General features: G+C 74.9%; 58 protein-coding genes (2 of these 58 running past the window's edge). 35 read left to right on the forward strand and 23 right to left on the reverse strand.

All coding sequences use genetic code 11. The features are described 5' to 3' along the window. The 6 genes from H6H00_RS03630 to H6H00_RS03655 all read left to right on the forward strand — a co-directional run. Nucleotides 1-330 carry the 3' end of a peptide ABC transporter substrate-binding protein gene (locus H6H00_RS03630; RefSeq protein WP_185719950.1) on the forward strand. The gene continues 1,320 nt to the left of window position 1, outside the view, so only the last 330 of its 1,650 coding nucleotides appear in the window; its start codon lies off the left edge, out of view; its stop codon occupies nt 328-330. A gap of 134 nt (nt 331-464) precedes the next feature. Continuing rightward, a complete protein-coding gene (locus H6H00_RS03635; protein WP_185719951.1) occupies nt 465-1,391 on the forward strand; it encodes an ABC transporter permease in 927 nt (308 codons plus the stop codon). After that, complete coding sequence (locus tag H6H00_RS03640) at nt 1,384-2,334, forward strand: ABC transporter permease (protein ID WP_185719952.1); 951 nt, start codon at nt 1,384-1,386, stop codon at nt 2,332-2,334. The genes H6H00_RS03635 and H6H00_RS03640 overlap by 8 nt, the downstream gene beginning before the upstream one ends. Nucleotide 2,335: 1 nt before the next feature. Beyond that, complete coding sequence (locus H6H00_RS03645; protein ID WP_255425561.1) at nt 2,336-3,340, forward strand: ABC transporter ATP-binding protein; 1,005 nt, start codon at nt 2,336-2,338, stop codon at nt 3,338-3,340. Continuing rightward, entirely contained in the window at nt 3,337-4,353 is a 1,017-nt protein-coding gene (locus tag H6H00_RS03650; RefSeq protein ID WP_185719953.1) for an ABC transporter ATP-binding protein, read from the forward strand. The genes H6H00_RS03645 and H6H00_RS03650 overlap by 4 nt, the downstream gene beginning before the upstream one ends. Before the next feature lie 20 nt (nt 4,354-4,373). Beyond that, nucleotides 4,374-4,811, forward strand: a complete 438-nt coding sequence (locus H6H00_RS03655; RefSeq protein WP_185719954.1) for a GNAT family N-acetyltransferase — start codon at nt 4,374-4,376, stop codon at nt 4,809-4,811. Nucleotides 4,812-4,820: 9 nt separating this feature from the next. Here the strand turns inward: H6H00_RS03655 and H6H00_RS03660 are convergent, their stop codons facing one another. Both H6H00_RS03660 and typA read right to left on the reverse strand, forming a co-directional pair. After that, a complete protein-coding gene (locus H6H00_RS03660) occupies nt 4,821-6,581 on the reverse strand; it encodes an ABC transporter family substrate-binding protein (protein WP_185719955.1) in 1,761 nt (586 codons plus the stop codon). A gap of 52 nt (nt 6,582-6,633) precedes the next feature. Further along, a complete protein-coding gene (gene typA, locus H6H00_RS03665; protein ID WP_185719956.1) occupies nt 6,634-8,553 on the reverse strand; it encodes a translational GTPase TypA in 1,920 nt (639 codons plus the stop codon). A gap of 63 nt (nt 8,554-8,616) precedes the next feature. On the opposite strand from typA, the gene H6H00_RS03670 reads away from it, so the two are divergent. Next, the gene (locus H6H00_RS03670; RefSeq protein WP_185719957.1) at nt 8,617-8,766 is read left to right on the forward strand and encodes a hypothetical protein; all 150 of its coding nucleotides are present in this window, start codon (nt 8,617-8,619) and stop codon (nt 8,764-8,766) included. A gap of 249 nt (nt 8,767-9,015) precedes the next feature. On the opposite strand, the gene H6H00_RS03675 is transcribed toward H6H00_RS03670, so the two are convergent. The 4 genes from H6H00_RS03675 to H6H00_RS03690 all read right to left on the reverse strand — a co-directional run bounded on the left by H6H00_RS03675 (nt 9,016) and on the right by H6H00_RS03690 (nt 12,837). Next, nucleotides 9,016-9,885, reverse strand: a complete 870-nt coding sequence (locus tag H6H00_RS03675; protein WP_185719958.1) for a type IV toxin-antitoxin system AbiEi family antitoxin domain-containing protein — start codon at nt 9,883-9,885, stop codon at nt 9,016-9,018. A gap of 138 nt (nt 9,886-10,023) precedes the next feature. Then, nucleotides 10,024-10,776: a (deoxy)nucleoside triphosphate pyrophosphohydrolase gene (locus H6H00_RS32650; protein WP_304633052.1), complete on the reverse strand. Its 753-nt coding sequence runs from the start codon at nt 10,774-10,776 to the stop codon at nt 10,024-10,026. 70 nt (nt 10,777-10,846) lie between these two features. Then, nucleotides 10,847-12,157, reverse strand: a complete 1,311-nt coding sequence (locus H6H00_RS03685; RefSeq protein ID WP_185719959.1) for a sensor histidine kinase — start codon at nt 12,155-12,157, stop codon at nt 10,847-10,849. Beyond that, the gene (locus H6H00_RS03690; protein WP_185719960.1) at nt 12,154-12,837 is read right to left on the reverse strand and encodes a response regulator transcription factor; all 684 of its coding nucleotides are present in this window, start codon (nt 12,835-12,837) and stop codon (nt 12,154-12,156) included. Before H6H00_RS03690 ends, H6H00_RS03685 begins: the two co-directional genes overlap by 4 nt. Nucleotides 12,838-12,931: 94 nt before the next feature. On the opposite strand from H6H00_RS03690, the gene H6H00_RS03695 reads away from it, so the two are divergent. From H6H00_RS03695 to H6H00_RS03740, 10 genes are all read left to right on the forward strand, one after another. Further along, a complete protein-coding gene (locus tag H6H00_RS03695) occupies nt 12,932-13,975 on the forward strand; it encodes a LolA family protein (RefSeq protein ID WP_185719961.1) in 1,044 nt (347 codons plus the stop codon). After that, on the forward strand, nt 13,972-14,955 hold the full coding sequence (locus H6H00_RS03700; protein ID WP_185719962.1) for an ABC transporter ATP-binding protein: 984 nt from the start codon (nt 13,972-13,974) through the stop codon (nt 14,953-14,955). Before H6H00_RS03695 ends, H6H00_RS03700 begins: the two co-directional genes overlap by 4 nt. Continuing rightward, complete coding sequence (locus tag H6H00_RS03705; protein WP_185719963.1) at nt 14,952-15,827, forward strand: ABC transporter permease subunit; 876 nt, start codon at nt 14,952-14,954, stop codon at nt 15,825-15,827. The genes H6H00_RS03700 and H6H00_RS03705 overlap by 4 nt, the downstream gene beginning before the upstream one ends. 46 nt (nt 15,828-15,873) lie before the next feature. Then, nucleotides 15,874-16,365: a TspO/MBR family protein gene (locus H6H00_RS03710; protein WP_185719964.1), complete on the forward strand. Its 492-nt coding sequence runs from the start codon at nt 15,874-15,876 to the stop codon at nt 16,363-16,365. 12 nt (nt 16,366-16,377) lie between these two features. Then, on the forward strand, nt 16,378-17,184 hold the full coding sequence (gene ppk2, locus H6H00_RS03715) for a polyphosphate kinase 2 (protein WP_185719965.1): 807 nt from the start codon (nt 16,378-16,380) through the stop codon (nt 17,182-17,184). Beyond that, complete coding sequence (locus H6H00_RS03720; RefSeq protein ID WP_185719966.1) at nt 17,181-18,344, forward strand: PP2C family protein-serine/threonine phosphatase; 1,164 nt, start codon at nt 17,181-17,183, stop codon at nt 18,342-18,344. The genes ppk2 and H6H00_RS03720 overlap by 4 nt, the downstream gene beginning before the upstream one ends. 32 nt (nt 18,345-18,376) lie before the next feature. Further along, entirely contained in the window at nt 18,377-18,655 is a 279-nt protein-coding gene (locus tag H6H00_RS03725; RefSeq protein WP_185719967.1) for an ArsR/SmtB family transcription factor, read from the forward strand. Then, a complete protein-coding gene (locus H6H00_RS03730) occupies nt 18,652-19,044 on the forward strand; it encodes a VOC family protein (RefSeq protein ID WP_304633053.1) in 393 nt (130 codons plus the stop codon). Before H6H00_RS03725 ends, H6H00_RS03730 begins: the two co-directional genes overlap by 4 nt. Before the next feature lie 94 nt (nt 19,045-19,138). Continuing rightward, nucleotides 19,139-19,861 carry a mechanosensitive ion channel family protein gene (locus H6H00_RS03735; RefSeq protein WP_185719968.1) on the forward strand — a complete coding sequence of 241 codons (723 nt, stop codon included), beginning with the start codon at nt 19,139-19,141 and terminating at the stop codon, nt 19,859-19,861. A gap of 269 nt (nt 19,862-20,130) precedes the next feature. Beyond that, a complete protein-coding gene (locus H6H00_RS03740) occupies nt 20,131-21,204 on the forward strand; it encodes a 3-deoxy-7-phosphoheptulonate synthase (RefSeq protein ID WP_185719969.1) in 1,074 nt (357 codons plus the stop codon). 60 nt (nt 21,205-21,264) lie between these two features. Here the strand turns inward: H6H00_RS03740 and H6H00_RS03745 are convergent, their stop codons facing one another. The 3 genes from H6H00_RS03745 to H6H00_RS03755 are packed head-to-tail and all read right to left on the reverse strand — an operon-like array spanning nt 21,265 to nt 23,880. Beyond that, nucleotides 21,265-21,525 carry a hypothetical protein gene (locus H6H00_RS03745; protein ID WP_185719970.1) on the reverse strand — a complete coding sequence of 87 codons (261 nt, stop codon included), beginning with the start codon at nt 21,523-21,525 and terminating at the stop codon, nt 21,265-21,267. Then, the gene (locus H6H00_RS03750) at nt 21,522-22,163 is read right to left on the reverse strand and encodes a class F sortase (RefSeq protein WP_221775780.1); all 642 of its coding nucleotides are present in this window, start codon (nt 22,161-22,163) and stop codon (nt 21,522-21,524) included. The genes H6H00_RS03745 and H6H00_RS03750 overlap by 4 nt, the downstream gene beginning before the upstream one ends. 49 nt (nt 22,164-22,212) lie before the next feature. Then, nucleotides 22,213-23,880 carry an ice-binding family protein gene (locus tag H6H00_RS03755; RefSeq protein WP_221775781.1) on the reverse strand — a complete coding sequence of 556 codons (1,668 nt, stop codon included), beginning with the start codon at nt 23,878-23,880 and terminating at the stop codon, nt 22,213-22,215. Between the two features lie 354 nt (nt 23,881-24,234). On the opposite strand from H6H00_RS03755, the gene H6H00_RS03760 reads away from it, so the two are divergent. Continuing rightward, the gene (locus H6H00_RS03760) at nt 24,235-24,738 is read left to right on the forward strand and encodes a hypothetical protein (RefSeq protein ID WP_185719971.1); all 504 of its coding nucleotides are present in this window, start codon (nt 24,235-24,237) and stop codon (nt 24,736-24,738) included. A 241-nt stretch (nt 24,739-24,979) separates the two neighbouring features. Next, nucleotides 24,980-25,231, forward strand: coding sequence for a hypothetical protein (locus tag H6H00_RS03765; RefSeq protein ID WP_185719972.1), 252 nt, complete (start codon nt 24,980-24,982; stop codon nt 25,229-25,231). A gap of 12 nt (nt 25,232-25,243) precedes the next feature. Here the strand turns inward: H6H00_RS03765 and H6H00_RS03770 are convergent, their stop codons facing one another. The 3 genes from H6H00_RS03770 to H6H00_RS03780 are packed head-to-tail and all read right to left on the reverse strand — an operon-like array spanning nt 25,244 to nt 28,046. Continuing rightward, nucleotides 25,244-26,656, reverse strand: coding sequence for a M1 family metallopeptidase (locus H6H00_RS03770; RefSeq protein ID WP_185719973.1), 1,413 nt, complete (start codon nt 26,654-26,656; stop codon nt 25,244-25,246). A gap of 11 nt (nt 26,657-26,667) precedes the next feature. After that, entirely contained in the window at nt 26,668-27,360 is a 693-nt protein-coding gene (locus H6H00_RS03775) for a Clp protease N-terminal domain-containing protein (protein WP_185719974.1), read from the reverse strand. A 53-nt stretch (nt 27,361-27,413) separates the two neighbouring features. Beyond that, nucleotides 27,414-28,046, reverse strand: a complete 633-nt coding sequence (locus tag H6H00_RS03780) for a maleylpyruvate isomerase family mycothiol-dependent enzyme (RefSeq protein ID WP_185719975.1) — start codon at nt 28,044-28,046, stop codon at nt 27,414-27,416. 109 nt (nt 28,047-28,155) lie between these two features. Between H6H00_RS03780 and H6H00_RS03785 the strand changes: the two genes are divergently transcribed. Continuing rightward, nucleotides 28,156-28,719: an isochorismatase family protein gene (locus tag H6H00_RS03785; protein ID WP_185719976.1), complete on the forward strand. Its 564-nt coding sequence runs from the start codon at nt 28,156-28,158 to the stop codon at nt 28,717-28,719. Here the strand turns inward: H6H00_RS03785 and H6H00_RS03790 are convergent. After that, entirely contained in the window at nt 28,716-30,323 is a 1,608-nt protein-coding gene (locus H6H00_RS03790) for an alpha-amylase family glycosyl hydrolase (RefSeq protein WP_255425562.1), read from the reverse strand. The two genes, H6H00_RS03785 and H6H00_RS03790, sit on opposite strands and share 4 nt — an antisense overlap. A gap of 98 nt (nt 30,324-30,421) precedes the next feature. Here H6H00_RS03790 and rph point away from each other — a divergent pair, with 98 nt between their 5' ends. Both rph and H6H00_RS03800 read left to right on the forward strand, forming a co-directional pair. Next, complete coding sequence (rph, locus tag H6H00_RS03795) at nt 30,422-32,995, forward strand: rifamycin-inactivating phosphotransferase (RefSeq protein WP_185719978.1); 2,574 nt, start codon at nt 30,422-30,424, stop codon at nt 32,993-32,995. A gap of 43 nt (nt 32,996-33,038) precedes the next feature. Further along, entirely contained in the window at nt 33,039-33,872 is an 834-nt protein-coding gene (locus H6H00_RS03800) for an SCO6745 family protein (protein WP_185719979.1), read from the forward strand. Nucleotides 33,873-33,879: 7 nt separating this feature from the next. Here the strand turns inward: H6H00_RS03800 and H6H00_RS03805 are convergent, their stop codons facing one another. From H6H00_RS03805 to ychF, 3 genes are read right to left on the reverse strand one after another with little or no spacing between them, the layout of a single operon-like run. Beyond that, nucleotides 33,880-34,284, reverse strand: coding sequence for a TA system VapC family ribonuclease toxin (locus H6H00_RS03805; RefSeq protein WP_185719980.1), 405 nt, complete (start codon nt 34,282-34,284; stop codon nt 33,880-33,882). Then, nucleotides 34,281-34,511, reverse strand: coding sequence for a hypothetical protein (locus H6H00_RS03810; RefSeq protein ID WP_185719981.1), 231 nt, complete (start codon nt 34,509-34,511; stop codon nt 34,281-34,283). Before H6H00_RS03810 ends, H6H00_RS03805 begins: the two co-directional genes overlap by 4 nt. 35 nt (nt 34,512-34,546) lie before the next feature. Next, nucleotides 34,547-35,620, reverse strand: a complete 1,074-nt coding sequence (ychF, locus tag H6H00_RS03815; protein WP_185719982.1) for a redox-regulated ATPase YchF — start codon at nt 35,618-35,620, stop codon at nt 34,547-34,549. Nucleotides 35,621-35,771: 151 nt separating this feature from the next. On the opposite strand from ychF, the gene H6H00_RS03820 reads away from it, so the two are divergent. Then, a complete protein-coding gene (locus tag H6H00_RS03820) occupies nt 35,772-36,392 on the forward strand; it encodes a hypothetical protein (RefSeq protein WP_185719983.1) in 621 nt (206 codons plus the stop codon). A 6-nt stretch (nt 36,393-36,398) separates the two neighbouring features. Here H6H00_RS03820 and H6H00_RS03825 read toward each other — a convergent pair whose 3' ends face one another. The 3 genes from H6H00_RS03825 to H6H00_RS03835 all read right to left on the reverse strand — a co-directional run bounded on the left by H6H00_RS03825 (nt 36,399) and on the right by H6H00_RS03835 (nt 38,926). Then, nucleotides 36,399-37,064: a response regulator transcription factor gene (locus H6H00_RS03825; protein ID WP_185719984.1), complete on the reverse strand. Its 666-nt coding sequence runs from the start codon at nt 37,062-37,064 to the stop codon at nt 36,399-36,401. After that, nucleotides 37,061-38,518, reverse strand: a complete 1,458-nt coding sequence (locus H6H00_RS03830; RefSeq protein ID WP_185719985.1) for a sensor histidine kinase — start codon at nt 38,516-38,518, stop codon at nt 37,061-37,063. The genes H6H00_RS03825 and H6H00_RS03830 overlap by 4 nt, the downstream gene beginning before the upstream one ends. A 126-nt stretch (nt 38,519-38,644) precedes the next feature. Next, nucleotides 38,645-38,926: a hypothetical protein gene (locus tag H6H00_RS03835; protein ID WP_185722931.1), complete on the reverse strand. Its 282-nt coding sequence runs from the start codon at nt 38,924-38,926 to the stop codon at nt 38,645-38,647. A 127-nt stretch (nt 38,927-39,053) separates the two neighbouring features. Between H6H00_RS03835 and H6H00_RS03840 the strand changes: the two genes are divergently transcribed. Continuing rightward, nucleotides 39,054-40,526: an AlkA N-terminal domain-containing protein gene (locus tag H6H00_RS03840; RefSeq protein ID WP_185719986.1), complete on the forward strand. Its 1,473-nt coding sequence runs from the start codon at nt 39,054-39,056 to the stop codon at nt 40,524-40,526. Next, a complete protein-coding gene (locus H6H00_RS03845; protein WP_185719987.1) occupies nt 40,523-41,017 on the forward strand; it encodes a methylated-DNA--[protein]-cysteine S-methyltransferase in 495 nt (164 codons plus the stop codon). The genes H6H00_RS03840 and H6H00_RS03845 overlap by 4 nt, the downstream gene beginning before the upstream one ends. A 6-nt stretch (nt 41,018-41,023) precedes the next feature. On the opposite strand, the gene H6H00_RS03850 is transcribed toward H6H00_RS03845, so the two are convergent. After that, nucleotides 41,024-41,617, reverse strand: coding sequence for a hypothetical protein (locus H6H00_RS03850; protein ID WP_185719988.1), 594 nt, complete (start codon nt 41,615-41,617; stop codon nt 41,024-41,026). Between the two features lie 161 nt (nt 41,618-41,778). Next, on the reverse strand, nt 41,779-42,870 hold the full coding sequence (locus H6H00_RS03855) for a glycosyltransferase (RefSeq protein ID WP_185719989.1): 1,092 nt from the start codon (nt 42,868-42,870) through the stop codon (nt 41,779-41,781). 119 nt (nt 42,871-42,989) lie between these two features. On the opposite strand from H6H00_RS03855, the gene H6H00_RS03860 reads away from it, so the two are divergent. Together H6H00_RS03860 and H6H00_RS03865 are read left to right on the forward strand one after the other, a co-directional pair. Beyond that, entirely contained in the window at nt 42,990-44,498 is a 1,509-nt protein-coding gene (locus H6H00_RS03860) for a DNA recombination protein RmuC (RefSeq protein WP_255425563.1), read from the forward strand. After that, nucleotides 44,495-45,133 carry a DUF6542 domain-containing protein gene (locus H6H00_RS03865; RefSeq protein ID WP_185719990.1) on the forward strand — a complete coding sequence of 213 codons (639 nt, stop codon included), beginning with the start codon at nt 44,495-44,497 and terminating at the stop codon, nt 45,131-45,133. Before H6H00_RS03860 ends, H6H00_RS03865 begins: the two co-directional genes overlap by 4 nt. Here the strand turns inward: H6H00_RS03865 and H6H00_RS03870 are convergent. Beyond that, complete coding sequence (locus H6H00_RS03870) at nt 45,063-46,019, reverse strand: 4-hydroxy-3-methylbut-2-enyl diphosphate reductase (RefSeq protein ID WP_185719991.1); 957 nt, start codon at nt 46,017-46,019, stop codon at nt 45,063-45,065. The genes H6H00_RS03865 and H6H00_RS03870 overlap by 71 nt on opposite strands. Nucleotides 46,020-46,183: 164 nt before the next feature. On the opposite strand from H6H00_RS03870, the gene H6H00_RS03875 reads away from it, so the two are divergent. Genes H6H00_RS03875 through H6H00_RS03885 form a run of 3 tightly spaced genes read left to right on the forward strand, consistent with a single transcriptional unit; the run spans nt 46,184 to nt 48,295 of the window. Further along, nucleotides 46,184-46,825, forward strand: a complete 642-nt coding sequence (locus H6H00_RS03875) for a lipid droplet-associated protein (RefSeq protein WP_185719992.1) — start codon at nt 46,184-46,186, stop codon at nt 46,823-46,825. Continuing rightward, on the forward strand, nt 46,822-48,087 hold the full coding sequence (xseA, locus tag H6H00_RS03880) for an exodeoxyribonuclease VII large subunit (protein WP_185719993.1): 1,266 nt from the start codon (nt 46,822-46,824) through the stop codon (nt 48,085-48,087). The genes H6H00_RS03875 and xseA overlap by 4 nt, the downstream gene beginning before the upstream one ends. After that, complete coding sequence (locus H6H00_RS03885) at nt 48,080-48,295, forward strand: exodeoxyribonuclease VII small subunit (protein ID WP_185719994.1); 216 nt, start codon at nt 48,080-48,082, stop codon at nt 48,293-48,295. The genes xseA and H6H00_RS03885 overlap by 8 nt, the downstream gene beginning before the upstream one ends. 42 nt (nt 48,296-48,337) lie before the next feature. Here H6H00_RS03885 and H6H00_RS03890 read toward each other — a convergent pair whose 3' ends face one another. Next, on the reverse strand, nt 48,338-48,949 hold the full coding sequence (locus H6H00_RS03890) for a DUF4245 domain-containing protein (protein ID WP_185719995.1): 612 nt from the start codon (nt 48,947-48,949) through the stop codon (nt 48,338-48,340). A 116-nt stretch (nt 48,950-49,065) separates the two neighbouring features. Between H6H00_RS03890 and glpX the strand changes: the two genes are divergently transcribed. The 5 genes from glpX to H6H00_RS03915 all read left to right on the forward strand — a co-directional run. Beyond that, entirely contained in the window at nt 49,066-50,130 is a 1,065-nt protein-coding gene (glpX, locus tag H6H00_RS03895; RefSeq protein ID WP_185719996.1) for a class II fructose-bisphosphatase, read from the forward strand. 136 nt (nt 50,131-50,266) lie between these two features. Further along, nucleotides 50,267-50,878, forward strand: coding sequence for a L,D-transpeptidase (locus H6H00_RS03900; RefSeq protein WP_255425564.1), 612 nt, complete (start codon nt 50,267-50,269; stop codon nt 50,876-50,878). 74 nt (nt 50,879-50,952) lie between these two features. After that, nucleotides 50,953-52,356, forward strand: a complete 1,404-nt coding sequence (locus tag H6H00_RS03905) for a class II fumarate hydratase (protein WP_185719998.1) — start codon at nt 50,953-50,955, stop codon at nt 52,354-52,356. Between the two features lie 95 nt (nt 52,357-52,451). Then, on the forward strand, nt 52,452-53,639 hold the full coding sequence (locus H6H00_RS03910; RefSeq protein ID WP_185719999.1) for an EAL domain-containing protein: 1,188 nt from the start codon (nt 52,452-52,454) through the stop codon (nt 53,637-53,639). Nucleotides 53,640-53,875: 236 nt separating this feature from the next. Continuing rightward, a protein-coding gene (locus H6H00_RS03915) for an ABC transporter substrate-binding protein (RefSeq protein WP_255425565.1) crosses the window boundary here: on the forward strand, nt 53,876-54,922 show its 5' portion. 93 nt of this gene lie beyond the right edge of the window; 1,047 of the gene's 1,140 nt are visible here — the first part of the coding sequence; the start codon lies at nt 53,876-53,878; the stop codon falls past the right edge of the window.

Consider the following 54,922-nt stretch of genomic DNA (forward strand, 5'->3'; position numbering starts at 1 on the left):
GCCACCACGCCGTTCCGCACCGGCTGGTCCGCGGACTACCCGTCGATCGAGAACTTCCTCAACCCGCTCTACCGCACCGGGGCCTCGGCCAACGACGGCGAGTACTCCAACCCGCAGGTCGACGCGCTGCTCGCGCAGGGCGACGCGGCCCCGTCCCCGGACGCGGCCTTCGGCTTCTACCAGGAGGCGGAGCGGCTGATCCTGCAGGACATGCCCACCATCCCGACCTTCTACTCGAACACCCAGGCCGGCTGGTCGCCGCGGATGTCCACCGCGACCACCAACCAGTTCCGTGAGCTGGACCTGATCACGGCAGCAGTGTCCGAGTAACGACCAGCACGACCCACCACAGCTCAGGGCGGCGGCCGGGCACCCCGGTCGCCGCCCTACGCTGTGGATGTGGGTCAGACCGTGGCCTCGCGACCCCACCGGGAACGGGCCGCGCCGCACCCAGGAGGTGATTCGTGGGCCGCTACGTGCTGCGTCGGCTGCTCCAGCTCGTCCCCGTCTTCATCGGGACGACGTTCCTGATCTACGTGCTCGTCTGGGCCATCCCGGGCGACCCCTTCGCCGCCAAGTGCGGCGACCGCCCGTGCCCTCCCGCGTACATCGCGGAGATGCGCGAGAAGTTCAACCTCGACGACAACATCTTCTCCCAGTACTTCCAGTACCTGGGCAACCTCGTCACCGGCGACTTCGGCGAGACGTTCTCCGGACTGCAGGTCAGCGACCTCATCGCCGACGCCTACCCGACCACCATCCGGCTGGCGGTGCTGGCGCTGCTCATCGAGGCCGTCATCGGCCTCACCGCGGGCGTCTTCACCGGCCTGCGCGGCGGCGGCTTCGTCGACAACCTGGTGCTGGTCTCCACGCTGTTCCTCATCGCGGTCCCGGTGTTCGTCACCGGCTTCGTCATCCAGACCTTCCTCGGCCTGCGCTGGGGGATCATCAGCCCGACGGTGTCGATCGACCCGACGTGGGGTGAGCTGATCGCCCCGGCGTTCGTGCTCGGCAGCCTGTCGATGGCGTACGTGACCCGGCTGATGCGCACCTCGATCGCGGAGAACCAGCGCGCCGACTACGTCCGCACCGCGGTCGCGAAGGGCCTCGCCCCGCGCCGCGTCGTGGGCGTGCACCTGCTGCGCAACTCCGCGATCCCGGTGATCACGTTCCTGGGCACCGACCTGGGCGCGCTGATGGGCGGCGCGATCGTCACCGAGGGCATCTTCAACATCCGGGGCATCGGCGGGCTCGTCTTCCGCGCGATCGTCACCAAGGAGGGCATCACCGTGACCGGTGTGGTGGTCCTCCTCGTCATCGTCTACCTGCTGATGAACCTGCTGGTCGACGTGCTCTACGCCGTTCTCGACCCGAGGATCCGCCTTGACTGACCCCCAGGCCATCGCCACCGCGAGCCCCACCCCGCTCAGCCAGGCCGGCGCCCCCGGCGAGACCACCACCACCGACAAGCCGCGCAGCCTCACCTCCGACGCCTGGCACGACCTGCGTCGGCGGCCGCTGTTCATCGTCTCGGCGGTGCTGATCACGGTCCTGCTGGTCATCGCGGCGTTCCCGCAGCTGTTCACCTCGGTCGACCCGGGGGTGGGCGACCTGTCCCGCTCCCGCCAGGGCCCGTCGTCGGACGCGATCTTCGGCTACGACGCGCTGGGCCGCGACGTGTACGCCCGGGCGATCTACGGCGCGCGCGTCTCGATCGTCGTCGGGGTGCTCGCCACCGTGCTGACGGTCCTGATCGGCGGCGTGCTCGGGCTGGTGTCCGGGTTCGCGGGCGGCCGGGTCGACTCGGTCGTGTCCCGCTTCGCCGACATCTTCTTCGGCCTGCCATTCGTGCTCGGCGCGATCGTCATCCTCTCCACGTTCCGCGACGCCGTCGGCAACAACCCGATCGGGATCTCGGCGATCGTCATCGGCACGATGGCCGCGCTCGGCTGGCCGGTCGTCATGCGGATCATGCGGTCGGCCGCGATCTCCGCACGCAACCAGGACTACGTCCGCGCCGCACGCGGGCTGGGTGCGGGGCCGCTGCGGATCATCGTCAAGCACATGCTCCCCAACTGCGTCGCGCCCGTGCTGGTCTACGCCACGATCTCGCTCGGCGCGTTCATCGGGGCCGAGGCCACGCTGTCCTACCTCGGCATCGGGCTGCGCGACCCCGTCGTGTCCTGGGGCGTGATGATCAGCGAGGCCCAGACGTCGCTGCGCGTCGCCCCCACCCTCCTGGTGTTCCCCGGCGCCTTCCTCATCATCACCGTGCTCGCCTTCGTGATGCTCGGCGACGCCGTGCGCAGCGCGTTCGACCCGAAGGGCCGCTGACGTGGACCTGACCAAGAACGAGAACGACGGCCCCCTGCTCGAGGTCGACGGCCTGCACGTCGAGTTCCACACCCGCGACGGCGTCGCGCGCGTGCTCAACGGCGTCAGCTACTCGGTGGCGGCGGGCGAGACACTGGCCGTGCTGGGCGAGTCCGGCTCGGGCAAGTCCGTCACCGCCAACACCGTCATGGGCATCCTCCCGATGCCGCCCGGGCGGATCACCGCGGGCTCGATCCGCTACCGCGGCGAGGAGCTCCTCACCGCGGAGGACGAGCGCCGCCGCGAGCTGCGCGGCGAGAACATCGCGATGATCTTCCAGGACGCGCTGTCGGCGCTGAACCCCGTCTACACCGTGGGGTTCCAGATCGGCGAGCAGCTGCGCACCCGGCGCGGGATGAGCAAGAAGGACGCGGAGAAGCGCTCGATCGAGCTGCTCGACCAGGTCGGCATCCCGGGGGCGACGCAGCGGGTGCGCAACTACCCGCACGAGTTCTCCGGCGGCATGCGGCAGCGCGCGATGATCGCCATGTCGCTCGCGCTCGACCCCGACGTGCTCATCGCCGACGAGCCCACCACCGCCCTCGACGTCACCGTGCAGGCCCAGATCATGGACCTGCTCAAGGACATCCAGACCGAGCGGCACATGGGCCTGATCCTCATCACGCACGACCTGGGCGTCGTCGCGGAGGTCGCCGACCGGATCGCGGTGATGTACGCGGGCCGGATCGTCGAGAACGCCGACGTGCACGCCCTCTACGCCAACCCGGGCCACCCGTACACGCGGGCGCTGCTGGAGTCGATCCCGCGGCTGGACAGCAAGGGCACCGAGCTGCGGGCCATCAAGGGCCTGCCGCCGAACCTGACGAACATCCCGTCGGGCTGCCCGTTCCACCCCCGCTGCCCCATGGCCGTCGACCGCTGCCGCGACGTCGTGCCGCCGCTGGCGGAGCTGCCGGGCGGCCGCTCGTCGGCCTGCCTGTTCGCCGAGGAGCTGGTGAGCGCATGAGCTCCCTGCAGAAGAACGAGCCGATCCTCGAGGTCGAGGACCTCGTCAAGCACTTCCCCGTCCGCGTCGGCATCGCGATCAAGCGCACCGTCGGGCACGTCCGGGCCGTCGACGGGGTGTCGTTCACGCTCAACAAGGGCGAGACGCTCGGCGTCGTCGGCGAGTCCGGCTGCGGCAAGTCGACGCTCGCGCAGGTGCTCATGCGCCTGGAACCGCCCACCGGCGGGTCCGTGCGGTTCCACGGCGAGGACATCTTCGCCAAGCGCGGCCGGGACCTGAAGGCGCTGCGGCGGCAGATCCAGATCGTGCTGCAGGACCCGTACACCTCGCTCAACCCGCGCATGACGGTCGGCGACATCGTCGGGGAGCCCTTCGAGATCCACCCCGAGGTCGCGCCCAAGGGCGAGCGCCGCAAGAAGGTGCAGGAGCTGCTCGACGTCGTCGGCCTCAACCCCGACTTCATCAACCGGTACCCGCACCAGTTCTCCGGCGGGCAGCGCCAGCGCATCGGCATCGCCCGCGCGCTGGCCCTGCGCCCCGAGGTGATCATCTGCGACGAGCCGGTGTCGGCGCTCGACGTCTCCATCCAGGCGCAGGTGATGAACCTGCTCGGCGACCTGCAGCGCGAGTTCGGGCTGTCCTACATCTTCATCGCCCACGACCTGTCGGTGGTGCGGCACCTGTCCGACCGCGTCGCCGTCATGTACCTGGGCAAGGTCGTGGAGATCGGCACCGAGGACGAGATCTACACGCGGCCCTCGCACCCGTACACGCAGGCGCTGCTCTCCGCGGTGCCGGTGCCCGACCCGTCGGTCCGGGTGGGGCGCAAGCGGATCCGGCTCACCGGCGACGTCCCCAGCCCGGTGAACCCCCCGTCGGGGTGCCGGTTCCGGACGCGCTGCTGGAAGGCGACGGACCTGTGCGCCGAGGAGGAACCGGCCCTCGAGGTGCGCAGCGGCGGACACGCCAGCGCGTGCCACCACGCCGAGGAGCAGTACCTCCTGCCCACCTGATCCGGCACCCACCCGATCCGATGACGCCTCCCGTCGCACCCCTGGCTCCCGACCCGGAGCTGCTGCGGGTGCAGCGGGAGGCGTACCTCGTCGAGGCCGCGCTGCTCGGCACCGACGCCATCCCGGCCCTGCACGACACCCTCGACTCGCTCGCGACCGCGGGCCTGGCCTGGTACGGCTGTCGCGACGCGAGCGGGCTGCTGGGGGCCGTCGCCACCACGTCCGCGGACGGGGTCGTCGACATCGACCGGCTCGTCGTGGCCCCGCGCGCGTTCCGCCGGGGCGTGGGGACGGCGCTGGTGGCCCACGTCCTCGACCTCGCCCCGGGTGCGGTCACGGTGTCGACCGGCCGGGAGAACTACCCCGCCCGGATCCTCTACGAGCGGGCCGGATTCCGGGTGACCGACGAGGCCGAGGTCGAGCCCGGGCTGTGGGTGACGCGCTACCGCCGCCCCTGAGCCGCCCGCCTAGCGGGCCGGCTCTCCCCACCGGGCGGCCCCGGCGAGCGGGCCCTCGGTGAGCGGGCCCGGCGCGATCCCCGTCGCGGCGTCGGCGGCCGGGCTGCTGACCACCAGGCTCACCGGCTGGAACAGCGGGAGGGCGGGCAGCTGCACCCACAGGACCCGCTCCGCCGTGGCGAAGCGGGTCGGGTCGTCCTCCCCGCTGCCCGCCGCGAGCGACTCCAGGAGCAGCTGCAGGGCCGGGAAGCAGAACCCGGTGGGCGTCGACGGCGGCTCGGGGACCACCGCGCTGGGCAGCGCGCAGCCGTAGTCGGAGGCGAGCTCGGTGCCGGGCGCCGCCCCGACGGTGCGCGGGCCGACGATGACGTCGACCGCCACCCCTCCGTCGGGCGGCGGGGCCGTCGTGGGTGCGGCGGCGGTGGTGGCGGGGGGAGTCGACGACGGCGGGGTGGTGGTGGGCGCCGTCGTCGTGGTGATCTCGCCGGCGGGTGCGCTGCCCTGCACGAACAGCTGGGCCGCGGGCGACTCGACCGCGGTGGCGTCGATCCCGGCCGCGGTGAGCTGGGCGGCGACGAGCCGCGCGACGCGGCCGTCCTCCGTCCGCTCCGCGGCCGAGCCGATCACCAGCGAGACCGGCCCGCCGTCGGCGGCCCAGTTCCCGGACGCGTCCCGGGTCCAGCCGGCGGACCTCAGGAGCTGCTCGGCGGCGATCGGGTCGGGTCGGGCCGGGGCCCCCTCCGGGGCGCTGGCCGCGTACCCCGGCTCGGAGGGGGCGAGCCCGAACGCGTCGGCGGGGAGGGCCTCCGGGGCGACGGAGAGCCGGATCGCCTCGCGGTCGAGCAGCGCGGCGAGCCCCTGGCGGGCCCGCGCGTCGCGCAGCGGGCCGTCGGCGGAGCGCAGGCCGAGCTGGGTGACGGTCGGCAGCGGGGCGAGCTGCGTGCGCGGCACCGGGCTCAGACCGCCCAGCGCGGTGCGGATCGCCGGGTCGGCCTCGGCCAGCGCCACGTCGACGTCCCCGGCGGCGAGCCCGGTGGCCATCGCGGCGTCGTCGAGGCGGCGCAGCACGAGGGTGTCGAGGACGGCCGGGGTGTCCCAGTAGGTGTCGTTGCGGGCGAGCACGACCTCGCCGCGGCCCGGGTCGACCGTCGCGATCCGGAACGGGCCGCCCGACGCCGGCAGGCCGCCCGTCGTGGCCCCGATCCAGGAGCCGGGGGCGTCCTTGAGCAGGTGGGCGGGCAGCAGGTCGGAGAACAGCCCCTGCCAGGCCGGGTACGGCGCGTCGAACACGACGTCGACGGCCTTGCCGCCCGCCCGGGACCGGACGTCGGTGATCATCCGGTAGCCCGCGGCGTCGGCGACGCCGGGGTCGGCCCGCATCTGCTCCCAGAGGTAGACGAAGTCCTCCGCCGCGATCGGCGTGTTCGTCGACCAGGAGGCCTCCAGGTTGAGCTCGTAGCTCACCGTGAAGGGATCGGTGGAGACGACCTCGGCGCTGGTGGCGATCGTGCGGTCGAGCTGCGGGACGCCGTCGGCGCCGGGCCGGAACACCGACGGCAGCACGAGCGCCGCCACCGCCGTGGTGAGCGGCGAGGAGTGCGCCAGCAGGTGCGGGTTGAACCCCGCGCCCAGGTCCTCGACGCCGACCACGATCTCGGACGGTTCGGGCTGCGCGGTGGGCTCCGGCGCGGCCGGTGGCGGCTCGGCCAGCGGCACCTGGGTGCAGGCGGCCAGCAGGACCGTCAGCAGGGCCAGGACCAGCGCGCGCATCACCCGGTCATCCTGCCACTCGGTCGAGTGACCCGGACCGCCCGCCGCCCGGTCAGCCGGCCGCCGCCTTGGCCCGCGAGCGCTGCCGCCCGCGCAGGTGCGAGTCGAGCTCGACCTTGCGGATCCGCACCGACTCCGGCGTCACCTCGACGCACTCGTCGTTGGCGCAGAACTCCAGGCTCTGCTCCAGGTTCAGCACGGTCGGCGGGGTGAGCTTGACCAGCTCGTCGCTCGTCGACTTCCGCATGTTCGTCAGCTTCTTCTCGCGGACGATGTTGACCTCGAGGTCCTCGGCGCGCGTGTACTCGCCGATGACCATGCCCGCGTACACCTGCGTGCCCGGGCCGATGAACAGCACGCCGCGGTCGGCCAGCTGCTCCACCGCGTAGCCGGTGACGGGGCCGGTGCGGTCGGCGATCAGCGAGCCGCGGAGGCGGTTGTTGATCTCACCGACCCACGGGCCGTAGCCGTCGAAGACGTGGCTGACGATGCCCGCGCCGCGCGTGATCGTCAGGAACTCGGTGCGGAAGCCGATCAGGCCCCGCGACGGCACCCGGTAGTCCAGGCGCACGCGGCTCTCGCCGTGCACCATCTGGCTCATCTCGCCCTTGCGGCCCGCGAGGAGCTGCGTGACGGCGCCGAGGTGCTCGGTGGGGACGTCGGCGGAGAGCTGCTCGAACGGCTCGTGCAGCTTGCCGTCGATCATCTGGGTGACGACCTCGGGCTTGCCGACGGTCATCTCGAAGCCCTCGCGGCGCATCGTCTCGACGAGGATGGCCAGCGCCAGCTCACCGCGGCCCTGCACCTCCCACGCGTCGGGGCGCTCGGTGGGCAGCACGCGCAGCGACACGTTGCCGATCAGCTCGGAGTCGAGCCGGCCCTTCACCTGGCGGGCGGTGAGCTTGGTGCCCGGGTGCGGGTCGCGGCCGACGAGCGGGCTCGTGTTGATCCCGATCGTCACCGAGATCGCGGGCTCGTCGACGTGGATGCGGGGCAGCGCGACCGGGGTCTCCGGGTCGGCGAGCGTGTCGCCGATCGTGACGTCCGGGATGCCCGCGACGGCGACGAGGTCTCCCGCGTACGCGGCGTCGGTGGGCACGCGGGTCAGCGCCTCGGTGCGCAGCAGCTCGGTGATCTTGACGCGGTTGACCTTGCCACCGTCCTGCATCCACGCGACCTGCTGGCCGCGGCGGATGACGCCCGCGCGGACCCGGCACAGCGCGATGCGGCCGAGGAAGCTCGACGCGTCGAGGTTGGTGACGTGGGCCTGCAGCGGCGCGTCGGCGTCGTCGGCAGGCGGCGGCACGGTCTCGGAGATGACGTCGAACAGGCTCTCCAGACCCGGCTCGTCCGGGAGGTCGCCGTCGGCGGGGCGGTTGCGGCTCGCCCGGCCGGCGCGCCCGCTCGCGTAGACGACGGGGAGGTCGAGCAGCCGGGAGGTCATGGTCTCGTCGAGCTCGAGCTCGTCGGCCAGCTCCAGGAGCAGCTCGAGGCTCTCGTCGACGACCTCCTCGCAGCGGGCGTCGGGGCGGTCGGTCTTGTTGACGACCAGCACCACGGGCAGCCCGGCGATCAGGGTCTTGCGGAGGACGAAGCGCGTCTGCGGCAGCGGGCCCTCGGAGGCGTCCACGAGCAGCACCACACCGTCGACCATCGACAGGCCGCGCTCGACCTCACCGCCGAAGTCGGCGTGGCCCGGGGTGTCGACGACGTTGAGCGTCATCCCCTGCCAGTCGATCGCCGTGTGCTTGGCGAGGATCGTGATGCCCTTCTCGCGCTCGAGGTCGCCGGAGTCCATGACCCGGTCGACGACGGCGGCCCGCTCGCCGAACGCACCCGAGGCGCGCAGCATCGCGTCGACGAGGGTGGTCTTGCCGTGGTCGACGTGCGCGACGATGGCGACGTTGCGCAGCCGCCCGTCCCCGCGGATCGCGCCGGGGCGTGCGGGGGCATCGGAGGTTGCTGTGCTCACAGTTCACGGTAGCCCGTCCGGCCCCTGGCCTTCCCCCGGGTGTGAGCATAGGCTCGCCTCATCATGGGCAAGGTGAAGAAGAAGTGCTGCCGCTCCAAGCCGAAGCGCTGCTCGAACTGCCCGGTCGTCGCACTGCGGCTGAGCAAGATCGAGAGCGGGGGTCTGCGGGGCAAGGAGCTCCGTCGGGCGGTCAAGGCCGCGCGGGTCTACTGAACCGATCCGCGGGTTCCGGTCCGATGAGCGGCGACGATCCGGCGACGGGCGGTAGATCCGGGGTACCCTCGCGCTCCCGGGCGTGACCGGGGTCTCGCACCCGCTCCGCCCGCCGACGCCCGCGCCGGAGCGGGTTCCCGGCCGCCCGCAGAGGCGCGGACCGGCATCCCGGCGCCCGCGCGACGCTCCCCGGCCGGGCGTCCGTACGTGTCCAACATCACTCTCCTGCGGGACGTCTCGGGACCTCGATCATCGGGCTCGGCGGGCCCGTCGGACCTCCGACCCGATCTCCGCGAGCACCGCCCCGGGCCGCTCCACGAGGTCGTGCCAGGTGTAGCGCAGGATCGTCCAGCCCGCCCGGACCAGGACGTCCTGCCGCCGCGCGTCCGCCCGGGCCCGGACCGCGTCGGCGTGCCGGGCCCACCCGTCGATCTCGACGGCGACCATCGCCGCCGGGAACGCGATGTCGACCAGGAGGCCCGCGGCCGGGAACCCGCACCGCCAGCCGCGGGCACCCGACGAGCGCAGCATCCGGACCAGCAGCCGCTCCGCCTCCGACGCCGAGCGGTCCGCGGCCGCGATCAGCAGCTGCCCGGCCCGTGCCGATCCCGGCGCGCCGAGGTTGCGGCAGTGCGCCGCGTACACCTCCGGGAAGCGCACCGACCGCTGCAGGGCCCGGTCCAGGAAGCGCCCGCCGAGGTCGACCGACGCCTCCACCACCGTGAGCGGGCGCGCGGTCACCGCGATCCCGCGGACCTGCACGACGTCGACCGGGTCCAGTGCGCGCCGCCGAACGTCGACGGTGGAGCGGCCGCGCGGGTCGCGGTGCCGCGGCACCGTCACCCGGACCGCGGTCGGCGCCCGGTCGGCCATGCCGTGCCACCACGCGGCGGCCGGGCCGGAGAGCACCGCACCGGCACCGGCCCACAGGACGGCACCGCGGACGGCGACCTCGTCGTCGAGCCGGTGCCCGGCCGCCAGGTAGACGTGCGGGTGCAGCGGCCTCCAGCGGCGGCGACGGACGAGGTGGTCGATCGCGCCGCGCGAGAGCCCCGCGCGCAGCGCCTGGTCGCGGGAGAGGACCCCGCCCTGCCGCTCCAGCAGTGAGTCGATGGACATGACCGGATTCGACGGGTCCCGCCGCCGCCCGGTTCCGTCCCCGCCCGGATCCGGTGCGCCCGCGAACGCCCGATCGTGGTGGTCGCCGTCCCGGAACCGTCGGCCGGCCCCGGCGCGCCCTCGGTCCCGGGCCGTCGATCACGGGCGCAGCAGGTCCACCAGGTCCGCGACGACCGCCCGGTCGGCCGGCACCCAGTCCACGCCCGGCACCTCCGCGGCCGTCACCCAGCGCAGCCCCGAGTGCTCCAGCGCCCGCGGCCCGGGCGCCCCGTCGGCGAGGTGGGCGGCGTGGACGCGCAGCACGCCCGCGTCGATGCGCAGGTCGGTGCCCAGCCGGGCGTCGACGACGACGTCGGTCCCGAGCTCCTCCCGGCACTCCCGCACCACCGCGTCGGCCTCCGACTCGCCCGCCTCGACCCGCCCGCCCGGCAGCTCCCAGAGCCCGGCGAGCTCCGGCGGGCGGGTGCGCCGCGCGGCCAGCACCGCGGCGTCCCGGACCAGAGCCGTGGCGACGACGACCTGCGCACCCGCGAGCGCCCGCGCCGCCTCGGCCAGCACGGTGGCGCGGGTGGCGAGCAGCCGCCGGAACGGGCCAGGGACCGGCCCGCGCAGGTGCACCTCGTCGACCATCCGGGTCCCGCCGTCGACCGCGACCAGGCCGGCGACCAGCTCGCACCCGGGTCCGCCGAGCCGCACCCCGTCCGGCGACACGGACCCGACCCGCAGCGGCACGCCCGTCCCGGGCACCTGCACCTCGTCGCCCGCCGCGAGCCACCGCCCCGCCCCCTCGACCCCCAACCCGCACCGCCGCAGCACGTCGGCGTCGCGCAGCACCCCCGCGACGGTCCGGGACGGCGCGGCGATCACGGTCGTCGCACGCAGCACCGGCACGCGGCGATGGTGGCACCCCGACCGCGCACACGGCCCGTCGCCCGTCCCCGACCTCGGCGACGGCCCGGGGTCAGGGGGCGGCGGCCGGCCAGCGCGCCTCCAGGCGCGCCCCGCCGCCCGACGCCTCCCCGGCCACCACCTGCCCGCCCCGCCCGGTCACCAGCGCCGCGACCAGGGCCAGGCCCAGGCCCGCCCCGCCGCCGGCCTCCGGATCCAGGCGGACGAAGCGGTCGAAGACCCGTTCGCGGTCGGCGGCCGGGATCCCGGGGCCGTCGTCCTCCACCACCAGCCGCACCCAGCGCCCGGCCGGCAGCACCCCGATCCGCACGACGGAGCGGGCGTGGCGCCGGGCGTTGGCGACGAGGTTGTCGAGCACCAGGTCCACCTCGGCGGGCCCGGCCGCGGCGCGGGCGGGAGCCGGGGCGACCAGGTCGATCGCGGGAGGGGCGGTCCCGGCGCGGGCGACCGCGGCACGGGCGGCCGCGACCAGGTCGACGGGGCGGGGGTCCGGGCGACGGCCCGCGTCGGCGCGGGCGAGGGCGAGCAGGTCCGCGAGCAGCACGGACAGCCGCTCGGCCTCCACCGCGACGGCGCGCAGCGTCTCGTCGGCCAGCTCCGGGTCGGGGTGCGCGACGGCGACCTCCGCCTGCGCGCGGATGGCGGCCACCGGGGAGCGGAGCTCGTGCGCGGCGTCGCCGGTGAACGCCTGCAGCCGGGCCACGGCGTCGTCGCGGCGGGCGAGCAGGCGGTTCATCTCCTCGGCCAGCGCGCGCAGCTCGTCGCGGGCGGGCGGCACCGGCAGCCGCTCCCCCGCCGGCAGCACCGACGCCGCCGCGCGCAGCCGCTCCACCGGGCGCAGCGCGGCCCGGGTCGCCGCCCAGGACGCCACCGCGACGACCCCCGCGACGAACAGCGCCCCGAGCACGAACGCCCCGGCCGCGCGCGCGAGCAGCACCGCCCCGCCGACGATGTCGCCGACCGCGACGACGAGCCGCGTCGACCCGTCGGGCAGCACGGCGGGGGCCGCGAGGTAGCGGCGCAGCTCGTCGAAGTCACCGACGACGACCCCGTCGCCCGCGGCGAGCGTGCGGATCTCGCGCGCGTCCAGCGGCAGCGCGCGCCCGCCGTCGACGGGATCCCCCGCGGTGTCGACGATCCGCAGCGTCGGGGCGCGCACCGACGCGGGCGCCTCGCCCGCCTCCAGCCGCGTCACGACGGCCGCGGCGTCGGTGCGCAGCTCCTCGTCGGCCGCACCGAGCAGCGTCGAGTACAGCAGCCCGACCCCGAGGCGGCTCAGCGCGAGCAGCGCCACCAGCGCCACCCCACCGACGACGACGGTGATCCGGAACCGCAGGCCCCGGGCGGCCCACCAGGTCCTCACGACGACGAGACGAGGTACCCGAAGCCGCGCACCGTCCGCAGCACCTGGCCGGCACCGACGGCGTCGAGCTTGCGGCGCAGGTAGCCGACGTAGACCTCGACGACGTTGCGGCTCGCGGCGCCCTCGTCGCCCCACACGATGCGCAGCAGGTCGTCCTTGGCGACGGCGGTGTCGGGGCGGCTGGCCAGCGCGTGCAGCAGCGCGAACTCGCGCGGCGAGAGCTCCACCGGCTCGCCGTCCCAGCTGACGGCGCGCGCCACCGGGTCGACGACGAGCGACCCCAGCCGCACCCGCTGCCCGACCCGCCCGAGCGCGGCGTCGCGGCGGCGCAGGATCGCCTTGAGCTGCGCCACGAGCACGACGAACGCGAACGGCTTGACGAGGTAGCCGTCGGCGCCGAGGTCGAGGCCGTCGGCCTGGTCCCACTCGCCGTCCTTGGCCGAGACGAGCAGCACCGGGGTGTCGACGCCCGCCGAGCGCAGCTGCTCGAGGACGCGGTAGCCGGACAGGCCCGGGAGGATGATGTCGAGGACGATCGCGTCGAAGCTGCCGGTGAGCGCGGCCTCCAGGGCCGCGTTGCCGTCGCCGCGCGCGACGACCTCCATGCCCTCGGCGGTGAGGCCCCTGGTCATGGCCGTGCGGATGCCGGGTTCGTCGTCGACCACCAGCACGCGCGCCATGTCCCGGGGAACGTACCGCCCGCGTGGGGGTCCCGGCTCAGGCTTCTCTCAGCCGCTGAGCCGCCTCTCAGCCGCCGTGCGCCACGCTGTGTCCATGGGAACCGGACGATGGACGACGGGCCGCACGGCGGCCGCGGGGATCGCGGTGGCGGGTGTGGTCGGACTCGGGCTGCTGGCCGCACCGGCCGGCGCGGGGGCGGCGCCGGAGCTGCCGCCCGTCACCCCGGAGGACCTGGTGGCCTCCGTGCTGACGGCCGACCCGGACGCGTTCGCCGGCACGGTCGAGCTGGACAACTCCCTCGGCCTGCCCGCGCTGCCCGGCGTGCCCCAGGCGGGCGACGGCACCAGCACCGCCCGGATCTGGTCCGACGGCGACGGCGGCGGCCGCGTGCAGCTGCCCACCTCCGACGGCGAGAAGACGCTCGTCTCCGACGGCACCACGTTCTGGGCCTACGACTCGCAGGACCGCACCGTCACGCAGGGCGCCCACGAGGACCGCCCCGCCGCACCCGACGCGGCCGACATGACCGACCCCACCGCCGCGGCCACCGAGGCGATCCGGACGCTGCAGACCAGCAGCGTCGTCACCGTGGACGGCACGGCCGAGGTCGCCGGCCGCCCCGCCTACGAGCTGGTGCTCACCCCCGCCCCGTCCGAGCGGACGCTGCTGCGCGAGGTCCGCATCGCCGTCGACGCCGAGCAGCGCGTGCCGCTGCGGATGACCGTGCTGGCCACGGGCTCCTCCGACCCGGCGCTGCAGGTCGGGTTCACCGAGCTGGCGTTCGGGGCGCAGGACCCGGCGCTGTTCACGTTCACCCCGCCGCCCGGTGCCACCGTGGTGGAGCCGGGCTCCGACCGCCCCGACGGCGCACCGGAGGGCCGCCCCGACGGCGCGGCCGCCCCGAGCGTCGTCGGCGACGGGTGGGACTCCGTCGTGCTGACGACCGTGCCGGCCGTCCCCGACGGCCCCGACGGCGAGGGCCTGGACGTCCGCTCGTTCGGCACCCCCGTCAGCGGCCCGTGGGGCAGCGGCACGCTGATCAGCACGGCCGTGGCCACCGCGATCCTCACCGACGACGGCCGCGTCGCCGCCGGTGCCGTTCCCGAGCAGGTGCTGACCGAGGCCCTGTCCCGGTGAGCTCCCCCTCGACGCTGACCGCGGCGACGTCCCCTCCGCCCGCCGCGGTCAGCCCCCTCGCCGCCCGCGCGGTGGGGCTGCGCAAGGCGTTCGGCTCCACGGTCGCGGTCGACGGCATCGACCTCGACGTCCCCGCCGGCTCCGTGCTGGGCATGCTCGGCCCGAACGGATCGGGCAAGACCACGCTGATCCGGATGCTGCTCGGGCTCACCCGCGCCGACTCCGGCACCGCCGAGCTGCTCGGCCACCCGATCCCCGACGACGCCGCCCGCGCGCTGCCGCACGTCGGCGCGCTCGTGGAGGGTCCGGGCTTCCACCCGTTCCTCTCCGGCCGCGACAACCTGCTGCGCGTGGCGGCCACCGAGCCGCTGCTGGGGTCGCGGGAGGCGGCCGCGGCCGTCGACGCCGCGCTGGACCGCGTCGGCCTGTCGGCCGCGGCGGGCCGCCGCTTCCGCGGCTACTCCCTCGGCATGAAGCAGCGGCTGGGGCTGGCCGGCGCGCTGCTGCTGCCGCGCCGCCTCGTCGTCCTGGACGAGCCGACCAACGGCCTCGACCCCGCCGGCACCCGCGACGTCCGGCGGATCATCGCCGAGCTGCACGCCGCCGGGTCGACGGTGATCGTGTCCTCGCACCTGCTCGCCGAGGTCGAGGCCACGTGCACGCACGTCGCGGTCCTGCAGTCCGGGTCGCTGGTGGCCGCGGGCGAGCTCGCCGCCCTGCTGGAGTCCGGCACCGGCGGGCTCGACGTCGTCACCGCGGACGTCGACCTCGCGCTCGACACCCTGCGCGCCGCGGGCGTCCCGGCCTACGCCGCGCCCGGGGACGAACCCGGCGTCGTCGTCGGCGAGGACGGCCCGCCCACCGCCGAGACGATCGCGCTGCTCGTGCGCGCGGGCGTCGCGGTGCAGGAGGCCCGGCGCCGCCGGGCGCGCCTGGAGGAGCTGTTCGCGCGGCTGACCGAACGGGGTTCGTCGGAATGAGCACCGCCACCGAGGGGGCCCCCGCCGTGGACGCCCCCCGCACGGACGATCCGCCCCGCACCGCACCGCTGGGCCGGCTGCTCGGCGCCGAGCTGCGCTGGGTGCTGCGCCGCCCGCGCACGCTCGTCGGGCTCGGGCTGTTCGCCCTGATCCCGATCCTCATCTCGATCGGCGTCGCCGTCGCGGGGTCCACCGGGCGCGGACCCGGGCTGATCACCGCGATCGGCGGCAACGGGCTCGTCCTCCCGATCGCGGCGATGACGCTGTCGCTCGCGCTGCTGCTCCCGCTGGCGGTCTCGATGGCCGCGGCCGACGCGATCGCCGGGGAGAGCGCGCACGGCACGCTGCGCGGGCTGCTGCTCTCCCCCGTGTCGCGGCTGCGGCTGGTCGCGATGAAGGCGTTCGGGGTGCTCGTCGTCGCCACGCTGGCCACGCTGGTGGTCGCGGTCGTCGGCGTGGTGGCCGGGCTCGTCGTGGTGGGCGGGGCCGAGGGCCAGCTCGTGACGCTGTCGGGCACCGCGGTCGGCCTGGGCGACGCGCTGCTGCGGGTCGGGCTCGTCGTCGTCTGGGTGGTGGGGCAGCTCGCGGCGGTGGGGGCGGTGGCGCTGGCCGTCTCCGCGGTCACCGAGCACCCGCTCGTCGTGCTGGCCTCGGTGCTGGGCGGACTGATCGTGTTCGGCGTGCTGGCCGCCATCCCGGCGCTGGAGTGGCTCGGGCCCTGGTTGCTGACCAGCGGCTGGGGCGCCGGGGCCGACGCCCTGCGCGACCCCCTCCCGCTCGACGGCATGATCGAGAGCTCCCTGCGGGCGCTGTGCTACGTCGCCGTCGGGATGGGCCTGACCACCTACCGGATGCTCCGCCGCGACGCCTGACCGTCCCGCCGTGCGCGTTTTGTCTCGATGGTGGAGAATCTTTGCCGTGAGCACATACACGCGCCCGTCCCTGCCCACCGCCGCCGTCGGGCTGGCCGCCTTCGGGGTCGCCGCCGCCGCGGCCGCCGCCGTCGGGGGCCTCGCCGCGGCCTCGGCCGCCGACCAGTACGGCGCGCTCGTGCAGCCCGCGTGGGCGCCGCCCGCGTGGCTGTTCGGCCCGGTCTGGACCGTCCTCTACGTGACGATCGCCGTCGCCGGATGGCTGGTCTGGCGCACGGCGGGCTGGAGCGGGGCGCGCACGGCACTGTCGGTGTTCGCCGCGCAGCTCGTCCTCAACGCGCTGTGGACGCCGCTGTTCTTCGGCGCCGGGCTGTTCGGGGTGGCGTTCGTCGAGATCGTGCTGCTCTGGCTGACGATCGTCGCGACCATCGTGCTGTTCGCCCGCCACAGCCGCCTCGCGGCGGGCCTCCTGGTGCCGTATCTGGCCTGGGTCACGTTCGCCTCGGCCCTGAACCTCGCCATCTGGGTCCTCAACTAGCACGATGGCCCGATGAGCCGGCTCCCGCGCATCCCCTACGAGACCGAGCTGCTGCGCCTGCAGGGCGAGCTGGTCCAGATGCAGGAGTGGGTGCGCACCACCGGGACCCGGCTCGTCGTGGTGTTCGAGGGGCGCGACGCCGCGGGCAAGGGTGGCGCGATCAAGCGCGTCGCGGAGTACCTCAACCCGCGCATCTGCCGGATCGTGGCGCTGCCCGCGCCCTCGGAGCGCGAGCGCACGCAGTGGTACTTCCAGCGCTACACCGAGCACCTGCCCGCGGCCGGGGAGATCGTGCTGCTCGACCGCAGCTGGTACAACCGCGCCGGCGTCGAGCGGGTGATGGGGTTCTGCACCCCCGACGAGCACGCGCGCTTCCTGCGCCAGGCCCCGGTGTTCGAGGAGCTGCTGGTCGAGGACGGGATCCTGCTGCGCAAGTACTGGTTCTCCGTCAGCGACGGCGAGCAGGAGCGGCGCTTCCGGGGCCGGATGAAGGACCCGATGCGGCAGTGGAAGCTCTCGCCGATGGACCTCGAGTCGATCACGCGGTGGGAGGACTACTCCCGCGCCAAGGACGAGATGTTCGCCCACACCGACACCCCGACGTCGCCGTGGTTCGTCGTGGAGGCCGAGGACAAGCGCCGCGCGCGGATCAACATGATCGCGCACCTGCTCGGCAGCGTGCCGTGGCAGCCGGTCGACGGCCGCAAGCTCAAGCTCCCGAAGCGGCCGCCGCAGCGCGGCTACGTGCGCCCACCGCGGGAGCGCTTCCACGAGGTGCCCGACCACGCCGCGACGCTGGTCACCGGCGGGACCGGATGAGCCGCCGGACCATGCTGGGCCGGATCGACGCGGCCGCCCCCGTCGACGCGATCGACGTGGCCGAGAGCGAGCTCGGCGACGTGATCGGCGCCCGCGACGTCAACCTGCTCATCGCCGACTACTCCGGCCGGTACGTGGTGCGCTTCGACCGGTCGAGCTGGGCCCGCGCCGGGACGCGCCGTCGCGGCGAGGAGGTCGCGGAGACCATCGAGCTGTCCGGCACCGTCTACGAGAAGGTGCTGCGCGCGCAGGTCGTCGACGTGCGGGAGCACCACGGCGGCGTCGTGGTGACGGTGCCGGTCACCGTCCGCGGGGACGCGATCGGCGTGCTGGAGCTGTGGCTCCCCGAGGCGCCCGGCGACGCGGCGCTCACCGAGATCGACGAGGTGGCGCAGGCGTTCGGGTACGTCGTGGTGGCCAACCGCCGCTACACCGACCTGTTCGAGTGGGGCCAGCGCACCGCGCCGTTCACCCTCGCCGCGGAGATCCAGCGGCGCCTGCTGCCCGACGCGTTCAGCCTCGACGCCGCCGCCTTCAGCCTCGCCGCGTGGCTGGAGCCGGCGAGCACGGTCGGCGGCGACTCGTTCGACTACGCGCTCGACCGCGACACCCTGCACCTGTCGATCACCGACGCCGTCGGCAACGACGTGCGCGCCGCGCTGCTCGCCACCGTGCTCGTCAGCAGCCTGCGCAACGGCCGGCGGCGCAACCTCGACCTGCAGGGCCAGGTCGACACGGCCAACGACGCGCTCGCCGCGCACTCCCCCGTCGGCGAGTTCGTGACCGGCCAGGTGGCCCGGATCGACCTCGCGACGGGCCGCACCACCGTCGTCAACGCCGGGCACCCGTTCCCGATCCTGCTGCGCGACGGGCGGGTGTCGGAGGTGGAGCTCGCCATCGACCTGCCCTTCGGGATCTACCCCGGCTCCCGCCACGGCGTCCAGGAGCTGCAGCTGCGGCCGGGCGACCGGCTGCTGTTCGTCACCGACGGCGTGCTCGACCGCAACAGCGCCCACGTCGACGTGCCCGCGGTGCTCGGGGCGACCGTGGACCTGCACCCGCGCGAGGTGGTGCGCGCGCTCAGCGACTCGGTGATCGAGGCGACCGGCGGCGACCTGAAGGACGACTCGACGGTGCTGTGCCTGGACTGGCGCGGTTGACGGGCAAGTAGCCACTTGCCTATAAAGGGCGCGTGGACGCCGTCTTCAAGGCCATCGGCGACCCGACCAGGCGGGCCGTCCTCGACGAGCTCGTCGACCGCGACGGCCAGACGCTGTTCGAGATCTGCTCGCGTCTGACGATGAAGCACGGCCTCACGTCGTCGCGGCAGGCGATCTCCCAGCACCTCGCGGTGCTGGAGGAGGCCGGACTGGTCACGACCCGGCGCGAGGGCCGCTACAAGTTCCACCACCTCGACACCACCCCGCTGCGCTCGATCCTCGAGCGCTGGCCGATCCGGGAGCAGCCATGATCCGCATCAACATCACCAGCGTGTTCGTCGACGACCAGGCCAAGGCCCTCGCCTTCTACACCGACGTGCTGGGCTTCGTGAAGAAGAACGACGTGCCGATGGGCCCGCACCGCTGGCTCACGGTCGTCTCCCCGGAGCAGCCCGATGGCGTCGAGCTGCTGCTGGAGCCCTCCGAGCACCCGGCCGCCGCCCCGTTCAAGGAGGCGCTCGTGGCCGACGGCATCCCCTTCACCTCCTTCGCCGTCGACGACGTGCGCGCGGAGTTCGCGCGCCTCACCGCCGCGGGCGTGCGGTTCGTCCAGGAACCGGTCGACATGGGCCCGGTCACCGTCGCGACGCTGGACGACACCTGCGGCAACCTCATCCAGATCGCGACCATGAACGGGTGACACCGGATCGGGTGCGATCTCTTTGGGCGCACCGCGATCCGGGGAACGGGCCCGGCACGGGCGTCCACACCGGACACCCGTGGAAGGAGTGGACATGCCCGCATGGCTCGAGAACGCCGTCTCCACCGTGGCGACGTTCGTCCCCCAGCTCGCCCTGTTCCTGGTCATCCTGGTCGTCGGGTGGATCGTCGCCCGCGTGCTCCGCAAGGTGGTCGACGCACTGCTGGAGCGCGTGCGCTTCGACGCCGCCGTGCAGCGCGGCGGCATCGGGAGCGCGATGGAGAACTCGAAGTACGACGCGAGCGACCTGGTCGCGATGCTCGTCTACTACGCGGTCCTGCTCATCACGTTCCAGCTGGCGTTCGGGATCTTCGGCGCCAACCCGGTGAGCCAGCTGCTCACCGACATCGTCGCGTTCCTGCCGCGGATCGCCGTCGCGATCATCATCGTCGTGATCGCCTCGGCCGTCGCCGCCGCGGTGAAGGACCTGGTCACCGGCGTCCTCGGCGGCCTGTCCTACGGCCGGGTGCTCGGCACCGTCGCGTCGGTGTTCGTGATCGGCCTCGGCGTGATCGCCGCGCTCAGCCAGATCGGCGTCGCCATCGCCGTGACGCTGCCGGTGCTGATCACCGTGCTCGCGACCGTCGGCGGGATCCTGGTCGTCGGCGTCGGCGGGGGCCTCATCGGCCCGATGCGCGGCCGCTGGGAGAAGTGGCTGGCCGCCGCGGAGCAGGAGGCGACGGCCGTCCGGACGCCGGAGCCGGTGGCGCCCGCCTCGAACGGCGCCCCGACGCCGGAGGCCGCGGCGCGCAACTGACGGCGTCGGCGACGCGCACTGCAGGCCGCGCACCCGCGTTGCAGGAAGGCCACCTTGCCGCCGTGGGATGGCGGCAAGGTGGCCTTCCTGCAACCGGGACGGGCCGCCGGCTGGTACGGTCGCCGCGTGCAGCGCCAGTACTGGTTTACCGATCCGGCCCGTGTGGGGTCGGCGGGCGAACCGCTGCGCTGACCTCCTCCCCACGAGCCGGATCGATCGGCTCGGACGGGGACTTCTCGGCGGGCCGCTCCCCGGAGCAAGGACCTCCCGTGCTCACCGTTCCCGCACTCGACGCGCACCGCACCACCCGCGTCAGCCCGCTCATCTCGCCGTCGCTGCTGCGTCACGACCTGCCGGTCTCCGAGACCGTCGCCGACACCGTGACCCGGGCCCGCGCCCAGGTCGTCGACGTCCTCGACGGGCTCGACGACCGCCTGCTCGTCGTCGTCGGCCCGTGCTCGATCCACGACCCCGAGGCCGGGCTCGACTACGCCCACCGCCTCGCCGGCCACGCCGCGCGCCACGAGGACGAGCTGCGGATCGTCATGCGCACCTACTTCGAGAAGCCGCGCTCCACCGTCGGGTGGAAGGGGCTGATCAACGACCCGCACCTCGACGGCACCTTCGACGTCAACGCCGGTCTGCGCACGGCCCGCCGCCTGCTCCTCGAGATCTCCGCGCTGGGCCTGCCGGTGGGCTGCGAGTTCCTCGACCCGATCACGCCGCAGTACCTCGCCGACGTCGTGAGCTGGGGGTCGATCGGTGCGCGGACGGCGGCGAGCCAGGTCCACCGCCAGCTGTGCAGCGGGCTGTCGATGCCGGTGGGGATCAAGAACGGCACGGACGGGGACGTGCAGGTCGCCGTCGACGGGGTGGGCGCGGCGGCCGCGAGCCACGTGTTCATGGGCATCAACCCCGACGGCCTCGCCGCGCTCGTCACGACCGCGGGCAACCCCGACTGCCACGTCATCCTGCGCGGCGGGTCCGTTGGGCCCAACCACGACGCCGGGTCCGTGGCCGGGGCGATGGAACGGATGCGGAAGGCCGGGCTGCCCGAGCGGGTGATCGTCGACGCGAGCCACGGCAACAGCGGCAAGGACCACGTGCGGCAGGCCGGGGTGGCGCGCGAGGTCGCCGCCCGGATCGCCGACGGCGAGCGCGGCGTCGTCGGCGTGATGCTGGAGAGCTTCCTCGTCGGTGGGCGCCAGGAGCTCGGGCCCGACATGACCTACGGGCGGTCCGTCACCGACGCGTGCATGGGCTGGGACACCACCGCCGACGTCCTCGACGACCTGGCGGCCGCGGTGGCCGCCCGCCGGGGCCGCGCGCCCGTCGCGGGATGACCCACGAGATCGACGGGAGAGGGGTCGCGGAACCCCTCCCCGGTCGATCTCGTGCGGGGCTCAGGCGCCCGGGGGCACCACCGCGTGCAGCCGGACCACCCGCACCGAGACGCTCCGCAGGTCCTCCGCGCGGAGCCCGCGCAGCACGACGTCGGCCTCGTGGACGGCCTGGTCGGCGGCCAGCGGACCGTAGGCGTCGACCTCGTGGGTGTGGTGGTCGGTCACGGTGACGACGTAGGCCGCGCAGTCGTCGAGCTCGGTCATCAGGGAGGCGAGCACGTCCGGCCAGTCGTCGGAGCTCCTCGGCCGGTGGGCGGTCACGCCGGGACGGTGTCGACGAGGGTCGCGTAGACGACCACGTTGGACTCGTAGCTGCGCGACACCGGGTCGAACTCGCCGCCGCAGGTGACCAGCCGCAGGTCCCGGGACCCGACGGAGGTGTAGACCCGCCGGGCCGGGAACTCGGCCTTCGGGTACGTCTCGACCGAGCCGACGGCGAACCGCGCCACCGTCCCGTCGGCCAGACCGACCTCCACCAGGTCGCCCGCCTCCAGGGAGCGCAGGCGGAAGAACACGGCGGGACCGGTGGTCGAGTCGACGTGCCCGAGGAGGACGGAGGCCCCGACCTGCCCCGGCGTGGGCCCGAGGTCGAACCACCCCGCCGTGGCGAAGTCGACCGGGACCTCGACGGTCCCGTCGGGGTTGAGCCCCAGCTCCCCCAGCGGGGAGCGGGCCAGCTCGATCGCCGGGATGTCGAGGCTGACGGGCCGCGACACCGGCACGTCCGGGCCGGGCGCGACGACCCCGGTGGCCGCCGGGGCGGCCCCCACCGGCGCCGCTCCCCCGGCCTGCGGCGCCGGTCGGGTCAGGAGCCAGGGAACGGTGACGAGGGCGGCGAGCAGGACGGACCCGACCGCGAGGCCGACCCACCACCGCTGCCCCGGCGACCCGCTCCTCACGGGTGGGACCGCCGGGTCGACGGCTGCCCGGACCGCGACCCGGCGGGGGTCACCGGACGTTCCGGCGGCGCCGGACCTGCAGGACCGTCGCGGTGGAGGCGCCGAGGGCGAGCCCACCGGCCAGCAGCCACACGAGGGGGTGATCCGCCGCGCCGCCCGCACCGGTCGCGGGGTAGCCCCGCGGGACGACGGCGGGGGTGGTGCCGCCGGCGCCGTTGCCGGTCACGGCGTCGCCGGTCCCGCTGTCGTCGCCGGTCCCGCTGTCGTCGCCGGTCCCGCCGTCGTCGCCGGTCCCGCCGTTGTCGCCGCCGTTGTCGCCGGTCCCGCTGTCGTCGCCGGTCCCGCTGTCGTCGCCGGTTCCGCCGTTGTCGCTGGGCGAGTCCGGTGCATCAGGGCTGTCGGGGTTGGCAGGACCACCGGGGCTGCCCGGGTTACCGGGGTTGCCCGGGTTACCGGGGTTGCCCGGGTTACCGGGGTTGCCCGGGTTACCGGGGTTGCCCGGGTTGCCGGGGTTGCCCGGGTTGCCGGGGTTGCCGGGGTTGCCCGGGTTACCGGGGTTGCCCGGGTTGCCGGGGTTGCCCGGGTTGCCGGGGTTGCCGGGGTTGCCCGGGTTCCCAGGGTTGCCCGGGTTACCGGGGTTGCCCGGGTTCCCAGGGTTGCCGGGGTTACCGGGGTTGCCGGGGTTGCCCGGGTTCCCAGGGTTGCCCGGGTTACCGGGGTTGCCCGGGTTCCCAGGGTTGCCCGGGTTACCGGGGCTGCCTGGGTTCCCGGGGTTGCCCGGATTACCGGGGTTGCCCGGCGTCGTGGTCGTCGGCGGCGCAGTGGTCGTCGTCGACGGAGCCGTCGTCGTGGTCGTCGGAGCCGTCGTCGTGGTCGTCGGCGGCGCGGTCGTGGTCGTCGTCGGCGGCGCGGTCGTCGTGGTCGGCGGGGCCGTCGTCGTGGTGGTCGGGGGCGTGGTCGTCGGCGGGGCCGGGGTCGCGGCGCAGCCCAGCCGGTTGATCACGTTGTCGTCCAGCGTCACGGCGCCGTTGCGGGCCAGGAGGCGGCCCTGCACCGTGCTCCCGGTCCGGGCGGTGATCGAGGTCAGCGCGAGGACGGTGCCGCGGAAGTCCGTGTCCGTGCCGAGCGTCGCGGAGCTGCCGACCTGCCAGAAGACGTTGCACGCGTCGGCGCCGTTGATCAGGGCGACCGTGCTGTTCGACGCGGTGATCAGCGTGGAACCGGCCTGGAAGATGAACACCGCGCCGGAGTCGCCCTGGGCGTCGAGGGTGACGGTGCCGGTCAGGCCGAGCGGCCCGGCGTCGCCGTACACACCCGCGACGAACGTCTGCCCGCCGAGTTCGGTGCCCGACGCGGCGTCGCGCGGCTGGCCCGCCGCGTTGTCGTAGGCGATCGTCAGGTCCGACTGCGCCTGCAGCGCGACGGAGTTGGCGACCTGCTGCGTGCCGCCGCTGACCAGACCGGGCGGGAACCCGGTCACGGCCGAACCGGGGCTGAGGCCGAGGTCACCGGACACCTGGGTCGGCCCGGTGTTGGTCACCGTCGAGCCCGCGAGCACGGCGAAGCTCGCCGCGGTGCCCAGCGGCACCGAGGTCGCGGCCTGCGCGGTGCCCGCGGCCAGCAGCATCAGGGAGGTCACGAGCAGGGCGGTCGTGGCCGTGAGGGCGGCCCCGATCCGGGTGCGTCTCGTGCCCGAGGGGGGCACGGGTCGGGTCATCGATGGCACGTCGTCTCCAGGCAGGGTTCGGCCGGCCCCGTCCGGGGCCTGCCGTGGGTGGGGGCCGGGGAGGTGCCCGGATGAGGACGGCGGAGCGGCCGCGTGCGGCGCACGGGCACAGGGCCGTGTCGCCCGGACCCGCGGGACCGGGGGCCGGGACGTCGCGTCGTCGCCACCCCCGTCGGGTGACGACCTGTAGGCTCACGCAACCGGCGACCGGACCGTGACCGTTTCCTACTGCTTGACGATCGACAGCCTGCGCCTTGCAGTGACCGGCTGTCAAGCGCTGGTGCACTGAGCGTCAAAAGACGATGCTCACACGGCCGGCCGGCAGCGATCGACCAGAGGAGCGGCGTGACGGGACCCACCGCACCGGCCGACGTGCCGGTCACCCTGAGCGCGCTCATCCGCAGCCGCATGGTGGAGCACGGGTGGTCCTACACGGACCTGGAGAACCGGTCCGGCCACGCACTGACCCGCGGCCGGTGGCAGCAGCTCGGATCCGGCACGCCGCAGAAGCGGTTCCCGGACCCCGCCTCGCTGTCGGTCATCGCGACCGTCCTCGACGTGGACGTCACCACCGTGGTGCTGGCCGCGGCCCGTGCGGTCGGACTGGACGTCCGCACGCAGGGCAGCGCGCTCGCCGCCCTGCTGCCCGAGGGCACCGAACGGCTGCCCGACGTCATGCGCGACGCGATCCTCACCCTGATCCGCGCGGCGGTCGCCGACGTCGCGCAGGACGGACCCGCCGCGGCCGCCCGGCGGCCGGACGCCGTCGTGGACTGGCCGAAGTCGGCGGCACCGTCGCGGCGTCGTCACGACGGCCCAACCGACGAGCGGCGCGCTGACAGTCGGTGACCGGCACCCGGACCCGGTTCGGCCGAACCGGTACGTCCGGCCCGCAGGTGCAACGCCACCCCGCCGACTGTCGCTATACCTCCGTACGACTCGAACTCGGCCACGACCACTGGGCGAGACCCGCTCCGTGCTGCCACGCCAGGACCTTGCGACACAGCGCCGCGCACGACCGCACGAGGAGCCGCTCCGTGCTCTGCTCACGCCCGCACCCGCACCCGCCCGCGCTCGGCCGACCATGGGGATGAGGACGTCGGCGGCCGCCGAGGAGCTCGTCGAGGGCGTCCGGACGCTGGCCGACATCGTGTACGTCCCGATGCGGGACTCCGTCGCCCGGATGGAGTGGACCGATCGCGGCTGGGTGCTCTACATCGACACCGACAGCTCCCACGAGGACCGCTGCTGGGCCATGGCCGGGGTGCTGCGCCTGCTCACCTCCCGGTCGGCGGAACCCGTCTGCACCATCCCGCGGCAGGGGATCCGCCTCGTCCGGTGACCCGCCCCGCACCTACCCCAGACCGGCGGGCTTCTCCGGGGTGGCGAGCCAGGTGGTGAACAGGTCGTCCAGCTGCCGGCCGGAGACCTCCTCGGCGAACGCGACGAAGTCGGCGGTCGTGACGTTCCGCCCCGCCCGCGTCGCCGCCCACTCCGGGAGGATGCGGAAGAACGCCTCGTCCCCGACGGTGGTGCGCAGTGCGTGCAGCGTCATCGCGCCACGGACGTAGACCGGCTCGTCGAAGATCCCCTCGGGTCCGGGGTCGCCGATCGCCACCGTCCAGAACGGGTCGTCCGGCGGGAGGGCCCCCACGGCGTCGAACTGCTGCTGCACCGTCGCCGAGCCCTCGCGCTCGGCCCACAGCCACTCGGCGTAGGTCGCGAAGCCCTCGTTGAGCCAGATGTCGCTCCACCGGGCCAGCGGGAGGCTGTCGCCGAACCACTGGTGCGCGAGCTCGTGCACGACGACCGAGTCGCCGGAGACGGCGTCGGAGAAGAAGCTCGGCGCGTAGATCGGGCGGGTCTGGTTCTCCAGCGCGAACTCCAGCCGCGGCTCGTCGTCGACGATCCCGCCGGCGACGTCGAACGGGTAGGGACCGAACACCTCCTGCAGGTAGCCGAGGATCTCGGGCTGCCGCGCCAGCGACGCGCGGGCGACGGGCCCGGCCGCGCCGAGTCCGGGCGCGAACGCGTCCCAGTAGCGGATCCCGTCCCGCTCGTAGGCCTGCACGTCGAACGCCCCTATTGCCATCCCCGCCAGGTACGGCGCCATCGGCGCCTCGGCGACCCAGGTGGTGGTCGTCAGGCCGCCGCTGCTGGTCGTGGACTCGAGCACGCCGTTCGCGATCGCGGCCAGGCCGTCGGGCGCGGTGATGCGGAAGGTGAACGCGGCGGGGTCGAGGGGGTGGTCGTTGGCGGGGAACCAGGTCGCGGCGACGTCCGGCTGCCCGACGACGAGCGCGCCGTCGTCGGTGGCGAAGAACCCGGCCGACCCGAACCCGTCCTCGACGAGCTGCGGCACGCCGTCGTAGGTGACGACGGTGGTGAACGCGGCGCCGTCCGCGATCGGCGCCGCGGGGGTGACGACGAGCTCGCCCCCGTCGCGGGTGAACGCGGCGTCGGCCCCGTCGACGGTGATCCCGCGGACCTCCAGCCCGGACAGGTCGAGGTGGAACGCGGAGAGTCCCTGCGTCGCGCGCGCCGACACCTGCGCGACGCCCGCGAGGACGTCGGTGGCCGGGTCGTAGGTGACGTCGAGGTCGTAGCGGTCGACGGCGTAGCCGCCGTTGCCGTCGAGCGGGAAGTACGGGTCGCCGATGCCGGGCGCACCGGGTGTCGCCTCCGGCTGCGCCGTCGCCGCGGCCGGCGCGCAGGCCGGGAGCAGCGCCAGTCCGGCCGTCACCATCAGTGCCGCGATCCGCCTCATGGGGGACGAGGTTACGACTCCAGCTCCCCGTCCGGTGTCGCGTCGACGCCGGACCTGCGGATCCCGAGACCCGTCAGCGGGCCGTCGCCGTCCTCCACCTCCAGCAGCGCGAGCAGGACGTGCCCGGTGCCGACCGTCTCGTGCTCCAGCCGCAGCGCCTCCCGGAACGTCAGCTCGAGCGCCTTGCGGGCCGGGGCGTCGAAGGGGACCAGGGCCGGGACCTCCGCGGCGGGTTCCGGGAGCACCGCGGTCGCGGCGGCGCGCACGGCGTCCGGCTCCACCCCCTGCGCGGCGAACGCGGCAGCGGCCGCGGTACCGGGCTGGGCGAGCAGCCCGAGCACGAGGTGCGCGGGGGTGATGGTGTCGTTGCCGGCCGCGTGCGCCGCGTTCTGCGCAGCCACCACGGCACCGCGGGCGGGAGGGGTGAAGCGGGCGAAGTCGTTCGCCGTCGCGTCGGCCTTCGGCACGAACCGCTTCTGCACGGCCTGCTTCGAGACGCCCATGCTCGCGCCGATCTCCGTCCAGGACGCGCCGGAGCGGCGGGCCTGGTCGACGAAGTGGCCGATGAGGTGGTCGGCTACGTCCCCCAGTGCGTCGGCGGCGATCACGGCGCCGGACAGGCGCTCCAGCGGTTCCTCGTGGACCGAGGAGATGGCGGCGATCAGGTCGTCGAGCCGGACGAGGTTGTTCACGCGGATCGTCATGCGTCAACCGTAGGTTGACGATGAGGGTCCGTCAACCTCGGGTTGACGATGGGTCAGGCGCGCCCGCGCAGCGTCGCGACGCCGGGTCCCTCCAGGTCGTCGCAGAACGCGCCGCGGCCGGCCATCGCCATCACCAGTGCGACGGTGTCGCCGCGCACTGCCGGCCCCTCCCCGGTCGCGAACGGCCCGTCGACGGCCTCCAGGCGCAGCCCGGCGACCGCGGTCCGGCCGGCCACGGTGAAGTCGCGCGAGGCGAAGAAGCGGGCGACCTCCGTGGCCGCCTGCACCGACGGGGCGTGCGGGATCCCGAGGGGACGGCGGACGTCGCCCGCGTGGACGACGACCTCGCCCAGCCACGCCGGGGTGTGCCCGGACGGGGCCGTCGTGCTCGGGACGACCGCGCGGAACCGCTCCAGGGTCTGCGCCGGCGTCGCGCCGCGGTGCTCGGCGAGGCGGCGGGCGTTGTGCCGGTCGGCGTCGAACCGGGCGCCGACCATGCTGCGGATCCAGCGCAGCGGGCCGACGCTCGCCGCCGCCGTCAGGTGGGCGACGACCTCCTCGACCGTCCACCGGCCGCACAGCGAGGGCGCGGCCCACTGCTCGGGAGCCAGGTCGGCGAGATCGGCGACCAGCGCGGCGCGCTCGTCGTGGACGAGCGACCACACGGACTCGCGGGACAGGGGCACGGGGAACCTCCGGTGTCGGACGGGCTGACGGGGAGGAGACCCGGCCCGCACCCCGGAATCATCGCCGCGACCCCCGCGGATCGTCGGGGGGCGGCGCTACCGTCGGGCCATGACCACGTTCCCGGACCGCCCGCACACCGCCCTGCTCGTCGTCGACGTCCAGACCGGCGTCGTCGCGGAGGCGCACGACCGCGACGCGGTCGTCGGCGCCGTCGCCGCGCTCGTCGACCGCGCGCGCCGCGACCAGGTGCCGGTGGTGTGGGTGCAGCAGACCAACGACGAGTTCCGCCGGGGCAGCGACGGGTGGCGCATCGTCCCCGAGCTGGCCCCCGCCGACGGCGAGCCGCGCATCGAGAAGCAGCACGGCGACTCCTTCGAGGCCACCGACCTGGCCGAGGTCCTCGCCGGGCTGGGGGTCGGGCGCGTCGTCGTCGCTGGCGCTCAGACCGACGCCTGCATCCGCGCCACGCTGCACGGCGCGTTCGTGCGCGGCTACGACACGGTGCTCGTCACCGACGCCCACACCACGGAGGACCTCACGGCGTACGGCGCCCCGCCGCCCGCCCAGGTCATCGCGCACACCAACCTGTACTGGGGGTTCCAGAGCGGCCCCGGCCGCACGGCCACCACCGCGGTCGCCGCGGAGGTCGACCTCGTCGGGGCGGCGGGCTAGCCGATCGCGAACACCCCGTAGCCGAAGCCGGCGACCGACACCGCGTCGCCGTCGACCTCCACGCCGTGGACGAGCAGGGGTTCGGCACCCCGGGCGTGCGGGGTGCCGATCCCGGCGGGCTCGCGCCGCGGGTTGACGACGACCAGGTGGGTGTCTCCGCGCAGGTAGGCGAGCGGGTAGCCGTCGTGGATCACGCGGGTGCCCGCGCGTCCGCCGAGGGCGGGGGTCGCCCTGCGCAGCGCGACGAGCCGCCGGACCAGGTGCAGCGTGGAGTCCGGGTCGCGCTCCTGGGCGGCGACCGTCGGCCGGTCCGGGTCGGGGTCGACCGGCAGGTACAGGCGCGCGGGGTCGGCGGCGGAGAAGCCGGCGTTGGGCCCGTCGTCCCACTGCATCGGGGTGCGGCAGCCCGAGCGGTTGTAGGCCGGGTTGCAGATCGACCCCTCCACCTCGGGCAGACCGGGCAGGTACCGCATGCCGATCTCGTCGCCGTAGTAGAGGCAGGGCACCGATCCCCAGGTGAACAGGAACGTCAGCGCCGCCCCGAGCTGCTCGGCGGTGCGCGGGCCGCAGCACAGCCGGTCGAAGTCGTGGTCGGCCGTGGAGAGGATCACCGGCCGCGCGGGGTCGGCGTCGCGGATCGCGTTCCACGCGTCGAGGAACGGTCGGGTGCTGCCGCGGCCGGCGGCGTCGAAGAAGGGGTCGCGGGGCTCCTGGAAGGGCAGCAGTCCGGCGGCGTGGTTGTCGAACAGGCTCGCGTGCTCCTCCTTGATGACCAGGAGGAAGTCCGCGTGGAACGCGAGCGGCCCGGCGGTGCGGGGCTCGTCGCCCTCCGGGACGATCACCGCCCCGGGGTGCGTCGCGTCCATCCACTCGCGGATCTCCCGCCACAGCGCGGCGGTCAGCGGGTTGCCCCGCGCCGCGGCGCCGTCGTCCTTGACGAGCGAGAAGGCCATGTCGACGCGGAACCCGGCCACGCCGCGCTCGAACCAGAACGCCATGACGTCCTTGAGCGCCTGCACGTTGCGCCGCGGACCCGGGTCGGTGACGGCGTCGCGCCACGGCTCGTCGGTGGTGGCCCAGCCGAAGTTCAGGGCGGGCTGCTCGTCGTAGAAGTTCTTGAGGTACCAGCCGGGCCGCGGCCCCGGGGACGGCACCCAGGCGGGGGTGCCGGGGAGGTCCGCGGACCAGGCCCGGCGGGGTTCCTCCGCGGCCCACACGTACCGGTCGCCCTCGGGATCGGGGCCCGCGGCGTGCAGCTCGCGCTGGAACCACGGGTGCTCGACGGAGGTGTGCCCGGCGACGAGGTCGAGCAGGACCCGGATGCCCCGCTCCCCCGCCTTCGCGACCAGCTCGACCATGTCGTCGTTGGTGCCGTACCGGGGGGCGATGCGCAGGTAGTCGGCCACGTCGTAGCCCGCGTCGACGAACGGGGAGGCGAAGCACGGGTTGAACCACAGCGTGTCGACGCCGAGCGAGGCGATGTGGTCGAGCCGCTCGATGACGCCGCGGAGATCGCCGATGCCGTCGCCGTCGGAGTCGGCGAACGACTGCGGGTAGATCTCGTAGAGCACCGCGTCGCGGAGCCAGTCCGCGCTCCCCGCCACTGCCAACGTATAGCGCACCGGGGGTCTTGCGGCAAGACCCGGGTGGTGCCGCATGATCTCCCGTCGACGCCATGACCTGCGGGAACGGGGAACCACGGATGCAGTACGTGCTCGACCTCCGGGAGATCGACCTGACGCGGACCGCGGCCGCCGGCGGCAAGGGCGCGCACCTCGGGGAGCTGTCGCGGATCGACGGCGTGCGCGTGCCGCCCGGTTTCGTCGTGACGACCGACGCCTTCCGGCGGGTCCTGCGTGACGCCCCCTCGCTCGACGACCGGCTGGACCGGCTCGCGCACCTGGACCCGGGCGACCGCGACGCCGTCCGCACCGCCGCTGCGGAGATCCGGCGGACCGTCGAGGGCATCGCGATCCCCGACGACCTGGCGGCGGCGATCACCGGCGCGCTCGCCCGACTCGGCGACGGGACCCCCTGCGCGGTCCGGTCGAGCGCGACGACGGAGGACCAGCCGACGGCCTCCTCGGCGGGCCAGCAGGACTCCTACCTCGACGTCGTCGGAGCCTCGGAGGTGCTGGCGCACGTCAGCCGGTGCTGGGCGTCGCTGTTCACCGAGCGGGCCGTCACCTACCGCCTGCACGGCGCTGTCGACCACCGCGGGGTCGGCATGGCCGTGGTCGTGCAGCGGATGGTCGACGCGCAGGCCGCCGGGGTGCTGTTCACGGCCGACCCCGTCACCGGCAACCGGAGGGTCGCCGCCGTGGAGGCCGTCCCCGGGCTCGGCGACGCCCTCGTGTCGGGGCGGGTCGACGTCGACGGCTGGACGGTGCGCGACGGCGGGATCGTCACCCGGTCGATCGCCCCCGAGCCGCACGCGCTGCGCGCCGCGCCGGACGGGGGGACGCGGGAGCAGCCGGCGCTGACGGACGACCAGGTCGTGGCGCTGGTCGAGCTCGGCCGCCGCATCGAGGCGCACTTCGGCCACCCCCAGGACATCGAGTGGTGCCTCGACGACGACTGCGTCCAGATCGTGCAGAGCCGCCCGATCACGACGCTGTTCCCCGTGCCCGTCACCGACGCCGCGGGCAACCGCGTCTACGTCTCGGTCGGGCACCAGCAGATGATGACCGACCCGATGACGCCGCTCGGGCTGTCGGTGTGGCAGCTGACGACCCCCCGCCCGATGGCCGAGGCGGGCGGGCGGCTGTTCGCCGACGTCACCCCGATCCTGGCCTCGCCCGCGAGCCGCGCCGGCCTCCTCGACGTCGTCGGCAGGTCCGACCCGCTCATCGGGGACGCGCTGCAGAACCTCGTCGCCCGCGACGGGTTCCTGCCTCCACTCCCGGACGACGGTCCCCCGACGGCGGTCCCCGGCGTCGAGCCGGCCACGGTCGAGACCGATCCCGACCTGGTCACGGCGCTGGTCCGGCGCAACGAGGAGTCCGTCGCCGCGGCGGAGCGCGCGATCCGCTCGACGTCCGGGACCGCGCTGCTCGAGTTCGTCCTGGCCGACTTCCAGGAGCTGCGGCGGATCCTGTTCGACCCGGACAGCACCCAGGTGATCATGGCCGGGATGCAGGCGTCGTGGTGGCTCGACGACCACCTGCGGGAGTGGCTGGGCGAGACGAACGCGGCCGACACGCTCACGCAGTCCGTCCCGCACAACGTCACCTCCGAGATGGGGCTGGCGCTGCTGGACGTCGCCGACGCGGTCCGCCCGCACCCCGACGTCGTCGCGTTCCTGCAGGACGTCGAGGACGACGACTTCCTCGACCGGATGGACGGGCTCGCCGGCGGACCGGAGGCGCGCGCCGCGATCGAGGGCTACCTGGACCGGTACGGCGCACGCTGCGTCGGCGAGATCGACATCACGCGGCCGCGGTGGAGCGAGCGGCCGACCACGCTGCTGCCCGTGCTGCTCACCGACGTCCGGAACGCCGCGGCGGGCGACGGACCGCGCCGCTTCGAGCAGGGGCGGCAGGAGGCGCAGGCGAAGGAGCGGGAGGTGCTGGAGCGCCTGCACGCCCTGCCGGACGGGGCGGCGAAGGCCGCGGACACGAAGCGGATGATCGACCGCGTCCGGACGTTCGCGGGGTACCGCGAGTACCCGAAGTTCGGGATGGTCCGCCGCTACGCGCTCTACAAGCGGGCCCTGCTGGCGGAGGCCGGGCGCCTGGTCCGGGCCGGCGTGCTCGACGACGTGGAGGACGTGTTCTTCCTGCGGCTCCAGGAGCTCCACGACGTCGTGCGCACGCAGCAGGCCGACCTCGGGCTCGTCCGCCGCCGCCGGGAGGAGTTCCGGTCCTACCGGGCGCTCACGCCGCCGCGCGTGCTGACCTCCGAGGGCGAGGCCGTCGCCGGGGCGTACCGGCGCACCGACCTGCCGGCCGGCGCGCTGGCGGGCCTGCCGGTCTCCGTCGGGACCGTCGAGGGGCGGGCCCGCGTCGTCCTCGACCTGGCCGATGCGGATCTCGAACCGGGCGACATCCTCGTCACGGCGTACACCGACCCCAGCTGGTCGCCGCTGTTCGTCGCGATCGCCGGCCTGGTGACGGAGGTCGGCGGCCGGATGACCCACGGCGCGGTGGTCGCCCGGGAGTACGGCCTGCCGGCCGTCGTCGGGGTGGAGCACGCCACCCGGCTGATCGAGGACGGGCAGCGGATCCGGGTCGACGGGACCGCCGGCCACGTCGAGGTCCTCGACCGGGACCGATGAGCCGGCACCGATGAGTACGGGGCGCCCCCGACGTCGGATCGGCATGCACCCCACCACGACCGCCCGCCGCCTGTTCGAGCTCCTCGAGCCGATCTGCCTGGTCACCTACTTCGCCGACGAGTCCGGCGAGGAGCTGGCCGCGCTCGGGCACCGCACCTACTGGGACGGCTACTTCGCCGCCCGCGCCGCCCCGCTGGGTCGGGTGCCGGCGGCGGTCGTCGACGCGGCCTTCTACAGCTTCGCCGACGGGGAGGTCGCGCGGCACATCCCGAGCGCGTGGGAGACGGTGCCGCCGGAGGTCTCCTTCGCCGCCTGGCGGCGGGGCAGCGCGGCGTCGGTGCGGCGGATCCTCGGCGACGAGCTGGCCGACTCCCCCGGCCTGGCCCGCGCCGCCGACCTCGTCACGACGGCGGCGACGGGCGCACCCACGCAGGGCCGGGTGCTCTACGCCGGCTGGCGCACCCTGCCGGTGCCGACCGACCCGGTCACCCGGCTGTGGCACTCCGCCACCATGCTCCGCGAGCACCGCGGCGACGGACACGTCGCCGCCCTCCTCGGGGCGCGGATCGGCGGCACGGAGGCCCACATCCTCTCCGCGGTGGAGATGGGCATCCACCCGCCGGAGACGTTCGGGCGCGTCCACCACCTGCCGGAGGAGCGCCTGGCCGCGGTGATGGACGGCCTGCGCGAGCGCGGGCTCGTCGACGCCGACGGCCGGTTCACCGACGCAGGCCGCGCGACCAAGCACCGCATCGAGGACCTCACCGACGAGCTCGCCGCCGCGCCCTACGACGCCCTCTCCGCCGACGAGCTCGCCGAGCTGGTCACCGAGCTCGAACCGATCACCGCGAGGCTGGTGGCCGCGGGGTCGCGGTGACGGACGCTCACGGCGCGGCGGGGACCAGCAGCGCCAGTTCCGGGTGCGACTGCGCCAACCCCTCGTCCAGGGTCGCCAGCAGGGCGTCGGAGCGCGCGGCGACGAGGCCCACGAGGTAGGCGTCGGTGACCTGCCGGTGGCCGCGGACGCGGGACAGATCCGCCGCGGCGTAGGACAGCGAGTCCGGCCAGAGCACGCAGCCGGGCAGGGCGTGCACCGCACGGAGCACCTGCTGCGCCACCGCGGCGCTCTCCCCCACACGGACCAGGAAGCGGACCAGCGCCCCCTCCACCACGGGGCAGACCGCGAACTCCCCGATCCCGGCCGCCCAGGCGGACGCCCGCGCGTGGTGCTCGTGGTCGGCGACCGTGAGTGCGATCAGCACGTCCGCGTCCAGGAGGTGGGTCGTCACTCCTCGTCCAGCGCGGCGGCGACCTGCTCCGAGGTGACCCGACGGCCGATCGTGACGACCGGGAACCCGGAGCGCTCGTCGGTGCCGATCACCACCGGCTCGCCGAGCTGGGCCAGGCCGCGGACGGTGAGCTCGGCGACCACGGCCGACAGCGAGAGTCCTCGGCGCTTGGCGATCTCCTGGGCGCGCCGGTGCACGGCCGGGGGGAGGTCGACGGTGGTGCGCACCACCGCATCGTAGCTGCATCAGAGGTGATGCAGGGCTACACGTTGAAGCGGAACTCCACCACGTCCCCGTCGGCCATCACGTAGTCCTTGCCCTCCATGCGCACCTTGCCCGCCGCCTTCGCCGCGGCCATGGAGCCCGCGGAGATCAGGTCGTCGTAGGACACGATCTCGGCCTTGATGAACCCGCGCTCGAAGTCGGTGTGGATCACGCCGGCGGCCTGGGGGGCGGTGGCGCCCTGCGGGATCGTCCAGGCGCGGGCCTCCTTCGGCCCGGCGGTGAGGTAGGTCTGCAGGCCCAGGGTGTGGAAGCCGGCGCGGGCCAGGGAGTAGAGGCCGGGCTCGGCCTGCCCGATCGACTCCAGCAGCTCCCGGGCCGACTCCTCGTCGAGCTCCAGCAGCTCCGACTCGACCTTCGCGTCGAGGAACACCGCGTCGGCGGGCGCCACCAGCTCGGCGAGCTCCTTGCGCTTCGCGTCGTCGGTGAGCACGCCCTCGTCGGCGTTGAAGACGTAGAGGAACGGCTTCGTCGTGAGCAGCGTCAGCTCGCGCAGCGGCTCGGTGTCGACGCCCGCGGCGAACAGCGTGGTGCCGCCGTTGAGGATCTCCACCGCCTTCTCAGCGGCCTCCAGGACGGGGCGGCGGTCCTTCTGCATCCGCGCCTCCTTGGTCAGGCGCGGGACGGCCTTCTCCAGCGTCTGCAGGTCGGCGAGGATCAGCTCGGTGGAGATCGTCTCGATGTCGGACGCCGGGTCGATGCGGTCGTCGACGTGGATGACGTCCGGGTCGTCGAACACGCGCACGACCTGGCAGATCGCGTCGGACTCGCGGATGTTGGCGAGGAACTTGTTGCCCAGACCGGCACCCTCGGACGCGCCCTTGACGATCCCGGCGATGTCGACGAACGACACCACGGCCGGCACCTGCTTCACCGAGCTGTGGATCTTCGCCAGCTCGGCGAGCCGCGGATCGGGCAGCGGCACCACCCCGACGTTGGGCTCGATCGTGGCGAACGGGTAGTTCGCGGCGAGCACGTCGTTGTTGGTCAGGGCGTTGAACAGCGTCGACTTGCCGACGTTGGGCAGGCCGACGATGCCGAGGGTGAGAGACACGAGGTACCAGCGTAGTCGCCGCCGCCGGACCGCTCGCAGGCGCGACTCGCGCACGGTGGAGGCCCGACCCGCGGGGGGCGGGACGGCCGTTCCGCGCGTTGGGCCGTTCGGCGGTACTGTCCGTGCCCTGACCAGACGTCGAGGAGGGCCTGTGCGCGCAATCGTCCGGACGATGCTCGCGGCCGCGGCCGGGGCGGCGCTCATCGCCAGCGGCACGACGGCGATCCGGCTGTCCGACGAGGCGGTCGCCGACACCGCGGCCGCCCGGGTCGACGACGCCGACGCCACCTCCCGGGCCGGGATCGTCCCCGAGCTCCCGGCCGACGAGACCCGGTCCGAGCCGGTGGCCGCGGTGCCCGAGCCCGTCGCCGAGCCGGCCCCCGAGCCCGTCGCCCGCCCGCTGCGCGCCACCGAGCCCGAACGCACTCCCGGGACCGAGCGCGCCCCCGAGCCCGTCCGGCGCGCGGCCCCGGCCCGGCCCGCCGAGCCGGCCCCCGCACCGCGTCCCGCCCCGGCACCCGAGGTGCAGCCGGCTCCCGCGCCGGCCGCCCCCGTCACCCGCGACGAGCCGTCCGGCGACGAGGAGGAGTCCGGCCCGCCGCGCGACACCGACGGGGGCGGCGACAGCAGCGGCGACGGCGGTTCCGGGGACGGCGGTTCCGGGGACAGCAGTGCCGGGGAGAGCGGGGACCGGCCCGCCACCCTGCTCGGCCGCGTCACCGAGCCCCTCGGCGTGTCCTGCGGCGGGGCGCTCGGAGCGGTCTGCGGCTGAGCGGCGTCAGTCGACGGCGTCGAGCCGGTAGCCCATCCCCCGCACCGTGACGATCCGCTCCGCCCCGAGCTTGCGCCGCAGGTAGCGGACGTAGACGTCGACGACGTTGGAGCCCGGGTCGAAGTCGTAGCCCCACACGTGCGAGAGCAGCTGCTCGCGCGTGAGCACCTGGCCCGCGTGCCGCAGGAACGTCTCGGCCAGCGCGAACTCGCGCGCCGAGAGGTCGACGGTGCGGCCGCCGACCAGCGCCCGCCGGGTGCGCAGGTCGAGCTGCAGCCCGCCGTGGGTGAGCACGGTCAGCTCGGCGGAGCGCTCGGTGGTCAGCCGCAGGCGCACCCGGGCGAGCAGCTCCTCGAACCGGAACGGCTTGGGCATGTAGTCGTCGGCTCCGCCCTCCAGCCCGGCGACGGTGTCCTGCACGCTGTCGCGGGCCGTCAGCACGATCACCGGGATCGTGCAGCGGTCGGACCGCAGCTTGCGCAGCACCGCGAAGCCGTCCATGCCGGGCAGCCCGATGTCGAGGATCAGCAGGTCGTAGCCGCCGGTGACGGCGTAGTCGAACGCCGAGAGCCCGTCGGCGACGACGGTGGTGACGAACCCGTTCGCCGTCAGCCCCTTCTCGACGAACGCGGAGATCCGCGGCTCGTCCTCGGCGATCAGGATCCTGCTCACGGGCTCTCCTCGGTGAGTACCGCCGGGACGACGACGGTGAACGTGGCACCCCGGCCGACGACGCTGTCGAGCAGCACCTGGCCTCCGTGGGCGACCGCGATGGCGCGGATGATGGACAGGCCCAGCCCGGCGCCCTCGGAGCGCGGGCCGGTGGACGTGCCGCGGGCGAACCGCTCGAAGATCCGGGCCCGGTCGGCCTCGGCGATGCCGGGGCCGGAGTCGGCGACCCAGAACCGCAGCAGCCCGCCCGCGAGCTGCGAGCCGATCGCGATGCGGTCGCCGGGGCGGGTGTAGCGCACCGCGTTGTCGGCGAGCGCGACGAGCGCCTGCGTGACGCGCTGCGGGTCGACCACGGCGTCGACGCGCGCCGCGGTCTCCAGCACCCACTCGCGCTCCCCCAGCTTGACGATCTTGCCGAACACGTCCTCGGTGAGCTCGCCGATGTCGGTCGGCTCGGGGTGCAGGAACGTCGGCTGCTCGGAGCGGGCCAGCAGCAGCAGGTCCGACACCATGCGGTTCATCCGCTCCAGCTCGTCGTCGACGAGCTCGACGGTGGAGGCGACGTCGGCCGGGTCGTGGGCGTCGAGGACCTCGAGGTGCCCGCGGACGATCGTGATGGGCGTGCGCAGCTCGTGGCCCGCGTCGTCGACGAAGCGGCGCTGGGCGTCGACGCCGGTCTCGACGCGGTCGAGCATGGCGTTGACGGTGCGGACGAGGTCGCGCAGCTCGTCGCGGTCGTCGGCCGGTCCGGGACCGAGCGGGATGCGGCGCGAGAGGTCGGTGTCGGTGATGGAGCGCGCGGTGTCGGCGACGTCGCGCAGCGGGCGCAGGATCCGGCCCGCCACGAGCCAGGCACCGCCCGCGGCGAGCAGCGCCGTCAGCGCACCGACCAGCAGCATCACCCGCGCCGCCCCGTGCGCCGCCTCCCGCTCGGCGTCGGCGAGGTAGGCCGCGACGATGACGCCGGTGCTGCCCCGCGGGTCGGCGAACTCGATGGGCACGGCCAGGTAGAGCACCTCGCCCGCGCTGCTCTCGTAGGTCGCCTGGACCGGCGCGGTGACGCCGCCGACGAGCGCGGTGAACGCCGGGTCGTTCTGCAGCACGGCGGGGGCGGCGTCGGCGCGGCGGCTCTGGTAGGCGAACGCGCCGTCGACGTAGCCGAGGAACTTCTCGTTGGGCCGCGCCTGGTTGTAGGCGATCGCGGCGTCCAGCACGTCGCCGACGGACTGGAACGGCGCGCCGTCGCGGGGGTTGACGCCGTCGGCGACGACGGAGCCGAACTCCTGCACCTCGTTGAGCAGCGCCGCCCGCATGCGGGCGTCGACGTCCTGGATCAGCAGCCGCCACGTCACGACGGTGACGACCCCCAGCGCCAGCAGGACGAGCGCGAGAACCCACCCGACGATCCGGGTGCGCGCGGTGCCCGGCAGGCGCAGCCGCGTCGTGCTCGTCATGGGGTCCTCGGGGAGCGGGGGCGGGACGGGGTCGTCCGGCGCGGTGTCGTCGTCCCGGGCAGCGTCGCAGGCCCGGCCGTCCTCGTCATCGTCGGTCGGTCATCGTCGGTCGGTCATCGTCGGCCGTCAGTCGTCGTCGAGGTCGTCGTCGGGCCCGTCGTCGTCATCGTCGTCGTCGTCGACGGCCGGTGGGGGCGCGACGTAGCCGTTCGGGTCGCGGGGCGCGTCCGGCGGCGCGGCGGGGGCCTGCGGCGGGGCGGGGGCCGCCGGGTCGACCGCGGCGGGCGCCTCGACCCGGATGGGCTGCACGGGGGTGGGGTCCTCGGACGCGGCCCGCACGGAGGTGACACCGACCGCGACCCCGGCGACGACGAGCACGCCGATCGCCACGGTCAGGGGGGTTCGCATGCGGTCGATCCTGGGCGATCGGGGTGACCGCCGGGTGAGAGTCGGATGAGACGCCTCTCATCCGGGCCGGCGGGCCACGTCCGATTCCCGCCAGTGCGCACCTGCCGCGAGTGGCAGAGTCGCTCCCGTGCCCCTCGACCACGACCGTTGCTACAACGCGCTCGCCTCCCGCGACGCGCGTTTCGACGGCCACTTCATCGCCGCCGTGCGGACCACCCGGATCTACTGCCGCCCGTCCTGCCCGGCCATGAAGCCCAAGCGCGCCAACGTCGAGTTCCTGCCGACCGCGGCCGCGGCCCAGCTGCGCGGGTACCGCGCGTGCCGCCGCTGCCGGCCCGACGCCGTGCCCGGCTCGCCGGACTGGAACGCCCGCGCCGACCTCGCCGCGCGCGCGATGCGCCTGATCACCGACGGCCTCGTCGAGCGCGACGGCGTCGGCGGGCTCGCGTCGTCCCTGGGCTACTCGACGCGCCAGCTCACCCGGGTGCTCACCGCGGAGCTGGGCGCCGGGCCGCTCGCGCTCGCCCGCGCGCACCGCGCCCACACCGCGCGGCTGCTGATCGAGACGACGCCGCTGGGCATGGCCGACGTCGCGTTCGCGGCCGGGTTCGCGAGCGTGCGGCAGTTCAACGACACGGTGCGCGAGGTCTACGGCGTCGCGCCGACGGTGCTGCGCACCGAGGCCGGGCGACGCCACCCGGCCCCGGTCGCGGGCACGCTCGTGCTGCGGCTGCCCTACCGCGCCCCCTTCGACGCCGACGGCCTGCTCGCGCACTTCGCGGCGCGCGCGCTGCCGGGGGTCGAGCGCGTCGCCGACGGGCACGTCGCCCGCACGCTGCGGCTGCCGCACGGGCCCGCGACCGTCGAGCTGACGCCGTCCGACGCGCACGTCCGCGCGACGCTGCGCCTGGCCGACCCACGCGACCTCGGTCCCGCCGTCGCCCGGCTGCGGCGCCTGCTCGACCTCGACGCCGATCCCGTCGCCGTCGACGAGGTGCTCGGCGCCGACCCGGCCCTCGCGCCGCGCGTCGCGGCCGTGCCGGGGATCCGCGTGCCCGGCACCGTCGACGGGCTGGAGACGGCCGTGCGCGCGGTGCTGGGGCAGCAGGTCTCGCTGGCCGCGGGCGTCACGGCGACGGCCCGGCTCGCCACCGCGCTCGGCGAGCGCCTCCCGCCCGCCCTCGCCGCGGACGGCCCGGACCTGCTGTTCCCGACGGCCGGGGCGATCGCCGAGCACGGGGCGTCCGTGCTGGCCGGCCCCGCGCGGCGGATCGCGACGGTCGTCGGGCTGGCCGCGGCCGTCGCCGACGGGTCGCTCGTGCTCGACCCCGGGCGCGACGCGGCCTGGCTGCGGCGGTCGCTCGTCGCGCTGCCCGGCATCGGCCCGTGGACGGCCGGCTACCTCGCGATGCGGCTCGTCGGTGACCCCGACGAGCTGCTCGCCACCGACCTCGCGGTGCGCCACGGCGCCGCCGCGCTCGACCTGCCGTCCGATGTGGACGGCCTGACCGCACGCGCCGGGGCGTGGCAGCCCTGGCGCTCCTACGCCGCGACCCACCTGTGGCGCGTCGCCGCAACGACCCCCCGGAGGAGACCATGAGCATCCACTCCACACTGGACACCCCGATCGGCCCGTTCACGGCCGTCGTCGACGACACCGGCGCCGTGCTGGCCTCGGGCTGGACGGCCTCGCTCGACGACCTGCTGCCGCTGATCCACCCGACGCTGCGCCCGTCGTCGACGACGGAGGGCGACCTCGGCGCCGTCGGCGAGGCGATCACCCGCTACCACGCGGGCGACCTGTCGGCGATCGACGACGTGCCGGTGCGCCAGCGCAGCGGCGAGTTCCTGCAGCACGCCTGGGACGTGCTGCGCACCGTGCCCGCGGGCGCCCCGGTGACGTACACGGAGTACGCCGCGAAGTCGGGCCGCCCCGCGGCGGTGCGGGCGGCGGCCTCGGCCTGTGCCCGCAACGCCGCGGCGCTGTTCGTGCCGTGCCACCGGGTGCTGCGCACCGACGGCACGCTCGGCGGGTTCCGGTGGGGTGTCGAGGTCAAGCAGCGACTGCTCGACCACGAGCACGCCCACTGAGCGGGTTCAGCCGCCGATCGCCGTCGACTGCTGCAGCCGGATCAGGCCGAAGACGGTGTTCGACTCGTCGAGCGTGCTGGTGCGGATCTCCCAGGTGTAGGGCAGGTTCTCGTAGACGCCGGTCGAGATCGTCACCCCGTTGGAGTTCGCCGCGGTGTAGAGCGCGCCCTGCGTGACGCCGCCGACCTGCCACTGGTCGTTGTCCTCCACCCGCGGGCCGAGGTCGGCGGTGTCCTGGTACCAGGACTGCGCGGCCGCCTGGTCCGGCCACTCCGCGAAGATCACCGTGGCGTTCGGGGCGGCGGCGGAGAAGTCGCAGGTGTACGCCTCCGTCGGGACCGCGCCGCTGCCGGTGCGCACGTCGCTGCCCGCGGGGGCGCAGGTGGCGTCGTCGACGTCTGGGAAGACCCGGGCCAGCGCGCGCGACTCGGCGGCCGCCGACGTCGTGGGCGCGGCCGCCGACGTCGTGGGGGCGGCGGTCGTCGGCGCCGCGGCCGGTGGCGCCTGGGCCGGGGTGGTGCCGCCGCACGCGGCCGCGCCGACCAGGACGAACGCCCCGATCACCGCACGGACACCGATCGAGCGCGCGCGCTCTCCCATGACTTTCTCCTTCTTCCGCCGCCCCGGCCCCGCCGGTGGTCGACCACGTCGCGCCCCGCCGCCTGCTGCTGGACGGTCCGGGCGATGTCGATCGGATCCTCGGCGGCGCCGGGCCCGGCGTTACGGCCGCCGGCCGATCGCCGCGGGACCGTGTCCGGGCGTCACACCAGCGCCAGCAGGGGGTCGACCAGTGCCTCCGGGGCCGGCATGGCCGCGATCTCGACGGCGACGCGCTCCGCGGCGGCCTTCAGGGCGGGGTCGGCGAGCAGCCGGGCGAGCACGGCGGTGCTGATCGCACGCACGGGCACCGCGAGTCCGGCCCCCACCGCGGCGACGGCCTCGGCGTTGCCCCGGCGGTCGCCGATGCCGGGCACCAGGAGCTGCGGGCGCCCGGCCGCGAGCGAGCCGAGCGTCGTGCCCGCGCCGCCGTGGTGCACGATCGCCGTCGCGGCCGGGAGCGCCGCGTCCAGCGGGATCCAGCCGGTCGTCGTGACGTTGGGGGGCAGGGGCCCCGCGGCGACCTCCGTGACCGGGCGCACGAGCACGACGTCGGCGTCGAGCCCCTCGGCGGCGGCCACGACCGCGCGCGTCGGGTCGCCCGTCCCGGGCCCGGGGACGGTGCTGCGGCTGACCAGCAGCCGGGGCCGCGGTCCCGGGACACCCAGGCCGCCGGGCAGGTCGGCGGTCCCGGACCATCCCGTGGCCGGGCGCATCGGCAGGTGGTCGGGCGACGCGCCCAGCGACGGCGGCCGGACCGTGACGACGGCAGCAGGGGTCGGCAGCTCGCCGTCGAGCGCACGGGACGCGGTCCGGGCCGCCCACTCCCCGTCGAAGATCCCGTTCTCCAGCAGCACCGACTGCACCCCCGCCGCGGCCGCGGCGAGCGCGCCCGCGGGGGCCCACGGCTCGTGGACGACGAGGTCGGGGCGCAGCCTCCGGACCAGCGCGACGAGCGGGTCGGCCATCCGCCGGTTGAGCGCGCCGAACAGGTGCCGGGCGAACTCCTCCCCGCCCCGGCCCGTCATCTCCGCCCACACGGCGCGCGGGTGGCGCAGCGACACCGCGGCGCCGACCCGGCCGAACCGCAGGCCCGGGGTGACGTCGTGGGTCTCGACACCACCGCTGTCGACCCCCAGCGCGGTGTCACCGGTGGCGATCACGACGTCGTGGCCCGCCGCGCGGACGGCGGCGGCCAGCGGCAGGAGCGCGGTGAGGTGTCCGGCGAGCGGGGCGGCGACGACGAGGAGACGCACCCGGTCACGGTAGCGACTCGCACAGGCGTTCGACCGTTCACCGATCCGTGGCGCCCACCGGCCCCCGCCCGGGCGTGTCCGCCGCGGATCTGTCGGGGCCCCGTTGCACGCTGGACGCCGTGGACACCGCCCTGCTCCTCCTCGGCCTCCTCGTCGGAATGGCCCTGGGCGCCGCAGCCGCGTGGGCGCTGGTCTCCGCCCGGGCGCGGGCCACGGTCGCCGAGGCCGCGCGCACCGCGGCCGACCAGAGCGCCATGGCCCGGGCCGACGCCGCCGGCGTGCGGGCCGAACGGGCCGGCCTCGTCGCCCGGGTCGACGCGCTCGACGCGCAGCTGCAGCAGACCCTCGACCGACTGCGCACCGCGGAGGCCGACGCCGCGGGCGCGCACGCCGCCCTGCGCAGCGAGCGCGCGGCAGCCGGGCAGCGCGAGGAGCTGCTCACCCGCCGCGACGCCGAGCTGAAGGAGGCGTTCGGCGCGCTGTCGGCCGACGCGCTGGCCCGCAACAACGAGCAGTTCGTCGCGCTCGCCGAGGGCCGGCTCAAGGAGGCCACCGCCGCCCTGCACGCCAAGGCCGACGGCGACGCGGCCGCTCGCGCGCACGCGATCAGCGCCCTGCTCGACCCGATGACGTCCACGCTGCAGCGCGTCGAGGGGCAGCTGCGCGACGTCGAGAAGGACCGCGAGTCGGCCTACGCGGGCCTGCGCGAACAGGTCGCCACGATGCACCGCAGCTCCGAACAGCTCCAGCACGAGACGAAGTCTCTGGTCAACGCGCTGCGCGCGCCGCAGGTCCGGGGCCGGTGGGGCGAGCTGCAGCTGGAGCGGATCGTGCAGCTCGCCGGGATGGTGGAGCACTGCGACTTCTCCACGCAGGTCACCGCGCAGGGCGAGGACGGCGGGGTCCGGCCCGACATGGTGGTGCACCTCGCGGGCGGCAAGCAGGTCGTCGTCGACGCGAAGGTGCCGTTCGCGGCGTACCTGGAGGCGGTCGAGAGCCGCGACGAGGCCACCCACAAGGAGCGCCTCACCGCGCACGCCCGTCAGCTGCGCCAGCACGTCGACACGCTCTCGGCGAAGGCCTACTGGGCCGCGTTCCAGCCGTCGCCGGAGTTCGTGGTGCTGTTCGTGCCGGGCGACCCGTTCCTGGAGGCGGCGCTGCAGGCCGACCCGTCGCTGATGGAGCACGCGTTCTCCCGCGACGTCGTGATCGCCACCCCCACCACGCTGATCGCGCTGCTGCGCACCGTCGCGTACTCGTGGCGGCAGGAGGCGCTGGCGCGCAACGCCGCGCAGGTCCACCAGCTCGGCAAGGAGCTGCACGGGCGGCTGGCCACGATGGGCACGCACGTCGCGAAGCTCGGCCGCAGCCTCGACGCCGCGGTCGGCAGCTACAACCAGACCGTCAGCTCGCTGGAGGCGCGCGTGCTCGTCACCGCGCGCAAGCTCACCGACCTCGAGGTCGCCGACGACGAGCTCGCCGCGCCCGGCCAGATCGAGCGCGCCCCCCGCGTCATCGCCGCGCCGGAGCTCGTCGCGTCCGCCGCCGACGCGCTGGTGGCGCTCCACGAACGTGAGCGGCGTCAGTACGAGGAGGGTGACCAGCCCCGGGCTAACCTGGGACGGTGACCGTCCCCGCCCGCACCCTCGACGTGGCCGAGCGCGGAGCCGGTGGCCGCTGGCCGGTCCCGGAGCGCTCGCTGATCGCCACCGTGCTCGGTGTGCCGCCGCTCGCCGCGGTCGGGCTGGCGACCGCGCTCACGCTGCTCGGCGTCGTCGTCGACCTGTTCCGGATCGGCACGCTCGGCGCCGTGTTCACCGTCTGCTACCTCGGCGGCTGCGTGCTGTCGGTCGCGTGGGTGCGGCGGCGGAGCCTGTTCGCGCCGATGGTGTCGCCGCCGCTGCTGCTCGCCGTCGCCGTGCCGGTCGTCGTGCTGGTCGCCGGATCGCCCCGGCCGGGCACGGGGATCTCCGAGCGGCTCATCACGATCGGCGCGCCGCTGGTCAACAGCTTCCCCACGATGGCGTGGACCACCGCGGTCGTGCTCTCGCTCGGCGTCGGCCGCATCCTGGCCCAGCGCGCGGCCGTGGAGGCCGCGCGCCCGGCCGAGGGCAAGCGGAGCGCCACCGGCCGGCGCGGGTCGGTCCGGGCGCCGAAGCCGGTGGACGCCGGTGCGGAGAAGCCGAAGAGGGTCAGCGCGACGCGCGCGCGGGCCGCAGCTCGCGGGGCAGCGAGAAGGTCAGCGTCTCCTCCGCCGTCGTGATCTCCTCGACGGAGTCGAACCCGTCCTCGGCGAGGCGGTCGATCACGCCGCGCACGAGCACCTCCGGCACCGACGCGCCGCTGGTGACACCGACGGTGCGCACGCCGTCGAGCCAGGCGGGGTCGATCTCGCGGGCGTAGTCGATCAGGTGCGACGCCCCGGCCCCGGCCTGCAGCGCCACCTCGACCAGCCGCACGGAGTTCGAGGAGTTCGTGGAGCCGACGACGAGCACGAGATCGCACTGCGCGGCCATCGCCTTCACGGCCACCTGGCGGTTCTGAGTGGCGTAGCAGATGTCGTCGCTCGGCGGGTTCTGCAGCGCGGGGAAGCGCTCGCGCAGCGCGTGCACCGTCTGCATCGTCTCGTCGACGCTCAGCGTGGTCTGGGACAGCCAGATGACCTTCTCGGGGTCGCGGACCGTCACGTTCGCGACGTCCTCCGCGGTCTCCACGAGCTGGATGTGCTCGGGCGCCTCCCCCGCCGTGCCCTCGACCTCCTCGTGGCCGTGGTGCCCGACCAGCAGGATGTCGTAGTCCTCGCGGGCGAACCGCTTCGCCTCGTGGTGCACCTTCGTGACCAGCGGGCAGGTGGCGTCGATCGTGCGCAGCTCGCGCTCCGCGGCCTGGGCGTGCACGGCCGGGGAGACCCCGTGCGCGGAGAACACGACGAGCGCGCCCGTCGGCACCTCGTCGGTCTCGTCGACGAAGATCGCGCCGCGCTCCTCCAGCGTCTCGACGACGTGCCGGTTGTGCACGATCTGCTTGCGGACGTACACCGGTGCCCCGTGCTGCTCCAGGGCGAGTTCGACGGCCTCCACGGCACGGTCGACGCCGGCGCAGTAGCCGCGCGGCTTGGCGAGCAGGACGCGCTTCGCGGTTGCGGACATGCCCCCCACCCTACGGACGACGACCGCGCCCGGCCGCCCATCGTGTCCCGCCCCACCGCACTGCGGAGCCGTAGTGCCGTTCGGGGGCCGCTGACGCAGCACTACGGCTCCGAAGTGCGGGCCCGGGGCTGCCGTCGCCGCGCACGCAGGCGAGACTGTGCGGCATGAAGCCGCTTCCCCTGCCGGTGCGCCTCGCCGCCGGCATCGTCGCCCTCGCCGTGGAGCAGGCTCGGGACCTGCCGCGGCTCGTCGTCGAGTTCCCGGTCACGGCCGTCAGCCAGGCGCTGCAGGCGTCGATGCGGGTGCAGCAGAAGGTCACCGAGGTCGCGATCAAGGGCGACCGCGCGCTCGGCTCGCTGCGGCCGGTGGAGGAGAAGCCGAGCTGGGCCACGTTCGACGAGGACGAGCCCCGCACCAACGGCGTCGTCACGGCGCTGCGGCCGCAGGGCCGGGTCGCCGAGCCGCCCACCCGCCCGGAGGGCGTCCGCGTCACCGACCCGCCCGCGCCGGGAGCGGTCGCGCCGCGGGTCTCGCGGTCGGTGCCGGTCGTCCGGGAGAAGCCGGTGCCCACGGCGAAGGAGGCCGCGGAGCGGAAGGCCGAGAAGAAGGCGGAGGAGTCGGCGGCCGACGCCCCGTCCGCCCTGCCGGAGTACCCGGGGCTGTCGATCCCGCAGCTGCGGGCGAAGCTGCGCACGCTCTCGCTCGGGGACCTGCGCGCGCTGCTGGAGTGGGAGCAGGCCCACGAGGCCCGCCCGCCGTTCGTCACGATGCTGTCGAACCGGATCACCACGGTCTCGGAGGCATGACCGGCCCGACCACACCGGAGCAGCCGTGGCCGGTCCGCACGGTGGCGCGCAAGATCGCCGAGTGGGTCGACCGCCTCGGTGCGGTGTGGGTCGAGGGCCAGCTCGCGCAGGTCACCGCACGGGCCGGGACCGGCACGGCGTTCCTGGTGCTGCGCGACCCGGCCGCCGACGTGTCGCTGCAGCTCACGGCGCCGATCGGGCTCGTCCGTGACGGTGGCCCGGCCGTCGCGGAGGGCAACCGGGTCGTCGTGCACGGCAGGCCGTCGTTCTTCCTGGGCCGCGGCACGCTGAGCCTGCGGGTCACCGAGATCCGCGCCGTCGGCGTCGGGGAGCTGCTGGCGCGCATCGAGCGGCTGCGCAAGCTGCTCGCCGCCGAGGGGCTGTTCGACGCCGCCCGCAAGCGCCGCCCCCCGTTCCTGCCGCGCTGCATCGGCCTGGTGACCGGCCGCGCGTCGGCCGCGGAGCACGACGTCGTCTCGAACGCGACGGCGCGCTGGCCCGCCGCCCGCTTCCGCATCGAGCACGTCGCGACGCAGGGCGCGCTGTCGGTGCCGCAGATCGTCGACGCGCTGGCCCGGCTCGACCGCGACGCCGAGGTCGACGTCATCGTGCTCGCCCGCGGCGGCGGCAGCGTCGAGGACCTGCTGCCCTTCTCCGACGAGACGCTGTGCCGCGCCGTCGCCGACTGCCGCACCCCGGTCGTCTCCGCGATCGGGCACGAGCCGGACACCCCGCTCGTCGACCACGTCGCCGACGTCCGCTGCTCCACGCCCACCGAGGCGGGCCGACGCCTGGTGCCCGACCTCGCCGAGGAGACCGCGCGCATCGCCGGGATGCGCGACCGCGCCCGCCGGGCGCTCGCCGGCTGGGTCGACCGCGAGGAGCGCCTGCTGACGGCGCTGCGCGGGCGCCCGGTGCTGGCCGACCCCCTGCGCAGCCTCGACGCCCGGCACGCCGAGGTCGAGCGGCTGCGCGACGCGGCCCGCGGCTCGGTGGAGCGCGGGCTCGACCGGCGCCGGGTCGAGCTCGAGCACCTGCGCGCCCGACTCACCACGCTCGGCCCCGCCGCCACGCTGGCCCGCGGCTACGCGGTGGTGCAGCGCGTCGACGACCCGGCGGAGCCGCCGCCGGTGCTGCGGTCGGTGACCGAGGTGGCCGACGGCGCGCGGCTGCGGATCCGCGTCGCCGACGGGGCGGTGCTGGCCACCGTGCAGGCCGCGGCACCGCGCAAGCGCAAGCGGACGGAGAAGGCGAATGGCTGAGCAGGCGGCGGTGGGGTCGCTGGGCTACGAGCAGGCCCGCGACGAGCTCGTGGAGGTGGTCCGCGCGCTGGAGGCGGGCGGGCTGTCCCTCGACGAGTCGGTGGCGCTGTGGGAACGCGGCGAGGCCCTGGCCACCCGGTGCGAGGAGCAGCTGGCCGGCGCCCGCGAGCGCGTCGAGACCGCGCTGGCCGCCCGCACCGACGACTGACCGCGCCGACGACCGACAGCGCGGGCGACCGACCGCGCGGCGTCAGCTCGGGGCCGTGCCCGCGGGGAGCGCCTCCCCGGCCAGCACCGCACCGGCCAGCGCCCGGAAGTCGGCCTCGGCGCCGCTGCCGGTGATCAGGATGCGGACGCCGTCGAGGTCGGCGATCCAGATCGGCTCCTCGTCGGGCAGGCCGTAGACGACGAACGCGAGCCCGCCGACGTCGGTGGTCCCCTGCGCGGGCACGACGGTGGCCCCGGTCTCCGAGGCGAGCACCGCCTCCTCCGCGCCGTCGCTCTGCACGAGCCGCAGGTAGCGTCCCTCCGGCGTCAGGTAGCCGGTGCGGACGGCCCGGCCCGCCGCCGGGTCGGCGGGGTCGAGCCGGTCCTGGTCGACGGCGTTGGACCGCCAGCCCGGCGGCACCGCGGGCACGCGCAGCGAGAACGGGACGTCGGGCGCGAGGCCCCGCAGCTCCGCCGGGGCGTCGACGACGGGCAGCGCGCCCGGGTCGACCGTCGGCCCGCCCGGGCTGAACGAGCAGCCGCGGGACAGCCCGCCGATCACGACGACGATGAGCGCGAGCACCCCGATCGCGACGATCATGTCGCGCACCGACATCGCCGAGCGCGGTGGCTTGCGGGGAGCGGGATCGGTCACGCCGCCCATCATCCCCTCACCCCGGGAGCGACCGCCGTCTCACCTCGACGGAGCCCCACGACCACGGGCGATCTGCGAGGATCGGGACATCCCCGACCGCCTGCAGGAGGCCAACGATGACCAGCCCCGCGAACGCCACGCCAAGGCGCCGGGAGGCGCCCGACCGCAACCTCGCGATGGAGCTGGTCCGCGTCACGGAGGCGGCGGCGATGGCGGCGGGCCGCTGGGTGGGACGGGGTGACAAGAACGGCGGCGACGGTGCGGCCGTCGACGCGATGCGCCAGCTCATCGGCAGCGTCTCGATGCGCGGCGTGGTGGTGATCGGCGAGGGCGAGAAGGACGAGGCGCCCATGCTCTACAACGGCGAGGAGGTCGGCAACGGCGAGGGGCCGTGGTGCGACGTCGCCGTCGACCCGATCGACGGCACCACGCTGATGGCCAAGGGCATCGCCAACTCCGTCGCCGTCCTCGCGGTGGCCGAGCGCGGCGCGATGTTCGACCCGTCGGCCGTGTTCTACATGGAGAAGCTCGCCGTCGGGCCGGAGGCGGCCGACGTCATCGACCTCACCGCCCCCGTCGCGGAGAACATCCGCCGGGTCGCCGCGGCCAAGCACCTCGACGTCACCGACGTCACGGTGTGCGTGCTCGACCGCCCCCGCCACGACCAGCTCGTCGCCGACATCCGGCGCACCGGCGCCCGCATCCACTTCCTCACCGACGGCGACGTGGCGGGCGCGATCTCCGCGGCCCGCCCGAACACCGGCGTCGACATGCTCTACGGCATCGGCGGCACCCCGGAGGGGATCATCACCGCGGCCGCGCTCAAGTGCATGGGCGGCGCGATGCAGGGCCGGCTGTGGCCCAAGGACGACGAGGAGCGCGCCCGGGCGATCGCCGCGGGCCACGACCTCGACCGCGTCCTCACCGCCGACGAGCTGGTGCGCGGCGACAACGTGTTCTTCTGCGCCACCGGCATCACCGACGGCGACCTGCTCCGCGGCGTCCAGTACCGCGGCGGCGGCTGCACCACGCAGTCGATCGTCATGCGGTCGAAGTCGGGCACCGTGCGCATGATCGACGGCTACCATCGGCTCACGAAGCTCCGGGAGTACTCGGCCGTCGACTTCGACCTCTCCGCGCAGCAGATCGCCGAGCTCGACTCGACGCCGCCACTGCCCTGACCCGGCCCGTGATGCAATCGTGAGCCCGGCTCCACCCGATCGGGCTTGATGGCGATACGGATGGGGCGGATGCTTCCCCTGGGGATCGATCAGTGACGGTCGGCCGGTTGCGGGGGTGGACGTGCGGGTCCGACGGGTGCTGTCTCTGCTGGTCGTCGTCGCGCTGACGGGTCTGCTCAGCGGCGCCGCGGCCGGCGCCGGTCCCACCGCGCAGGCCGCGGTCGCCGCGGCGGTCGGGCTGCTCCCGTCCCGCGTCCAGGAGGCGGTGATCGCTCCGGCGGCACCCGCGCCCGTCGCACCCGCGGCCGCCCCCGAGGCGGCTCCCGAGGCCGCGCCCGTCGCACCGCAGCAGGCGCGCCAGCGGGTGACGTCGGTGCGCGTCGCCCCGGTGAACGTCCCCGGCACGCCCTGCACGTCGAACGCGCGGGCGTGCGTCGACCTGTCCGGGGACCGGGCCTGGCTGATCGAGGACGGCGAGATCGCCTACGGCCCGGTCCCGACCACGAGCGGCCGTCCCGGGTTCCGGACGCCGCCGGGCACGTTCCCGGTCACCTTCCACAGCCGCGACCACGTCAGCTCGATCTACGACGCCCCGATGCCGTACTCGGTGTTCTTCAACGGCGGCATCGCGTTCCACCAGGGCAGCCTCAGCCAGCTCTCGCACGGCTGCATCCACCTGTCCCGCGCCGCGGCCCGGGAGTTCTTCGGCTCGCTCGAGCGGGGCGACCTCGTGCAGGTCGTGCCCTGAGACGTCCGCCGGGTCCGGGGGTCGTGCGTCACTCGGACCCTGCACGACGGCCCCCGCGCGAGAACACTGGCCCCATGGTCGACGACGACAACGGGTTCCGGGTTGAGCACGACACGATGGGCGAGGTCCGGGTGCCCACCGACGCGCTGTGGCGCGCGCAGACGCAGCGGGCGGTGGAGAACTTCCCGATCTCCGGGCGCGGGCTGGAGCGCTCCCAGATCCGCGCGCTCGGGCTGGTGAAGGGGGCGGCGGCGCGCGTCAACGGACGACTCGGCGTGCTGGACGGCGAACTCGCGGACGCCATCGCCGCGGCCGCCGACGAGGTGGCGGCCGGGGAGCACGACGCCCACTTCCCCGTCGACGTGTTCCAGACCGGGTCGGGCACCAGCTCCAACATGAACGCCAACGAGGTGATCGCCTCACTCGCCGCCCGGGCGGGGGTGGAGGTGCACCCGAACGACCACGTCAACGCGTCGCAGTCGTCCAACGACGTCTTCCCGACCACGATCCACCTGGCCGCCACCGAGGCGCTGGCCACCGACGTCGCCCCGGCGCTCGACCACCTCGCGGCCGCGCTGACCCGCCGCGCCGCGGAGTGGGTCGACGTCGTCACCGCCGGGCGCACGCACCTCATGGACGCCGTGCCGATCACGCTCGGGCAGGAGGCGGGCGGCTGGGCGACGCAGGCCGCGTACGGCGCCGCCCGCGTCCGCGACGTCCTCCCCCGCCTCGGGCAGCTCCCGATCGGCGGCACCGCGGTCGGCACCGGCCTCAACGCCCCCGAGGGCTTCGGCTCCGGCGTCGTCACCGAGCTGCGCGCGGCCACCGGGCTCGACGTGCTCTCCGAGGCCGCCGACCACATCGAGGCCCAGGGCGCCCGCGACGGGCTGGTGGAGGCCTCCGGCGCGCTGCGCACCGCGGCCGTCAGCCTGTTCAAGATCGCCAACGACATCCGCTGGCTCGGCTCCGGCCCGCGCACCGGCCTGGCCGAGCTGCACCTGCCCGACCTGCAGCCGGGCAGCTCGATCATGCCCGGCAAGGTCAACCCGGTGATCTGCGAGGCCGCGATGATGGTGGCCGCGCAGGTGATCGGCAACGACACATGCGTCGCGTTCTCCGGCACCCAGGGCAACCTGCAGCTCAACGTGATGATGCCGGTGATGGCGCGCAACGTGCTGGAGTCGGCGCGGCTGCTCGCCAACGCCGCCCGGCTGCTCGCCGACAAGGTCGTCGACGGGATGGCGGCCGACGTCGAGCGGACGCGCGAGCTGGCCGAGTCGAGCCCGGCGATCGTGACGCCGCTGAACCGGTACCTCGGCTACGAGGAGGCGGCGTCGATCGCGAAGCAGTCGCTGGCGGAGAAGCGCACCATCCGCGAGGTCGTGCTCGAGCGCGGGCACGTCGAGAGCGGGAAGCTCACGGCCGAGCAGCTCGACACGGCCCTCGACGTCCTCGCCATGGCCCGCGGCGGGCGGTAGCGCAGGGGCCCCCGATCGAGTGCAGCCCTGCCACGTCGGGTCACCCTTCATCCGGAGTTCACCTCGTCGTTGGTCCGTTCGTGTTCCGTAGGGCGATGAGTGATCACGGGCGGTTCGCCTTCGAGCCGTTGCTGAACCTGGTCAACGGCCGCCCGGTCGGGATGGAGGTCCTGCGCAGGCAGGCGCGCGACCAGGCCCGCATCGTGGCGGCCAACGCGGTGTGGGGCACCCGCCAGCTCGCCGAGTTCGACTCCGGCATCGCGATCGCGTCGGTCCTGCACGGCACCGACTACGACGCCACCGTCCCCCTGCACGTCGACCTGCTGGCCGACACCGTCGTGGCGGCCCGGCGCCGCGTGCAGCAGGTGCGGTCCTCCCTGGAGCGCCGCGACGCCGGCCGCCCCGCACCCCCGATGCTGCTGGAGATCAACCCGGCGCTGTCCGCCGCGCCGCCGGACGCGCTCGCCGCGGGCGTCACCGAGCTGCGCGCCGACGGCTTCGGCATCGGCTTCGACGGGGTCGGCCGCGGCTTCGGTCTCGACCTGATCGCCGAGCTGGAGCCCGACCTCGTCAAGATCGACGCGCACCTGGTGGCCCGCCTGCCCGACGATCCCCGCGCCCGCGCCGTGGTCACCGCGCTGGGCGACGTGTGCCGCGCGGTCGGCGTGCGCGTCTGCGCCACCGGCGTCACCACCGCCGACCAGCTCGCCGCCGTGCGCGACCACGGCATCCCCTGGGGCCAGGGACCGCTGCTCGCCGAGGTGCAGCGCCGCCCGTCGACGACGGGGATCCTGCTGCCACCCGCGCTGCTGCCCCGGTTCGCGCAGCAGCCCGCGCCGTCGCCCACCCCGCGGCCCGCGCCCCGCCCGGTCCTGCCGACCGTGGCCGAGCTCGCCCAGGCCGCGGTCAGCCTCCCCGAGGACGCCACCGCGGAGCGCGTGCGGCAGGCGCTCGCCGACCACCCACAGGCCGGCAGCGTCGTGCTGCTCGACCGGCACCGCCGCCCCACCGGCTTCCTCGACCGCAACCGCTTCATGCTCGCCATCTCCGGCCCCTTCGGCCGCGCGCTGTACGCCGACCGGCCGGCCACCTCGCTGGCCGAGCCTCCGCGCACCTGCCCGGCCCGCACCGACCTGCGCAGCGCCATGGCGTCCTGCCTGGGCGGCGACCGCGCCCGCAGCTACGACGACCTGGTCCTGCTCGACGCCGACGGGGTCTGCGCTGGCGTCGTGCGCGTCGCCGACCTGCTGACCGAGGCCACGGGGAGCCCGTCGGCGGCCTGACGGCGATCGGTGCGTCACCCGGACGACCCGCGCCCTGCTGTCGACCGTCCCTGCTGCTCAGCGTCACCGGCGGACCACAGGGGCGGGCACGCGCGCCGTCACGTTCTGACGTCGAAACCCACGGGACACCGGTTCGACGCTCCCTGCACGGGTGATCGTCGCGCTACGGTCACGTCCCCACTGGAAGCTGCGCCGGTCCGGCCGTCGCCGGCGACCCAGCTGCGAAGGAGTGCCGCGTGACCCTGAAGCGACGTCTGCTGGCGGTGGCCGCCATCGGCGCCACCCTCGCCGTGAGCGGCTGCGTCAGCTCCGGCGGGGGCGGCGGGGCCGCACCGGCCGCCGACGGCACCGACTGGTCCACCGCCACCTCCGCCGAGGCGGGCGGGGGCTTCGACGCGCTCGTCGCGGCCGCGCAGGCCGAGGGCACGCTCAACGTCATCGCGCTGCCGCCGGACTGGGCCAACTACGGCGAGATGATCTCCACGTTCGAGGAGACCTACGGGATCACCGTCGAGTCGGCCAACCCCGAGGGCTCCAGCCAGGACGAGATCAACGCGGTGCAGCAGCTCGGCACGCAGGACCGCGCGCCCGACGTCCTCGACCTCGGCCAGTCCTTCGCCAACTCCAACGTCGACCTGTTCGCGCCCTACCAGGTGCAGACCTGGGACTCGATCCCCGAGGGCAACAAGGCCGCCGACGGGGCGTGGGTCAACGACTACGGCGGCTTCCTGTCCATCGGCTGCAACGCCGGCCTCGTCGCGACCTGCCCGCAGACCTTCGCCGACCTCACCAAGCCCGAGTACGCCGGGCAGGTCGCGCTCAACGGCGACCCGACGTCGTCGGCGTCGGCGTTCGCGGGCGTGTGGGCGGCGGCGCTGGCCAACGGCGGCACGCTCGACGACATCAACCCGGGCCTGCAGTTCTTCGGGCAGCTCGCCGACAGCGGCAACCTGCTGCTGGTCGACCCGACACCGGCCACGATCGAGAGCGGCCAGACCCCGATCGTCCTCGACTGGGACTACCTCAACCTCACGCAGGCCGACAAGGTCGCGGCGTCGTTCGAGTGGCAGGTCGCCGTGCCGTCGGACGGGCTGTTCGCCCAGTACTACGCGCAGGCGATCAACAAGAACGCCCCGCACCCCGCCGCCGCCCGGCTGTGGCAGGAGTTCCTCTACTCCGACGTGGGCCAGAACCTGTGGCTGGCCGGCAAGGCCCGCCCGGCGCGCCTGACCGCGATGACCGAGGCCGGCACCGCCGACGCCGCGCTGGTCGCGGTGCTGCCG

The organism is Pseudonocardia petroleophila, from assembly GCF_014235185.1.
In the GTDB taxonomy this organism is placed as follows: domain Bacteria; phylum Actinomycetota; class Actinomycetes; order Mycobacteriales; family Pseudonocardiaceae; genus Pseudonocardia; species Pseudonocardia petroleophila.

Excerpts from the sequence above, each read along its gene's own strand:
- H6H00_RS03650 (WP_185719953.1), top strand. The coding sequence starts at position 3,337 with ATGAGCTCCCTGCAGAAGAACGAGCCGATCCTCGAGGTCGAGGACCTC.
- H6H00_RS03655 (WP_185719954.1), top strand. The coding sequence starts at position 4,374 with ATGACGCCTCCCGTCGCACCCCTGGCTCCCGACCCGGAGCTGCTGCGG.
- H6H00_RS03660 (WP_185719955.1), bottom strand. The coding sequence starts at position 6,581 with ATGCGCGCGCTGGTCCTGGCCCTGCTGACGGTCCTGCTGGCCGCCTGC.
- H6H00_RS03670 (WP_185719957.1), top strand. The coding sequence starts at position 8,617 with ATGGGCAAGGTGAAGAAGAAGTGCTGCCGCTCCAAGCCGAAGCGCTGC.
- H6H00_RS03675 (WP_185719958.1), bottom strand. The coding sequence starts at position 9,885 with ATGTCCATCGACTCACTGCTGGAGCGGCAGGGCGGGGTCCTCTCCCGC.
- H6H00_RS03690 (WP_185719960.1), bottom strand. The coding sequence starts at position 12,837 with ATGGCGCGCGTGCTGGTGGTCGACGACGAACCCGGCATCCGCACGGCC.
- H6H00_RS03695 (WP_185719961.1), top strand. The coding sequence starts at position 12,932 with ATGGGAACCGGACGATGGACGACGGGCCGCACGGCGGCCGCGGGGATC.
- H6H00_RS03705 (WP_185719963.1), top strand. The coding sequence starts at position 14,952 with ATGAGCACCGCCACCGAGGGGGCCCCCGCCGTGGACGCCCCCCGCACG.
- ppk2 (WP_185719965.1), top strand. The coding sequence starts at position 16,378 with ATGAGCCGGCTCCCGCGCATCCCCTACGAGACCGAGCTGCTGCGCCTG.
- H6H00_RS03720 (WP_185719966.1), top strand. The coding sequence starts at position 17,181 with ATGAGCCGCCGGACCATGCTGGGCCGGATCGACGCGGCCGCCCCCGTC.
- H6H00_RS03730 (WP_304633053.1), top strand. The coding sequence starts at position 18,652 with ATGATCCGCATCAACATCACCAGCGTGTTCGTCGACGACCAGGCCAAG.
- H6H00_RS03735 (WP_185719968.1), top strand. The coding sequence starts at position 19,139 with ATGCCCGCATGGCTCGAGAACGCCGTCTCCACCGTGGCGACGTTCGTC.
- H6H00_RS03755 (WP_221775781.1), bottom strand. The coding sequence starts at position 23,880 with ATGACCCGACCCGTGCCCCCCTCGGGCACGAGACGCACCCGGATCGGG.
- H6H00_RS03765 (WP_185719972.1), top strand. The coding sequence starts at position 24,980 with ATGAGGACGTCGGCGGCCGCCGAGGAGCTCGTCGAGGGCGTCCGGACG.
- H6H00_RS03770 (WP_185719973.1), bottom strand. The coding sequence starts at position 26,656 with ATGAGGCGGATCGCGGCACTGATGGTGACGGCCGGACTGGCGCTGCTC.
- H6H00_RS03775 (WP_185719974.1), bottom strand. The coding sequence starts at position 27,360 with ATGACGATCCGCGTGAACAACCTCGTCCGGCTCGACGACCTGATCGCC.
- H6H00_RS03785 (WP_185719976.1), top strand. The coding sequence starts at position 28,156 with ATGACCACGTTCCCGGACCGCCCGCACACCGCCCTGCTCGTCGTCGAC.
- rph (WP_185719978.1), top strand. The coding sequence starts at position 30,422 with ATGCAGTACGTGCTCGACCTCCGGGAGATCGACCTGACGCGGACCGCG.
- H6H00_RS03800 (WP_185719979.1), top strand. The coding sequence starts at position 33,039 with ATGCACCCCACCACGACCGCCCGCCGCCTGTTCGAGCTCCTCGAGCCG.
- H6H00_RS03830 (WP_185719985.1), bottom strand. The coding sequence starts at position 38,518 with ATGACGAGCACGACGCGGCTGCGCCTGCCGGGCACCGCGCGCACCCGG.
- H6H00_RS03835 (WP_185722931.1), bottom strand. The coding sequence starts at position 38,926 with ATGCGAACCCCCCTGACCGTGGCGATCGGCGTGCTCGTCGTCGCCGGG.
- H6H00_RS03845 (WP_185719987.1), top strand. The coding sequence starts at position 40,523 with ATGAGCATCCACTCCACACTGGACACCCCGATCGGCCCGTTCACGGCC.
- H6H00_RS03850 (WP_185719988.1), bottom strand. The coding sequence starts at position 41,617 with ATGGGAGAGCGCGCGCGCTCGATCGGTGTCCGTGCGGTGATCGGGGCG.
- H6H00_RS03870 (WP_185719991.1), bottom strand. The coding sequence starts at position 46,019 with ATGTCCGCAACCGCGAAGCGCGTCCTGCTCGCCAAGCCGCGCGGCTAC.
- H6H00_RS03875 (WP_185719992.1), top strand. The coding sequence starts at position 46,184 with ATGAAGCCGCTTCCCCTGCCGGTGCGCCTCGCCGCCGGCATCGTCGCC.
- xseA (WP_185719993.1), top strand. The coding sequence starts at position 46,822 with ATGACCGGCCCGACCACACCGGAGCAGCCGTGGCCGGTCCGCACGGTG.
- H6H00_RS03885 (WP_185719994.1), top strand. The coding sequence starts at position 48,080 with ATGGCTGAGCAGGCGGCGGTGGGGTCGCTGGGCTACGAGCAGGCCCGC.
- glpX (WP_185719996.1), top strand. The coding sequence starts at position 49,066 with ATGACCAGCCCCGCGAACGCCACGCCAAGGCGCCGGGAGGCGCCCGAC.
- H6H00_RS03905 (WP_185719998.1), top strand. The coding sequence starts at position 50,953 with ATGGTCGACGACGACAACGGGTTCCGGGTTGAGCACGACACGATGGGC.
- H6H00_RS03910 (WP_185719999.1), top strand. The coding sequence starts at position 52,452 with ATGAGTGATCACGGGCGGTTCGCCTTCGAGCCGTTGCTGAACCTGGTC.